General features: G+C 64.6%; 54 protein-coding genes (2 of these 54 only partly in view). 34 read left to right on the forward strand and 20 right to left on the reverse strand.

What is annotated here, in order from left to right; all coding sequences use genetic code 11:
• On the forward strand, window positions 1-398 hold the 3' portion of the coding sequence (locus BTJ49_RS08095; RefSeq protein WP_113064863.1) for a rhomboid family intramembrane serine protease. 214 nt of this gene lie to the left of the window's left edge; only the last 398 of its 612 coding nucleotides appear in the window; its start codon lies off the left edge, out of view; it ends in the stop codon at window positions 396-398.
• On the opposite strand, the gene dacB is transcribed toward BTJ49_RS08095, so the two are convergent.
• Both dacB and BTJ49_RS08105 read right to left on the reverse strand, forming a co-directional pair.
• Entirely contained in the window at window positions 395-2,137 is a 1,743-nt protein-coding gene (dacB, locus tag BTJ49_RS08100) for a D-alanyl-D-alanine carboxypeptidase/D-alanyl-D-alanine-endopeptidase (protein WP_168184694.1), read from the reverse strand. The two genes, BTJ49_RS08095 and dacB, sit on opposite strands and share 4 nt — an antisense overlap.
• A gap of 30 nt (window positions 2,138-2,167) precedes the next feature.
• Window positions 2,168-3,031 carry an NAD-dependent protein deacetylase gene (locus BTJ49_RS08105; protein ID WP_113064865.1) on the reverse strand — a complete coding sequence of 288 codons (864 nt, stop codon included), beginning with the start codon at window positions 3,029-3,031 and terminating at the stop codon, window positions 2,168-2,170.
• 86 nt (window positions 3,032-3,117) lie between these two features.
• Here BTJ49_RS08105 and BTJ49_RS08110 point away from each other — a divergent pair, with 86 nt between their 5' ends.
• Window positions 3,118-3,606: a glutathione peroxidase gene (locus tag BTJ49_RS08110; RefSeq protein ID WP_113064866.1), complete on the forward strand. Its 489-nt coding sequence runs from the start codon at window positions 3,118-3,120 to the stop codon at window positions 3,604-3,606.
• Between the two features lie 6 nt (window positions 3,607-3,612).
• Here the strand turns inward: BTJ49_RS08110 and BTJ49_RS08115 are convergent, their stop codons facing one another.
• On the reverse strand, window positions 3,613-4,968 hold the full coding sequence (locus tag BTJ49_RS08115; protein WP_113065100.1) for an MATE family efflux transporter: 1,356 nt from the start codon (window positions 4,966-4,968) through the stop codon (window positions 3,613-3,615).
• 157 nt (window positions 4,969-5,125) lie between these two features.
• Here BTJ49_RS08115 and BTJ49_RS08120 point away from each other — a divergent pair, with 157 nt between their 5' ends.
• Window positions 5,126-5,611 carry a peptidylprolyl isomerase gene (locus BTJ49_RS08120; protein ID WP_113064867.1) on the forward strand — a complete coding sequence of 162 codons (486 nt, stop codon included), beginning with the start codon at window positions 5,126-5,128 and terminating at the stop codon, window positions 5,609-5,611.
• Between the two features lie 99 nt (window positions 5,612-5,710).
• Here BTJ49_RS08120 and BTJ49_RS08125 read toward each other — a convergent pair whose 3' ends face one another.
• Window positions 5,711-6,898, reverse strand: coding sequence for a phospholipase A (locus BTJ49_RS08125; protein ID WP_113064868.1), 1,188 nt, complete (start codon window positions 6,896-6,898; stop codon window positions 5,711-5,713).
• 352 nt (window positions 6,899-7,250) lie between these two features.
• Between BTJ49_RS08125 and BTJ49_RS08130 the strand changes: the two genes are divergently transcribed.
• The 4 genes from BTJ49_RS08130 (at window position 7,251) to BTJ49_RS08145 (ending at window position 9,653) form a co-directional block, all read left to right on the forward strand.
• Window positions 7,251-7,460, forward strand: a complete 210-nt coding sequence (locus BTJ49_RS08130) for a cold-shock protein (RefSeq protein WP_113064869.1) — start codon at window positions 7,251-7,253, stop codon at window positions 7,458-7,460.
• Window positions 7,461-7,551: 91 nt separating this feature from the next.
• The gene (locus tag BTJ49_RS08135) at window positions 7,552-8,415 is read left to right on the forward strand and encodes an alpha/beta fold hydrolase (protein WP_113065101.1); all 864 of its coding nucleotides are present in this window, start codon (window positions 7,552-7,554) and stop codon (window positions 8,413-8,415) included.
• Between the two features lie 54 nt (window positions 8,416-8,469).
• Window positions 8,470-9,348 carry a pirin family protein gene (locus BTJ49_RS08140; RefSeq protein WP_113064870.1) on the forward strand — a complete coding sequence of 293 codons (879 nt, stop codon included), beginning with the start codon at window positions 8,470-8,472 and terminating at the stop codon, window positions 9,346-9,348.
• A gap of 2 nt (window positions 9,349-9,350) precedes the next feature.
• The gene (locus BTJ49_RS08145; RefSeq protein ID WP_113065102.1) at window positions 9,351-9,653 is read left to right on the forward strand and encodes a DUF962 domain-containing protein; all 303 of its coding nucleotides are present in this window, start codon (window positions 9,351-9,353) and stop codon (window positions 9,651-9,653) included.
• Between the two features lie 15 nt (window positions 9,654-9,668).
• On the opposite strand, the gene BTJ49_RS08150 is transcribed toward BTJ49_RS08145, so the two are convergent.
• Window positions 9,669-9,953: a cytochrome c gene (locus tag BTJ49_RS08150; protein WP_168184695.1), complete on the reverse strand. Its 285-nt coding sequence runs from the start codon at window positions 9,951-9,953 to the stop codon at window positions 9,669-9,671.
• 219 nt (window positions 9,954-10,172) lie between these two features.
• Here BTJ49_RS08150 and BTJ49_RS08155 point away from each other — a divergent pair, with 219 nt between their 5' ends.
• Window positions 10,173-10,967 (forward strand): tRNA threonylcarbamoyladenosine dehydratase, encoded by a 795-nt coding sequence (locus BTJ49_RS08155; protein WP_113065103.1) that lies wholly within the window; start codon window positions 10,173-10,175, stop codon window positions 10,965-10,967.
• A gap of 243 nt (window positions 10,968-11,210) precedes the next feature.
• Here BTJ49_RS08155 and recN read toward each other — a convergent pair whose 3' ends face one another.
• A complete protein-coding gene (gene recN / locus BTJ49_RS08160; protein ID WP_113064872.1) occupies window positions 11,211-12,881 on the reverse strand; it encodes a DNA repair protein RecN in 1,671 nt (556 codons plus the stop codon).
• Window positions 12,882-13,042: 161 nt separating this feature from the next.
• Between recN and hrcA the strand changes: the two genes are divergently transcribed.
• The 6 genes from hrcA (at window position 13,043) to dapB (ending at window position 19,452) form a co-directional block, all read left to right on the forward strand.
• On the forward strand, window positions 13,043-14,101 hold the full coding sequence (gene hrcA / locus BTJ49_RS08165; RefSeq protein ID WP_113064873.1) for a heat-inducible transcriptional repressor HrcA: 1,059 nt from the start codon (window positions 13,043-13,045) through the stop codon (window positions 14,099-14,101).
• Window positions 14,102-14,193: 92 nt separating this feature from the next.
• Window positions 14,194-14,751, forward strand: coding sequence for a nucleotide exchange factor GrpE (grpE, locus tag BTJ49_RS08170; RefSeq protein WP_113065104.1), 558 nt, complete (start codon window positions 14,194-14,196; stop codon window positions 14,749-14,751).
• 105 nt (window positions 14,752-14,856) lie between these two features.
• Entirely contained in the window at window positions 14,857-16,788 is a 1,932-nt protein-coding gene (gene dnaK, locus BTJ49_RS08175; protein ID WP_113064874.1) for a molecular chaperone DnaK, read from the forward strand.
• Between the two features lie 57 nt (window positions 16,789-16,845).
• Window positions 16,846-17,436, forward strand: coding sequence for a TMEM175 family protein (locus tag BTJ49_RS08180; RefSeq protein WP_113064875.1), 591 nt, complete (start codon window positions 16,846-16,848; stop codon window positions 17,434-17,436).
• Window positions 17,433-18,557, forward strand: coding sequence for a molecular chaperone DnaJ (gene dnaJ, locus BTJ49_RS08185; protein ID WP_113064876.1), 1,125 nt, complete (start codon window positions 17,433-17,435; stop codon window positions 18,555-18,557). The genes BTJ49_RS08180 and dnaJ overlap by 4 nt, the downstream gene beginning before the upstream one ends.
• Window positions 18,558-18,639: 82 nt before the next feature.
• Window positions 18,640-19,452 (forward strand): 4-hydroxy-tetrahydrodipicolinate reductase, encoded by an 813-nt coding sequence (dapB, locus tag BTJ49_RS08190; RefSeq protein ID WP_113064877.1) that lies wholly within the window; start codon window positions 18,640-18,642, stop codon window positions 19,450-19,452.
• Window positions 19,453-19,708: 256 nt separating this feature from the next.
• Here the strand turns inward: dapB and BTJ49_RS08195 are convergent, their stop codons facing one another.
• From BTJ49_RS08195 to BTJ49_RS08220, 6 genes are read right to left on the reverse strand one after another with little or no spacing between them, the layout of a single operon-like run.
• Window positions 19,709-20,053 (reverse strand): hypothetical protein, encoded by a 345-nt coding sequence (locus BTJ49_RS08195; protein ID WP_113064878.1) that lies wholly within the window; start codon window positions 20,051-20,053, stop codon window positions 19,709-19,711.
• On the reverse strand, window positions 20,050-21,489 hold the full coding sequence (locus BTJ49_RS08200) for a radical SAM protein (protein ID WP_113064879.1): 1,440 nt from the start codon (window positions 21,487-21,489) through the stop codon (window positions 20,050-20,052). Before BTJ49_RS08200 ends, BTJ49_RS08195 begins: the two co-directional genes overlap by 4 nt.
• Window positions 21,474-22,226: a prolipoprotein diacylglyceryl transferase family protein gene (locus BTJ49_RS08205; protein ID WP_113064880.1), complete on the reverse strand. Its 753-nt coding sequence runs from the start codon at window positions 22,224-22,226 to the stop codon at window positions 21,474-21,476. The genes BTJ49_RS08200 and BTJ49_RS08205 overlap by 16 nt, the downstream gene beginning before the upstream one ends.
• Before the next feature lie 25 nt (window positions 22,227-22,251).
• Window positions 22,252-23,007, reverse strand: coding sequence for a tetratricopeptide repeat protein (locus BTJ49_RS08210; RefSeq protein WP_113064881.1), 756 nt, complete (start codon window positions 23,005-23,007; stop codon window positions 22,252-22,254).
• A 36-nt stretch (window positions 23,008-23,043) separates the two neighbouring features.
• Complete coding sequence (locus BTJ49_RS08215) at window positions 23,044-23,736, reverse strand: 2OG-Fe(II) oxygenase (RefSeq protein ID WP_113064882.1); 693 nt, start codon at window positions 23,734-23,736, stop codon at window positions 23,044-23,046.
• Window positions 23,737-23,776: 40 nt separating this feature from the next.
• Complete coding sequence (locus BTJ49_RS08220) at window positions 23,777-24,064, reverse strand: encapsulin-associated ferritin-like protein (RefSeq protein ID WP_113064883.1); 288 nt, start codon at window positions 24,062-24,064, stop codon at window positions 23,777-23,779.
• Between the two features lie 220 nt (window positions 24,065-24,284).
• Between BTJ49_RS08220 and carA the strand changes: the two genes are divergently transcribed.
• The 7 genes from carA (at window position 24,285) to BTJ49_RS08255 (ending at window position 34,286) form a co-directional block, all read left to right on the forward strand.
• Window positions 24,285-25,409, forward strand: a complete 1,125-nt coding sequence (gene carA, locus BTJ49_RS08225; RefSeq protein WP_113064884.1) for a glutamine-hydrolyzing carbamoyl-phosphate synthase small subunit — start codon at window positions 24,285-24,287, stop codon at window positions 25,407-25,409.
• Window positions 25,409-28,639 carry a carbamoyl-phosphate synthase large subunit gene (gene carB, locus BTJ49_RS08230; protein ID WP_113064885.1) on the forward strand — a complete coding sequence of 1,077 codons (3,231 nt, stop codon included), beginning with the start codon at window positions 25,409-25,411 and terminating at the stop codon, window positions 28,637-28,639. The genes carA and carB overlap by 1 nt, the downstream gene beginning before the upstream one ends.
• A complete protein-coding gene (gene greA, locus BTJ49_RS08235; RefSeq protein ID WP_113064886.1) occupies window positions 28,636-29,112 on the forward strand; it encodes a transcription elongation factor GreA in 477 nt (158 codons plus the stop codon). The genes carB and greA overlap by 4 nt, the downstream gene beginning before the upstream one ends.
• A gap of 31 nt (window positions 29,113-29,143) precedes the next feature.
• Entirely contained in the window at window positions 29,144-31,063 is a 1,920-nt protein-coding gene (locus tag BTJ49_RS08240) for an ATP-binding cassette domain-containing protein (protein ID WP_113064887.1), read from the forward strand.
• Between the two features lie 31 nt (window positions 31,064-31,094).
• Window positions 31,095-31,985 (forward strand): phosphoglycerate mutase, encoded by an 891-nt coding sequence (locus BTJ49_RS08245; RefSeq protein ID WP_113064888.1) that lies wholly within the window; start codon window positions 31,095-31,097, stop codon window positions 31,983-31,985.
• A complete protein-coding gene (recJ, locus tag BTJ49_RS08250; protein ID WP_113064889.1) occupies window positions 31,982-33,700 on the forward strand; it encodes a single-stranded-DNA-specific exonuclease RecJ in 1,719 nt (572 codons plus the stop codon). Before BTJ49_RS08245 ends, recJ begins: the two co-directional genes overlap by 4 nt.
• Before the next feature lie 142 nt (window positions 33,701-33,842).
• Window positions 33,843-34,286 (forward strand): GFA family protein, encoded by a 444-nt coding sequence (locus BTJ49_RS08255; protein ID WP_113064890.1) that lies wholly within the window; start codon window positions 33,843-33,845, stop codon window positions 34,284-34,286.
• 70 nt (window positions 34,287-34,356) lie between these two features.
• On the opposite strand, the gene BTJ49_RS08260 is transcribed toward BTJ49_RS08255, so the two are convergent.
• From BTJ49_RS08260 to BTJ49_RS08280, 7 genes are all read right to left on the reverse strand, one after another.
• Window positions 34,357-34,725, reverse strand: coding sequence for a hypothetical protein (locus BTJ49_RS08260; protein WP_240151699.1), 369 nt, complete (start codon window positions 34,723-34,725; stop codon window positions 34,357-34,359).
• Window positions 34,726-35,509: 784 nt separating this feature from the next.
• Window positions 35,510-36,019 (reverse strand): hypothetical protein, encoded by a 510-nt coding sequence (locus BTJ49_RS15495; RefSeq protein WP_146742303.1) that lies wholly within the window; start codon window positions 36,017-36,019, stop codon window positions 35,510-35,512.
• Between the two features lie 205 nt (window positions 36,020-36,224).
• Complete coding sequence (locus BTJ49_RS15500; protein ID WP_146742304.1) at window positions 36,225-36,497, reverse strand: hypothetical protein; 273 nt, start codon at window positions 36,495-36,497, stop codon at window positions 36,225-36,227.
• A gap of 125 nt (window positions 36,498-36,622) precedes the next feature.
• Window positions 36,623-36,850 (reverse strand): hypothetical protein, encoded by a 228-nt coding sequence (locus tag BTJ49_RS08265; RefSeq protein WP_113064891.1) that lies wholly within the window; start codon window positions 36,848-36,850, stop codon window positions 36,623-36,625.
• A 382-nt stretch (window positions 36,851-37,232) separates the two neighbouring features.
• Complete coding sequence (locus BTJ49_RS08270; RefSeq protein WP_113064892.1) at window positions 37,233-38,438, reverse strand: acetyl-CoA C-acyltransferase; 1,206 nt, start codon at window positions 38,436-38,438, stop codon at window positions 37,233-37,235.
• Between the two features lie 54 nt (window positions 38,439-38,492).
• Complete coding sequence (locus tag BTJ49_RS08275; protein WP_168184696.1) at window positions 38,493-40,865, reverse strand: 3-hydroxyacyl-CoA dehydrogenase/enoyl-CoA hydratase family protein; 2,373 nt, start codon at window positions 40,863-40,865, stop codon at window positions 38,493-38,495.
• Window positions 40,866-40,935: 70 nt separating this feature from the next.
• Entirely contained in the window at window positions 40,936-41,550 is a 615-nt protein-coding gene (locus BTJ49_RS08280; protein ID WP_113064894.1) for a TetR/AcrR family transcriptional regulator, read from the reverse strand.
• A gap of 269 nt (window positions 41,551-41,819) precedes the next feature.
• Between BTJ49_RS08280 and ndk the strand changes: the two genes are divergently transcribed.
• The 12 genes from ndk to tadA all read left to right on the forward strand — a co-directional run bounded on the left by ndk (window position 41,820) and on the right by tadA (window position 55,172).
• A complete protein-coding gene (ndk, locus tag BTJ49_RS08285) occupies window positions 41,820-42,245 on the forward strand; it encodes a nucleoside-diphosphate kinase (RefSeq protein ID WP_113064895.1) in 426 nt (141 codons plus the stop codon).
• Window positions 42,246-42,264: 19 nt separating this feature from the next.
• Window positions 42,265-43,380 (forward strand): 23S rRNA (adenine(2503)-C(2))-methyltransferase RlmN, encoded by a 1,116-nt coding sequence (gene rlmN / locus BTJ49_RS08290; RefSeq protein WP_240601781.1) that lies wholly within the window; start codon window positions 42,265-42,267, stop codon window positions 43,378-43,380.
• On the forward strand, window positions 43,370-44,137 hold the full coding sequence (pilW, locus tag BTJ49_RS08295; RefSeq protein ID WP_113064897.1) for a type IV pilus biogenesis/stability protein PilW: 768 nt from the start codon (window positions 43,370-43,372) through the stop codon (window positions 44,135-44,137). Before rlmN ends, pilW begins: the two co-directional genes overlap by 11 nt.
• Entirely contained in the window at window positions 44,134-45,168 is a 1,035-nt protein-coding gene (locus BTJ49_RS08300) for a helix-turn-helix domain-containing protein (RefSeq protein WP_240601782.1), read from the forward strand. The genes pilW and BTJ49_RS08300 overlap by 4 nt, the downstream gene beginning before the upstream one ends.
• Before the next feature lie 220 nt (window positions 45,169-45,388).
• Window positions 45,389-46,045, forward strand: coding sequence for a tetratricopeptide repeat protein (locus BTJ49_RS08305; protein WP_113064899.1), 657 nt, complete (start codon window positions 45,389-45,391; stop codon window positions 46,043-46,045).
• Window positions 46,042-47,244, forward strand: a complete 1,203-nt coding sequence (gene bamB / locus BTJ49_RS08310) for an outer membrane protein assembly factor BamB (RefSeq protein ID WP_113064900.1) — start codon at window positions 46,042-46,044, stop codon at window positions 47,242-47,244. Before BTJ49_RS08305 ends, bamB begins: the two co-directional genes overlap by 4 nt.
• Window positions 47,245-47,317: 73 nt before the next feature.
• Window positions 47,318-48,715 (forward strand): ribosome biogenesis GTPase Der, encoded by a 1,398-nt coding sequence (der, locus tag BTJ49_RS08315; protein ID WP_113064901.1) that lies wholly within the window; start codon window positions 47,318-47,320, stop codon window positions 48,713-48,715.
• A 125-nt stretch (window positions 48,716-48,840) separates the two neighbouring features.
• The gene (folD, locus tag BTJ49_RS08320; RefSeq protein ID WP_113064902.1) at window positions 48,841-49,707 is read left to right on the forward strand and encodes a bifunctional methylenetetrahydrofolate dehydrogenase/methenyltetrahydrofolate cyclohydrolase FolD; all 867 of its coding nucleotides are present in this window, start codon (window positions 48,841-48,843) and stop codon (window positions 49,705-49,707) included.
• A 154-nt stretch (window positions 49,708-49,861) separates the two neighbouring features.
• Complete coding sequence (locus BTJ49_RS08325) at window positions 49,862-51,385, forward strand: tetratricopeptide repeat-containing sulfotransferase family protein (protein WP_240601793.1); 1,524 nt, start codon at window positions 49,862-49,864, stop codon at window positions 51,383-51,385.
• A gap of 74 nt (window positions 51,386-51,459) precedes the next feature.
• Window positions 51,460-52,914 carry an IMP dehydrogenase gene (guaB, locus tag BTJ49_RS08330; RefSeq protein ID WP_113064904.1) on the forward strand — a complete coding sequence of 485 codons (1,455 nt, stop codon included), beginning with the start codon at window positions 51,460-51,462 and terminating at the stop codon, window positions 52,912-52,914.
• A gap of 125 nt (window positions 52,915-53,039) precedes the next feature.
• Complete coding sequence (gene guaA, locus BTJ49_RS08335; protein ID WP_113064905.1) at window positions 53,040-54,599, forward strand: glutamine-hydrolyzing GMP synthase; 1,560 nt, start codon at window positions 53,040-53,042, stop codon at window positions 54,597-54,599.
• A gap of 90 nt (window positions 54,600-54,689) precedes the next feature.
• Complete coding sequence (gene tadA, locus BTJ49_RS08340; RefSeq protein WP_113064906.1) at window positions 54,690-55,172, forward strand: tRNA adenosine(34) deaminase TadA; 483 nt, start codon at window positions 54,690-54,692, stop codon at window positions 55,170-55,172.
• Between the two features lie 12 nt (window positions 55,173-55,184).
• Here tadA and BTJ49_RS08345 read toward each other — a convergent pair whose 3' ends face one another.
• The gene (locus BTJ49_RS08345; RefSeq protein WP_146742305.1) at window positions 55,185-55,430 is read right to left on the reverse strand and encodes a hypothetical protein; all 246 of its coding nucleotides are present in this window, start codon (window positions 55,428-55,430) and stop codon (window positions 55,185-55,187) included.
• 134 nt (window positions 55,431-55,564) lie between these two features.
• Between BTJ49_RS08345 and pxpB the strand changes: the two genes are divergently transcribed.
• Window positions 55,565-55,844, forward strand: the 5' end (the start) of a protein-coding gene (pxpB, locus tag BTJ49_RS08350) for a 5-oxoprolinase subunit PxpB (protein WP_240601783.1). The gene runs 431 nt beyond the window's last position; the window shows 280 of its 711 coding nt (coding positions 1-280); it begins with the start codon at window positions 55,565-55,567; its stop codon lies beyond the right edge, outside the window.

Here is a 55,844-nt window from a genome sequence, read left to right on the forward strand (position 1 = left end):
AAATACTGCTGGGCAGCTACATCGGTCCGTTCGGCTTCGCCTTGTTCTACTTGAGCGCGCTGGTGCTGGCGATCCTTCCCAGCTACCAGCAGCACCGCAACGACCCGCGCTACATCAGCATCGGCGCTTCGGGCGCGGTGTCGGCGGTCCTGTTCTCGTTCATCCTGTTCCAGCCGTGGTCGATGATCCTCGTGTTCTTCTTCCCGATTCCGGCCATCGTCTATGCCGTGCTCTACGTGGGCTTCACGATCTACATGGATCGCCGCGGCGGTGACAACGTGAACCACAGCGCCCATCTTTGGGGCGCGGCATACGGCGTGCTGGTCACGCTGGCGGTGGCGCCGAATGTGCTCGACACATTCCTGGCACAGTTGTTCCATCCGCACTTCGGCATCTAGGGCGATTTGCTGTCTTTCCCTGTGGGAATGGTGCTGCTGGATGCACTCGGTGGGGGAAGCGGCACGTTTCCGTACTCGGTGATCAGCCGGGCGATCGCATCGATGTCGCGCGTGGCGCGCCCAGCAGTCGGACGGCCGTCGGTGTTACGTGGGCGCGCGTAATCGTTGAGCATGATCGAGAACGCCAGCGGTTGCCCATTGGCGGAACGCACATAGCCGGAGAGTGTGTAGGCGTATCGCAGCGTGCCGGTCTTGGCGTGCAGGTTGCCCGCGGCGGGCGTCCCGCGCATGCGGTAGCGCAGCGTCCCGTCGACGCCGGCGACCGGCAGCGCCTGCTTCAGGTCGTTCGCGAAACGCTGACGGTCGAGCCAGCGCAGCAGGCGCGTGGTCGCCTCGGGCGTGACGCGGTCCTTGCGCGAGAGGCCGCTGCCTTCCTCGAAGAACGCGCTGCCGGCGGCGATGCCGGCGTCACGCAGCATGGCACGCATGGCACAGATGCCCCAGTAGGCGGTCAGCGTCGGCGGATGGCGCTGACCCAGGCAGGTGCCGATCTCGGACTGGTGCTTGCCCGAGGCCATCAGCAGAAGCTGCGCGTAGAGGTTGTCCGAGTGCTTGAGCATGTGCCGGATCAGCGTGCCCAGCGGTGCCGAACGCACATCGGTGATGCGAACCAGGCCCTTGCCGTGCTCATCCTCACCGGGGTGCGGCCAGTGCTGGGTACGGATGCGTCCGGTGAAACGGATGCCGTGCCGGGCCAGCGCATCGGCCAGCAATCCGCCGGCCAGTCGCGCCGGATCGGGGGTGGCGAGATTGAAGACGCGAGGCTTGCTGCTGGGTGGACGCGCGCCGAATACGTAAAGTCGATTGGAACCGGGAGCACGGTACAGGCCGAGTGGATCGTATTCACCGGGCGCACTGCGGTGCAGCGTGTTGAGAATGCGTACGTCGGCGGCCAGGGGGTCGACGCTGGCGGTGCAGCAGGCACCGTTGCCGCCCACGCGCAGCGTGAAGGTATTGCCCTGAACGCTCAGCGCCGACACCGGCGCGGCGAAGCCGCTGAGCAGGTCGCTGGCTTCCCAGCCGGCGCCGAACGGCGGTCCCGCGTAATAGGTGTCGTCGGCAATCAGGTCGCCGGTGATGCGTTTCACGCCGCGTGCGGCGAGTACGGTGGCCAGCTTGTCGGCCCAGTCGGTCGGGGTCTGCGTGTCGGAACCCATGCCCAGACTGGGATCGCCGCGACCGTACAGGATGAGGTTGCCGCGAAGCGTACCGTTGGCCGAGGGCGCCCGTGAGGCATACAGAGATGTGTGGAACCGGTAGCGCGGCCCCAGCGTGTGCAGGGCCAGCGCAGCGGTATAGAGCTTGGCGTTCGAGGCCGGGATGAAGAGCTTGTCGGCGTTGCGGCGATAGAGCGTGCGACCGTCGGAAAGGTCGATGACGTCGATGCCCCAGGTCGCGTGGGCGAATCGCGGCTGAGCGATGTAGGCCCCGATGGCATCGGCCATGCGCTCGCGAGCGCTGGGCATGGAGGTCGGCGCAGGCATGGCCGGCGCAGCGGCGCTTCGCGGCGACGCGGGGACACTTGCCGCGCGGGCTGGTGCGGCGGTAGTCGCCGGCGTGCTGGGTGCGGGCGGTGCAGGGCGCGGCGGTTGCCCGCTGCAGGCGGCGAGCAGCAGCGGTGTGCAGACCAGGAGTCGGCCGAGTCGTTGGATCGTGATGGGGGCGAGCGTGCGAATCATGGCGTCCGTGCGGTCTTCCATGCCGTGGGGTCAAATGGGGGCCGCTTCGGTGTCGGGCTCGGCCAGAAAGGCGAGCGCCTCGTCGCAGCGACAGTCGAGTTTCAGTTCCAGCAGCGGATCGGCCCGGTTGCGGCCCAGGTTGACGGCGGCGATCGGCAGGCCGCGTCGCGCCGCGGCCGCAGCGAACCGGTATCCGGAATACACCATCAGGGATGAACCAATCACGAGCAGCGCATCGGCGCGTTCGAAATGCTGCATGGCCTGCTGCAGGCGGTGGCGCGGAACGTTTTCGCCGAAGAACACCACGTCGGGTTTCATCATGCCGCCGCATTGCATGCACGCGGGGATCGAAAACGTGTGGAAGTCGTCGCGTTCCAGATAGGCGTCGCCATCCGGCGCATGGGTGGCTTCGAGATCAGACCAGGCCGGATTCTCGCGCTCCAGGCGCTGCTGGTAATCCGTGCGCGCGACTACCGCATCGCATTGCAGGCAGCGCACGCGGTCGAGCCGGCCGTGTAGATCGATCACTGCGCGGCTTCCGGCCGCCTGATGCAGGCCGTCGACATTCTGCGTCACCAGCATCTGCACGCGTCCGGTGCGCTCCAGCATGGTCAGTGCATGGTGTGTGGCGTTGGCGCGGGCGGCGCTGAAATGCCGCCAGCCGATCATGCTGCGCGCCCAGTAGCGTGCGCGACCGACCGGATCGCCGGTGAAGACCTGGTAGGTCATCGGCGGCGGACGTTTCCAGTCCCCTTCCAGATCGCGGTAGTCGGGAATGCCCGAGTCGGTACTGCACCCGGCGCCGGTCAGGACGAACAGGCGGCGGTGGCGCTCGACGAAGCGGCGCAGGGATTCGCTGGCGGCGGACGAAGGGGAGGCGGCGACCGCATTCATGGTGCAAGCCTAACGCGTTGCCGTGTCATCGCCTACAGCTTCCTGAGGGCGATTGTGTCAGGATGCGCCAAACTCGAGGAGCCGCCATGAACGACACCGTCTACGCTTTCGACGCGCGCGACATCCACGGTGCGGAGCGCCGTCTGGAAGAATGGCGCGGGCAGGTCCTGTTGATCGTCAACGTGGCGTCCAAATGCGGATTCACGCCGCAGTACAAGGGGCTCGAAGCCCTGCAGGCGCGCTACGCGGACTGCGGATTCAGCGTGCTCGGCTTTCCCTGCGACCAATTCGGGCATCAGGAACCCGGCGATGCGCAGGAGATCCTGGACTTCTGCAGTACGACCTACGATGTCAGCTTTCCCTTGTTCGAAAAGATCGAGGTCAACGGCGCCAACGCCCATCCGCTCTATGCCTGGCTCCGTGCGGAAGCGCCGGGCGTGCTGGGCAGCGCCGCGATCAAGTGGAATTTCACCAAGTTCCTGATTGACCGCGAAGGCCGGCCGCTGCGTCGCTACGCGCCGGCGACGACGCCCGAGCGTATCGAGGCGGACCTGCGCGTGCAGTTGGAGGCCTAGCCGCGCTCAGGCCCGAACCGGTCGCGTCAGCCAGCCGTCCGCAGTGCGGGCGATGCGTCGCGCGACCCAGGCCATGACGCCGCCGCGCACCAACATGAAGGCGAGAAATGCGATCCACAGTCCGTGGTTGCCCAGCGGATGCAAGAGCGTGGCGGCGGCCAGGAACACCAGCGCCGCGACCAGCATCGCATTGCGCATTTCCGTCGCGCGCGTCGCGCCAACGAACAGGCCGTCGAGCAGGTAGCCGGGAAACGCGATCAGCGGCAGCACGGCCAGATAGGGCAGGTAGGCATAGGCGATCGTTCGCACGGCCGCGATGTCGGTTTGCAGGTCGACGAACAGGTGGCCGCCGAGGGCGAAGACGGCCACGAATAGCAGGCTGCCGATCAGGGACCATCCGCCCGCCACCACCAGCGCCCTGCGCAGCGTGTCGCGCTGCCGTGCACCGATGGCGTGTCCGGTCACCGATTCGACCGCGTTGGCCAGGCCATCCAGGGCAAAGGCCGTCAGCATCAGCCCGTTCAGCAGCAACGCGTTGGCCGCAACCACCGAGCCGCCCAAGCGTGCGCCCAGTGTGGTCATGGCGAAGAACACGCCTTCCAGGGCGATGCTGCGCAGCAAAATATCGCGATTCACGCCGAGCAACGGCCGCCAGCAGGTCCAGCGCCGCAGTTCGTCCAGATGCAGATGGCCCGGGAAGCGGCGAAGCTGGCCGGCGATGCGGGTCAGGCCGAGCAGGCAGCCGCTCCATTCGCCGATGACCGAAGCCAACGCGATGCCGCGCACGCCCCAGCCGAAGCCGAGCACGAACAGCAGGTTCAAGCCGATGTTCACCAGATTGGTCACGATCAGTATCTGTACCGTCACCCGCGCGTTCTGCGCGCCCAGGAACCAGCCCGCCAGCGCGTAGCTGGCCAGTGCAGCCGGCAGTCCGGCCAGTCGCACGTGCAGGTAGGCGGCGCCAAGGCCGCGCAGATCCGCCGACGGGTCCATCAGCCGCAGTACGGGCGACAGCAGGGGAGCGGCGGCGAGCAGCAGCAGGCTCGACAGCGCCAGACTCAGCAGCAGGGTCTGCAGGAGGATCCGTCGTAGATCGTCGCCGTCCTCGCGCCCACTGGCCTGCGCGCTGAATCCGACCGTACCCATGCGAAGGAAGCCGCACAGGAACACCGGCAACTGGTAAATCGCGCCCCCCACAGCCACGGCCGCCAGCTGACTGGCGTGCGAGAGATGTCCGGCCACGGTGCTGTCGGTCAGCGTCACCAGCGGAACGGTGACGTTGGAGACGATCATGGGAGCGGCGAGCGCCCAGACACGTCGGTGCGTGGGGCGGTGCGCCCAGTCGGCGCGAAGGTTCGTCATGGCGGGCAGGTTCGTCGGCGAAGCGGTCATTGTTCCATCCGCAGGCGCATTCTGCCCAGCACGGTTTGCAGTACCGGCCCCGGTTCCCTTACGCTGGGCGGTTCTGGCCGGCGTCTGATGCGTCGGTACCATCCATTCGCATCAACGAGGTTCATCCATGCAGATTGCCGACCGTACCGTCGCATCGTTCCACTACACCCTGACCGGCGAAGACGGCCAGGTCATCGACAGCTCCCGCGAGCGCGGCGAGCCGCTGGCGTACCTGCACGGTGCCGGCAACATCGTGCCGGGCCTGGAGAAGGCCATGGCCGGCCGCAGTCAGGGCGATGCCTTCAAGGTGACCGTCGAGCCGCAGGAAGGCTACGGCGAGCGTCACGAGGAAATGATCCAGGTCGTGCCCAAGAGCGCGTTCCAGGGTGCGCCGGATCCGAAGCCGGGCATGCAGTTCCAGGGCCAGGGTCCGCAGGGTCCGGTGATGGTCGTGGTGACCGCGGTCGAAGGCGACCAGGTGACCATCGATGGCAACCATCCGCTGGCCGGCAAGACGCTGAACTTCGACATCGAAGTGACCGAAGTGCGCGAGGCCAACGAGGAAGAGCTCACCCACGGTCATGTGCACGGCGCGGGCGGCGAGCACGAGTAATCGCGCACGCGCGATGCATCGTCACAAAGAAAAGGGCGGCCGTTTCGATGGCCGCCCTTTTTCGTGTCCGGCCGGGGACTGCGCCGGGGAAGGGGCCGGTCAGTACCAACCGAGCAGAGACACACCCATGCCCACGTAGGTCGCGCGGTGGTTGTAGTCGATCAAGCTCTCGCCGTAGCCGTTGAAGACCTGCACATAGCCGCGCAGATTGTCGTGGATGGGAAATGCCCAGGTGAATCGCAGCGCGCCATGCGAGCGTTTTCCCGTGCGCAGTGAGTGACGCGCCATCAGGGTCAGTTCGTTGGCGCCCCATTCACGCACGATCTGCACGTCGGCGCGGCCCATGTAGTCGCTGATGTCCGGGTTGTCGTCCTTGTTGCGCTGTTCGTGGATGCGCCACCAGGGACGGATCATGATGGTCCAAGGGCCGCGTTCGAAGCCGATATCGGCGATGATGCGGTTCCAGCTGCGCGAAAGCGGATTGCTGCGCCCGTTGGACTGATGGTTGATGCCGATGCCCAGCAGACGCCCGTTCCAGCCCAGCACCTTGTAGTGCGTGTCGAACACCAGCATGGCCTCGGGCTCGTAGTTGGTCTCGCGGAACGGTCGCGAGATGAGGCTGTTGTAGACCTGCCAGTGCGAGGCCTGCGTATACGCCAGCCAGAGATCGCCGCGCTGGCCGAACACGCCCTGCCAGACCTTGGTCTTCAGGCTGACCTGGAACTTCGCTTCAGTGTGATCCAGCGCCATCGGCGTATTCACGCTGTGATCGGGCGAGGGTGAATGCGGTGTGGTGTTGACGCTGGTCATGTAGAACGCGGGCAGGACGTAGACCGGCTTGTAGCCGCGGATGCCGAAGGTGCCGAGTTTGCTGTCCCGGTTCAGTTCCCAGCGGCTGTCGAGCAGCGACACGCGCGGCTTGTCCTGATCCTTCTCGGTTCGCGACGTGAACGCGGAATGCTCCGTACCGAAAAGACGCTGCAGGATCGAAGGTTTGGTGGCAGGTGTTTCAGCATGCGTTGTCGAATCTTCCGGCGAGACCGGATGATCCGTCGCAGCGGCTGTGGTGTCCTCGTCGCTGTCCTCGCTCTGTACTTCTTGTGCGGCGGCTCCGTGAACTTGCTGGCGGTGTACCGCGCGGTCGTAGCAGGCAAGACGCAAGGAGTCGCTGGCGATCCCGATGCAGGCTTTCGGGTCTTCCGGATGTGTCGTCTGTGCGTGCAGGATTGCCGGGGACAGTGCGCAGAGCGCGAACGGAAGCAGCAAGGAGAGGCGGGTCCGTGACATGGGGCAGGAATCGGCAGGATTGTGGGAGGTCCGGGCACACTCGGTCCGCATGAACCAGGGGCAATCACGCGGCTCGATTTGGCATTTGGTTCGCGGTATTCGCCGGCAGTATCGCATGAGTCCGAACCGGGACATGCACATGCATATTTGTGCCGTATCTATGCGGTTTGGTGTATTGCGCGGGGTCCATAGATATCGGGTATGCTACGTATCGCTGTGTCTGCGTGGTCTCGTGTGGCCCGGTTCGGTTCCGGCTTCTGCCTTCCGCATCGCTCCATTTCACCTCACCTGCATACCCAGTCCATTGCCGGCGAATGGGCCGGCGCGTTTACAGGTAATTTTGGAGTTAGTCATGTCGGATCGTGAGATCGGCACCGTTAAGTGGTTTAACGACGCCAAGGGCTTCGGTTTCATCAGCCGTGAAGAAGGCCCGGACGTTTTTGTCCATTTCCGTGCCATCACCGGTACGGGCTTCCGTAGCTTGCAGGAAGGCCAGAAGGTTTCCTTCAAGGTCGTCGAGGGCCAGAAGGGTCTGCAGGCCGAGGAAGTGACCGCAGCCTGAGTCTTTCGGCGGATACCGCCGGACCTCGATCGCTGTGATGAAGGGCCGGCATGCGTCGGCCCTTCGCTTTTTCATCGGACGGATTCCGGGCATGGATGGAAACGACTACTCGATGCGTTCGCTACAGGTGCTCTCGGCGGCGGGGATCGGCAGCGATTTGTTGCTGCGCACTCCGGCTCGCAGCGACGGGGTGTGGTTGTACTGGTTGCCGGCGATGGGCGTGCCCGCGCGCAACTATGCGCCGCTGGCAGAGGCGCTGGCAGCGAGAGGAGTCGGGCTGGCCCTGCACGAGTGGCGAGGACTCGGCTCCAGCAGTGTGCGTGCGGGGCGGAACGAAAACTGGGGATACCGCGAACTTCTGACGCAGGACGTTCCGGCCGGACTGGCGATTGCGCGCAAGGCTTGTCCGGAGGCGCGATGGTTGATCGGCGGGCACAGCTTGGGCGGGCAGTTGGCCAGTCTGTTCGCGGGTCTGCAGCCTGAAACCGTGGACGGACTGGTGCTGGTCGCGAGCGGTGCGCCGTACTGGCGTTGTTTCCCGCGATGGAGCGTTCCGTTGCGGTTGGCCTACGGTCTGGCGCCCGGCATCGCGCGCTTGCGCGGGCATTTCCCGGGTCGCCGAATCGGCTTCGGCGGAAACGAGGCGCGCGGTGTCATTGCCGACTGGGCGCACAGTGGACGCCGCGGACGCTATGCCGCGCGAGGGCTGTCCTGGGATCTGGATGACGCGCTGCAGGCGCAGAAGGCGCCGGTCCTCGCGTTGCGGCTGGTCGACGATGCCTTCGGCCCGCGTGCATCCTTGCAGTATCTGCTCGACAGGATGCCGCGCGCAATCAGTGAGACGCATGCGCTGGACGCCGAGGATCTGGGCAATCGCCCGGATCACTTTTCCTGGATGAAAACGCCCGAAGCCGTCGCACGGCATATCGCGGACTGGAGCGACCGGTTGCGCTGACTGGCCGTCCGTCACCGCGCTACCATGGTGACGAATTCTTGGCTGGACGAGCACATGTCGAACGACGTTTTCACCCGCATCGAGCCGAAGACGCACGACCTCGGCGACGGTTTCATGGTGCGGCGCGTGTTGCCGCATGCGCAGGCGCGTTCGGTCGGGCCGTTCGTGTTCTTCGATCACATGGGGCCTGTCGATCTGCCTCCGGGCAAGGGCATGGATGTGCGACCGCACCCGCACATCGGGCTGGCGACCGTTACCTGGCTGTTCGACGGCTGCATTCGGCATCGCGACAGCCTGGGCAGCGATCAGGAAATCCATCCGGGTGAAGTCAACTGGATGACGGCCGGTCGCGGCATCGTGCATTCGGAGCGCACGCCGGACTGGAAGCGCGACGAGGGCGGTCGAATGCACGGCATCCAGACCTGGGTCGCCTTGCCCAAGGCGGATGAAACGGTCGCCCCGGATTTCCATCATTACGCTTCGGACCAGTTTCCTGCGCTGGAATTGCCCGGGGTGCGCCTGCGCCTGATGGCCGGTAGTGGCTGGGGCGCGCAGTCGCCGGTGAAGGTGTTCGCGCCGACCTTCTTCGCCGAGGCGCATCTGCAGACCGGTGCCGAACTCGAGCTGCCGCCCGAGCACGAGGAGCATGGGGTCTATGTCGTCGAGGGCGAGCTGCGTTTCGGCGAACAGCGTCTCGATGCATTCGACATGGGCGTGCACCGCGGTCCGGACGCCCCGAAGCTGCAGGCGGTGACGCCTAGCACGGTGATTCTGGTCGGCGGCGCGCCGCTGGATGGGCCGCGGTTCGTGTGGTGGAACTTCGTCGCCAGCGAGCGCTCGCGGATCGATCAGGCCGGTCGCGACTGGAAGGATGGCCGTTTCGACACCGTGCCCGGCGACGACGAGGAATTCATTCCGCTGCCGGAGAAATGAACATGAGCGAGTTCACCAGCTTCCGGGCGTTCTATCCGTACTACCTCTCCGAACACCGCAATCGCACCTGCCGCCGTCTGCATTTCATCGGCAGTCTGTGTGTACTGGGATTTCTTGCGTTGGCGTTGATCAGCGGGAACGCGTGGTGGCTGCTCGGCATGCCGCTGGCCGGATACGGTTTCGCATGGGTCGGCCATTTCGTCTTCGAGCACAATCGTCCGGCCACGTTCCGCCATCCCTGGTACAGCCTGGCCGGAGACTGGGTGATGTTCTGGCAGCTGCTGACCGGGCGCATTCGGCTCTAGCGCCCGGCGTGTCGTTCAGCGGTAGGCTTCGTGGCAGCTCTTGCAGGTGCCGCCGATGTTGGACACGGCTTTCTGCAGGGTGGGGCAGTCGGCCGGCGCGGCCTGCAGAGCCTGTTCGATCGCGTCGTCGAGTTTCTTCGCATGCGCCTGGAAATCCGGCTTGGCGCCGACATCGTTGGCGAAAGCCGGCACAATATCGGCCTGTATCGATGCGAGGCGCCGCAAGTGCAACTGCGTGGCGTCGGCCGGGCACTTGCCCTGGCGAACCGCTTGCCCCAGCGCACCGAGATGATGCTTCATCACGTTCATCACGCCGCGCGGATAGGCGTCGCGCATGTGCATCACGTTACTGACCCTGAAGGCACCCACTGCGCCGACAACCAGACCCAGAATCAAGAGCAGAACAGATCGCATGAAAATTTCCCGGTTCAAGAACGGACGTATCGCATGAGCGCCTCATTCGAGCATGACCCGACGTCCGTGCCAAGCACGATTTCCTCCGCGGATGACGATGCCGCCATGCGGGAGCGCGTGCGCGCGGAGCGCTTCCAGGGCGTGGACCGTCTCTACGGCCGTGGCAGCGTGGAGCGGTTGTCGGGCAAGCATGTCTGTGTCGTCGGCATCGGCGGTGTGGGTTCATGGGCGGTCGAGGCGCTGGCGCGCAGCGGCATCGGACGTCTGACCCTGATCGATGCGGACGAGGTCTGTCTCAGCAACACGAACCGGCAACTTCCAGCCCTGGACGGTCAGTACGGGCGATCGAAAGTGGCCTTGATGGCCGAGCGTGCGTGCGCCATCAATCCATATATCGAGGTGGAAGGCATCGAGCGGTTTCTCACGCCGGGCTCGCTGGATGAATTACTCGACCGCGGCTACGACCTGGTGTTGGATGCCTGCGATGCTTTCCGTGTGAAGCTGGAAACCATCGCCTGGTGCCGTCGCCGCAAGCTGCCGCTGGTGGTGGTCGGGTCGGCCGGTGGGCGCGTGGACCCGACTCAGGTGCGGGTGCGCGATCTGTCGCGTACCGAGCATGACGCCATGCTCAGCCTTATTCGCAAAAAGTTACGGCAAGATTTTAATTTTCCAAGAAATTCTAATCGTTATTTCGGCGTTCCTGCTGTGTATTCGCTGGAAAACGTGCGGTATCCGCAGGAGGATGGAAGCGTTTGCGGGACACGTCCGAGCGGCGACGAGGGTTTTCGCCTGGATTGCGGTGGCGGTCTGGGCGCGGCCACGCACATCACCGGCGCGTTCGCCTTTGCCGCCGTGGGGCGGGTTCTCGAACTGCTGCTGCAGGAAAAAACGAATGCGTGAACGTATCTTGCAGGCATAAAAAACCCCCGACAGCCAGGGGAAGAGCTGTCGAGGGTTTGTTGGACCGGCGCCTATTGGGGGGAGGGGGTGGAGCCGATCCCTCGATGACCATGCGAAGCAGGCGGGTCATCTGCGGTCGCCATCACGGCGATACGGAACATTAGATGGTCCTGCATCGCGATTAGTTCAAGCCGATGTTCCGATCGGTTCAGCCGCCGTTTCTTTTTTGCCGGCGGGGCGGACTCAGCCCTGGGCCTGCTTGAGCATCTTGCGCGCGTGCGCCTCGGTCTCGCGGGTGATTTCGATGCCGCCCAGCATGCGCGCCAGCTCCCGGCTGCGCTGTTTGCCATCCAGGGTCTCGATGCGGGTACGCGTGGTGTCGTCCTCGCTCTGCTTGCTGACCTTGATGTGTGCGTGGCCCTGCGCTGCGACTTGGGGGAGATGCGTCACACACAGGGTCTGGCAGCGGTCGCCGAGCGTGCGCAGCTTCTGGCCGACGACCTCCGCCACCGCGCCGCCGATGCCGCTGTCGACCTCGTCGAAGATCATGCAACCCACACTGTCCATGCCCAGCGCGGCGACCTCGACGGCGAGACTGATGCGTGCCAGTTCGCCGCCCGAGGCGACCTTGCGCAGTGCCCGCGGCGGCTGCCCCGGGTTGGCGCTGACCTCGAATTCGCAGCGTTCTGCGCCGAGTGCGTCGGGATCGTCGCCATCACGCGGCGTGAGCGAGACCTGGAAGCGGCCTCCGGCCATGCCGAGTTCCTGCATCAATGCCGTGATCTGTTCGCCCAGCGTTGCAGCGGCCTTGGCGCGGGCCTTGCTCAGCTCGGCGGCGGCCTTGGCATAGCGGCTCGCGCATTCGTCGCGCTCGCGCCGCAGGCGTTCGAGAGTCGCGCCCGCGCCTTCCAATTCCTCGAGTTCGGTCGCCAGCGTCTCGGCTTTCTGCTGCAACTCTTCCAGCGGCAGGCGGTGACGTCGCCCCAGATCGTGCAGGCGGGCCAGGTGCTGATCGACCTCGGCGAAGCGCTCGGGGTCCATGTCCAGGTCGCTGGCGTAGTGGCCGAGGCCGTCGATGGCCTCGCCGAGCTGGATCTCGGCGTTTTCCAGTAGCGCGGCCAGTGGTTCCAGGCGACTGTCGAGTTCGGCCAGGCGGGCCAGTTCGGTCTGCGCGCGTCCGACGGCGCGGCGCGCGGCGAATTCGCTGTCGCCGTCGAGCAGCTCGCTGAGTCCGTTGGCGCCTTCCAATAGCCGGCCGGCGTTGGCCAGGCGGCGGTGGTCGGCTTCCAGCTCCTGCAGGTCTTCGGGCGCGAGGCTCCAGCGTTGCAGGGCCTCGACCTCGTGGCGCAGCAGGGCAATGCGCTCGTCGCGATCCTCGCCGCCGGTTAGTGCCTCGATGCGCCGGCCGCAGTCGCGCCAGGCGCGAGTCTGTTCGGCCACACGCTCACGCAAGGGGGCCGCCTGCGCGAACGCGTCGAGCAGGGCCAGTTGATGCGTGCGCGAGAGCAGCGCCTGGTGTTCGTGCTGACCGTGGATCTCGACAATCAGCGCCGCCAGCTCCGACAGCTGGGTCAGCGTGGCCGGCCGCCCGTTGATCCAGGCGCGGGAGCTGCCTTCGGCCTTGAGCACGCGGCGCAGATTGCAGTGCCCGTCGTCGTCCAGCTCCTGCTGGGCCAGCCAGTCCCGCGCGGCGGGCAGGGCGGACAGGTCGAATTCGGCCGAGAGCTCGGCACGGTCGCTACCGGCGCGGACCAGCGCGCTATCGGCGCGGGCGCCGGACAGCAGCATCAGCGCGTCGACAAGCAGGGACTTTCCGGCACCGGTCTCACCGGTGACCACGGTCATGCCGGGGCCGAAGCCGATCTCGGCTTCCTCGACCACGGCGAAATTGCGCACGTAAAGCGAGCTGAGCATAGACAAACCCGGACGATGACGTCGCTGATTGTAGCGATACGCGTCTCATATCTGCAGACAGCGGACGATCTTCAATCGAGGCGAGGTGGACACGAGGGGCTTGCAACGCTCGCGTTCAACCCTTATTCAGTCCACAGGTATCCACGCAAACCCGGTTTTTCATGAGCCCATCGCACGGTCCGGATCTCGACGCACGCTCCCGCCGCCTTCTGCGCGCGCTGATCGGCCAGTACCTGACCGACGGCGAGCCGGTCGGTTCGCGCACGCTGTCCAAGTCCTCGGGACTGGACGTGAGCCCGGCGACCATCCGCAACATCATGGCCGATCTGGAGGAATCCGGTCTGGTGGCGTCGCCACACACGTCCGCCGGACGCATTCCCACGCCGCGCGGGCTGCGCCTGTTCGTGGACAGCCTGCTTGAGCTGCGTCCGCTGACCGGCGAAGACCTGGCGCGCCTGCGCCAGCAGCTTCCACCGACACCGAACAGCTCGCTGGACCTGTTCAACAGCACCTCGTCGCTGCTTTCGGCGATGACCCATTTCGTCGGTCTGGTAACTGTGCCGCGACATTCGGACTTCTCCCTTCGCCACATCGACTTCGTGCCGCTGGAAGGCGCGCGTGTACTGGTCATTCTGGTGTTTGCCGACAACCAGGTGCAGAACCGCGTGGTGCAGCTGAGTGAGCCGTTGAGCGCGGGAGCGCTGGAACAGGCGGCGAATTACCTCAACAGCGAATTCGCCGGGCTGCGTCTGGACGAGATCCGCACGCGCCTGCTGGCCGAGCTGAAGGCCGCCGGCCACGAATTGAACGAATTGCTGAGCAATGCGGTGGAGCTGGCTTCGGCCTCGTTCGCGCCGCAGGCCGAGGCCGACATGGTGCTCAGCGGGCAGACCAACCTGATGGGCTATCAGGAGCTGTCCGACCTGGATCGCCTGCGTGAACTGTTCGAGGCCTTCCAGCGCAAGCGCGATCTGATGCAGTTGCTGGATGTGTGCGCGAAGGCCCCCGGCGTGCGCCTGTTCATCGGTGAGGAGTCGGGTTACGCCGCGCTCGACGGCTGCTCCGTGGTGACCGCCACCTATGGCACCGAGGGCCGCGTGCTGGGCACAGTAGGCGTGATCGGACCGACCCGCATGGCCTACGATCGCGTGATTCCCGTCGTGCAGGCGACCGCCGGATTGCTCGGCGATGCCTTGAATCGCGTCACGGCGACCCTATAACCCTCGCCAGAGCGGTCGTTTCCGCACACCAACCCAAACCGAACCGGCCTGCGGCGCTGTCGCGGGTCCTCATGAAGTTGCCTGGAGCCATGATGGAAGACACCAAGCCGAACGCACCGGACACGGCGCCCGATCAGGAGCCGTCCAGCACGTCGCAGGACGGCGAGACCTCGATGCAGGAGCTGGAAACCCTGACCGCCCAATTGGCCGAGGCCGAGCGCAGCGTCGCGGACATGCGCGACACCCTGCTGCGCGAGCGTGCCGAGATCGAGAATCAGCGCCGCCGCCTGCAGCGCGAGCTGGAACAGGCCCGCCGCTTCGCCAACGAGCGCGTGCTCTCGGACCTGCTGCCGGTCTGCGACAGCCTGGAGCAGGGCCTGGCCGTGCAGACCGAGGAGGTCGCGCCACTGCGCGAAGGCATGCAGCTGACGCTCAAGTCACTGTTGAAGGTCGCCGAGCAGAACGGCCTGAAGGCGATCGACCCGCTGCACAAGCCGTTCGATCCGGAACAGCACCAGGCCATGAACATGGTCGAGACCGATCAGCACGCCCCCGACACCGTCGTCGCCGTGCTGCAGAAGGGCTACGTACTCAACGACCGACTGCTGCGCCCTGCGCTGGTTGCGGTCGCCAAGGCGCCCAGCGCCTGAAAAACCGTGCCGCGCGCGTCTTGAATCGCCGCGCGGCATCCCCCACCTAGAAATCAACGGCGGCCGCGGGGGCCGCATCACAGAAATTTTCGGAGAGTGAAGACCATGGGCAAGATCATCGGTATCGACCTCGGCACCACCAATTCGTGCGTGGCGGTGATGGAGGGTTCATCCACGCGCGTCATCGAGAATTCCGAGGGTGACCGCACCACGCCTTCCATCGTCGCCTTCAGCAAGGACGGCGAAGTGCTGGTGGGCGCCTCGGCCAAGCGTCAGGCGGTGACCAATCCGGCCAACACCTTCTACGCGGTCAAGCGTCTGATCGGCCGCAAGTTCAAGGACGCCGAAGTGCAGAAGGACATCGACCTGGTGTCCTACAAGATCTTCGAGCACGACAACGGTGATGCCTGGGTGCAGACCTCCGACGGCAAGAAGATGGCGCCGCCGGAAGTGTCGGCCAAGGTGCTGATGAAGATGAAGAAGACCGCCGAGGACTTCCTGGGCGAGCCGGTCACCGAAGCCGTCATCACGGTGCCCGCGTACTTCAACGATTCGCAGCGTCAGGCGACCAAGGATGCCGGCAAGATCGCCGGTCTGGAGGTCAAGCGCATCATCAACGAGCCGACCGCGGCCGCGCTGGCCTATGGCCTGGACAAGAAGGGCGGCGACCGCAAGATCGCGGTCTACGATCTGGGCGGCGGCACGTTCGACGTGTCGATCATCGAGATCGCCGAAGTCGATGGCGAGAAGCAGTTCGAAGTGCTGGCCACCAACGGCGACACGTTCCTGGGCGGCGAGGACTTCGATCAGCGCGTCATGGACTACCTGGTCGACGAGTTCAACAAGGATCAGGGCATCGATCTGCGCAAGGACCCGCTGGCCCTGCAGCGTCTGAAGGACGCCGCCGAGCGCGCCAAGATCGAGCTGTCCTCCAGCCACCAGACCGAGGTCAACCTGCCGTACGTGACGGCCGACGCCTCCGGTCCCAAGCATCTGAACATCAAGCTGACCCGCGCCAAGCTGGAAGCGCTGGTCGGGGACCTGGTCAAGCGTTCCATCGATCCGTGCCGCACCGCGCTGGATGACGCCGGTCTGCGTGTGTCCGACGTCGACGAGGTGATCCTGGTCGGTGGTCAGACCCGCATGCCCAAGGTGCAGGAAGCGGTCAAGGACTTCTTCGGCAAGGAGCCGCGCAAGGACGTCAATCCGGACGAGGCCGTGGCCGTGGGCGCGGCGATCCAGGGCGGCGTGCTGGGTGGCGACGTCAAGGACGTCCTGCTGCTGGACGTGACCCCGCTGAGCCTGGGCATCGAGACCATGGGCGGCGTGTTCACCAAGCTGATCGAGAAGAACACCACGATTCCGACCAAGGCGTCGCAGATCTTCTCCACCGCTGACGACAACCAGACCGCGGTCACCGTGCACGTGCTGCAGGGCGAGCGCGAGCAGGCGCAGTACAACAAGTCGCTGGCCCGCTTCGACCTGGCCGGTATCGATCCCGCGCCGCGCGGCATGCCGCAGATCGAGGTCAGCTTCGACATCGACGCCAACGGCATCCTGCACGTGCACGCCAAGGACAAGAAGACGGGCAAGGAACAGAAGGTCGAGATCAAGGCCGGCTCGGGTCTGTCCGAGGAAGAAGTCGAGCGCATGGTCGCCGACGCCGAGTCGCACCGCGAGGACGACAAGAAGTTCCAGGAACTGGTCACCACGCGGAACAAGGCCGACCAGATGGTGCATGCCACCCGCAGCGCGCTGAAGGAGCACGGTGACAAGGCCGGCGACCAGATCGGCGGCATCGAGGAGGCGCTGTCGGATCTCGAGAAGGCGATGGAAGGCGACGACAAGGACGCCATCGAGTCCAAGATGAGCAAGCTCGAGCAGGTCGCGCAGCCGCTGTTCGCGGCGGCCCAGGGCGCCGGTCAGGCCGGTCCCGAGGCGGCCGGTCAGCAGGCCCCGGGTGGCGGTTCGGCCCAGCCCGAGGACGTGGTCGACGCCGAATTCACCGAAGTGAAGGACGACGACAAGAAGAGCTGAGCGAAATCGGGCCGGACGGCGTGACCGTCCGGCCCTCTTCGTTCGTGGGGGGGCACGGTGAACAAGGGGCGACTGGAAGCATTCAGCGACGGCGTGCTGGCCATCGTCATCACCATCATGGTGCTGGAGATGAAAGCCCCGCATGGCACCGACCTGGCTTCGCTGCTGCCCGTGTTGCCGGCTTTTCTCAGTTACGTTCTCAGCTTCGTCTACGTCGGCATCTACTGGAACAACCATCACCATTTCCTGCAGGCCGCTCGGCATGTCAGCGGATCGGTGCTATGGGCCAATCTGCATCTGTTGTTCTGGCTGTCCCTGTTTCCGTTCGCGACCGCATGGATGGGTGAGAACCATTTCGCCGCCGTACCGGTGGCGTTGTATGGTGTCGTGCTGCTGATGGCCGGACTGGCCTGGCAGCCTTTCCAGTTCACCTTGATTCGCGCCAACGGCGGGCGCGATGGGGAGATGGCGCGAATGCTGCTGTCACGCCGTGACTGGAAAGGTATCCTTGCGCCGCTTCTTTATGCCTGTGCGATCCCGCTGGCTTTCGTCAGCGTCTGGTTCTCGGGCTTGATTTACATCCTCGTTGCCTCGATGTGGTTGGTACCCGATCGACGCATCGAAGGCTCAATGAAACATCGCTCATGAGCAAGACCTGCTACTACGAAACCCTGGGTGTCGAGCGCAGTGCCGACACGGCCACGATCAAGAAGGCATTCCGTCGCGTGGCGATGAAATGCCATCCCGACCGCTGTCCGGACGATCCCGAGGCGCAGGAGCGCTTCAAGGAGGCCAAGCAGGCCTACGAGATCCTGTCCGATGCCGACAAGCGAAGCATGTACGACCAGTACGGCCATGCGGCGTTCGAAGGCGGCATGGGCGGCGGTCACGGCGCTGGCGGATTCGGCGACATGGGCGACATCTTCGGCGATATCTTCGGCGACATCTTCGGTGGCGCCGGCCGACGCGGCCCGCAGCGCGGTTCCGATCTGCGCTACATCCTCGAGATGGACCTGGAAGAGGCCGTGTTCGGCCTCGAGAAAGAGATCAAGGTTCCGACCCTGGTCGCCTGCGACGACTGCCAGGGCAGTGGCTCGGAGGACGGCAAGCTCGATACCTGCGGGACCTGCAACGGTCACGGTCAGGTGCGCATGCAGAACGGCATCTTCTCGATCCAGCAGCCCTGTCCGCATTGCGGCGGTAGCGGGCGTTCGATCAAGAACCCGTGCAAGACCTGCAAGGGCGAGGGGCGCTACCGCAATACCCGCACGCTGTCGGTGAACATTCCCGCCGGCGTCGACACCGGCGACCGCGTGCGCCTGACCGGGCAGGGCGAAGCCGCCCCGGCGGGCGGGCAGGCCGGTGACCTGTACGTCGAAGTGCGCGTGCGTCCGCACAAGATTTTCCAGCGCGAAGGCAACGACCTGCATTGCGAAGTGCCGATCCGCTTCACCCAGGCGGCGCTTGGTGCGACGCTGACGGTGCCGACGCTGGAGGATGACGTCGAGATCAATCTGCCGCCGGAGACCCAGACCGGGCAGACTTTCCGTCTGCGCGGCCGTGGCGTGAAGTCGCCGCGAGGCGGCCGGGTCGGCGACCTGATCTGCCAGGTGGTCGTGGAAACGCCGGTGCGCCTGACCCGCGAACAACGCGAGTTGCTGGAATCGTTCGAGGAAACCTTCGGCGGCGAGCACAGCATGGAGCATTCGCCGCGCGCCAAGAACTGGTTCGACGGGGTCAAGGATTTCTGGTCCCGCGTGACTTCCTGAATCTGCGAATCCGGCGTTTGCGCCGCGTCCTGGACGCGTTAGGATGGCCGGATTCCGAATCGGCGTGAGCGCCAGGGTAGTCATGAATCAAGCACTTCGCATCGCCATCAGCGGCGCCTCCGGACGCATGGGGCGCGCGTTGATCGCGCGCAGCCGCAGTGATCGCCGTGTGCGCGTGCAGCGCGCCGTGATCGATGCGCGATCGGAGCTCGTTGGACATCCCCTGCAGCAGCCGGCCACGCCGGAGTCGCTGCGGTACAGCAATGGCTGGGAAGGCGCTGGCGCGCTGGATGTGGTGATCGATTTCAGCACGCCGGTCGGTTTGGGCAACGCACTCGATTACTGTCTGACCGAGGGGGTCCCCCTGGTGGTCGGCACTACCGGTTATGACGCGGCACTGCGTGATCGCCTGATGCATGCGGCCGAGCATATTGCCATCCTGCAGGCTGCCAATTTCAGTCTCGGCGTCGCCGTGCTGCAGCGTCTCCTGCGCGACGCTGCGCGGGCCTTGCCCGAGTGGGATCTGGAAATCATCGAAGCGCACCATGGCCGCAAGGAGGATGCGCCATCCGGAACGGCTATCGCTCTGGGCGAAACGGCGGCCAAGGCGCGCGGCACGACGCTGGACGAACAGGCCGTCTATGCGCGAGAGGGGCATCCCGGACCTCGCAAGTCCGGCGAAATCGGTTTTTCCGTCATCCGCGGCGGCGACATTGTCGGCGAGCACATCGCCATGCTCGCCGGAAACGGCGAGCGTCTTGAGCTTGCGCATCGCGCCACGGATCGCGGCATTTTCGCTCGCGGCGCGCTGGAAGCTGCAGTATGGCTGTCGGGTCAGCCGGCGGGCCACTACGGCATCGCCGACATGCTAGAAGGTCGCCTGCAGGGCGTCTGATTCCCGCGGTTCGACCTGCCGACGCGCCGGCTCGGGGAATCGGCGTGACCCTCTGTACGCCGTTGAAGCCATGTGACGCATGCGATGCTGCCGTATGCGTTCGCGTGTTCGTGTCGACGTTTCTGTCGTGGACTCAGATTGCGATATTCGGGAAACCATTTGCGCTCGAACGGCGAGCCGGTGCGCGTATGGGTTCGGCGTCCATCGCGGATGAAGGCGCAGTCGTTTAGCGAGTCGAAGCGAAGGTGCTCTGAGGCTATCTGAAGCCCCCGCTGAACAGCAGTCCGAAGCAGGCCGCCACCAGCAGCAGTGCCACAGCCAGCAGCGAAGCCAGTCCCAGCAGCAGTCCCTGGCCGGTGCGTGGAATGCCTTTCGCATAGAACACCGCCGCGGCGACGCCGACCAACAGCTCCGGAATAGGCAGGAAGGTGGCCGCGCGGAACGGCATCAGCAGCAGGTGTCCCAGAATCATGATCAGCCACGCCAGACCGATGCCGGCGGCGATGGAGCCGCGGCGCTGCGGCGGCGAGGGCTCGCCCTGCGGTGGGACGGGAGGCGGCTCGGGAGCGGGCGCGGGCGGATCGAGCTCGATATCGCTCATGCGGAGACATCCTCTTCGACAGGATAGGCGCGCTCGACTTCCTCGCGCAGGTTGCGCAGGCGGTCGGCGAGATCGTCGCGATAGAACAGATTGAACGTGTCGAACGGCACGATGGTGCCGTCCGGCTGCGCGATGTGGACGCAGGACTTCTTCACCGCGCGCAGGTCGAAGCCATGGGCATCAATGAACTGCATGATGAGCACGCGGAACACATTGCGGTAGCCCAGATCAGCCGGCGCCTGCACCTGCGGCAGGCAGCACAGCAGGTCGGACAGCGAGCAGGCCTGGTCCTCGGGCGAGTGATTGGTCGCGAACAGTTCGAAGACATGCGCACGAAGGTCCTCGTCGCGCTCGACGACGATGGTGTTGCGGCCTTTCTCGACTAGCGTCTGTGGCGACACGAAGCGGGTCAGCGGCACGGTCTCGTCGCCCAATTTCAGAGCATAGGCCATGGCCAGGCAGTCCGGATTGCACGGCACCGGGATCAGGTCGTCCGATTCGAACAGCGGCGACTGTTCGAGGATGCGGCGGCGCACCTCGCTGAGCGTCAGGCGGTCGGTGGCCGGATCGTAGTGCTCCAGCCGGCCGGCGGCCTGGATCGGCTGGAAGGTCACGCCGCGCACGCAGGGTTGCTTCAGGGCAAAGTCGATGATCTCGCCCAGCTCGCCGTCGTTGAGTCCTTTCTTCACCGTCACCACGAGCGTGGTGGAAATGTCGTGGCGATTGAGCTGTTCGAGCGCCTTGAGGCGAATGTCGCGCAGCTTCGCGCCGCGCAGATCCTTGTGCACGTCGTCGCGCAGCGAGTCGAACTGCAGGTACAGCTCGAAACCGGGCTGGTAGTCGGCCAGACGTGCGGCGAAATCAGGTTCCTTGGCAATGCGCAAGCCGTTGGTGTTGACCATCAGGTGACGGATCGGGCGTGCGCGTGCGGCGTCCAGAATCTCGAAGAACTGCGGGTGCAGCGTCGGTTCGCCACCGGAGATCTGCACCACGTCCGGTTCGCCCTCGTTGGCGACCACGGCATCGAGCATGCGTTCGACGGTCGGCAGATCGCGGAACCCGGGCCGGTGCGGGCCGCTGTCGGCGTAGCAGATCGGGCAGCGCAGGTTGCAGTGATCGGTGATCTCGATCAGGGTCAGGCAGCTGTGCTGCATGTGCTCTGGACACAGGCCGCAGTCGTAGGGGCAGCCCCAGCGCTGTGGGGTGTTGAAGCGTTGCGGCAGTTCCGGGGGCTTGATGAAGACTTCGCGGCAGCGTCGGTAGTACGCCGCGTCGTCGGCGATCAGCACGCGCTCGCGGCCATGCAGCGGGCACCATTTCTCCAGGTACACGCGCTCGTCCTTGATCAGGATCTTCGCCTCGACCCGTCGCAGGCATTGCGTGCATACCGAAACGGCGCTGTCGTAGAACAGGTACGGCCTTACCTTCGCGCCCAAGTCGCTTTTCTCCCCATCACCATGGTCTGCACGATACGCGGAACGGCACGCGCGTAGTAGAGCAGTCCGGCCACGCACAGCCACTGCAGCCCGGTCAGCCCCAGCGGCCAGATATAGAACACCGGCTTGATGAACTCGACCAGCAGGCGGAACGCCAGATAGCCGATCATGAATGCGCGAAAGCGATCGCCGGGCAGGGTGAAGCGATGCCAGCGAGCGCGAATCCAGGCGTATTGCGCCAGCAGGAAGACGATTTCGTAGAGTTGGGTCGGATGCCGTGCGATGCCGTCGCCGAAGTCCACACCCCAGGGCAGGGTGGTCGCGATGCCGTAGGTGTGATCGCCCAGTCCGCCCAGGAAGCAGCCGATGCGGCCGATGCACATGCCCACGGTCAGCGGCAGCACGAAGTTGTCGCCGGTGGACTGACGCACGCCCCAGAAACGCTTGACGACCTCGACGCCGAGCAGTCCGCCGAGCAGGGCGCCGATGATCGACTTGCCTTCCAGCAGATGGCGCCAGTCGGGAAAGTGGGCGAATGCGGCCAGGGGATCGTCCAGCCAGTAGGACATCTTCGCGCCCAGCGCTGCGCCGACGATGGCGCCGACCGCCACCACGGCCATCAGGTCGCGGTCGTGCACGCTGCCGTCGACCCCGCGTCGGCGCTGCCACAGATAGGTCTGGAATCCCGCCGAGTAGGCGAGCACCTCGAATACCGTGTGCCAGACGACGGGCGTCATCGGACGGCGATATCCGACGGCGACGTCATCCGCGTGCGCCCAGTTGCGTCAGCTCCTGACGCGCCGCGCGGAGCCAGGGGCGCTCCTTGCGGCGGTAGTAGGCGGGCATCGAGCGGGCTTGCTTCAGCTGTGCCGCGAACACGTCACGCGCCTCGGCATGGCGTTCAGCGCGATGCAACAGGTGACCGTAGCGGTAGCGACCCTCCTCGCCGGGATAGCTGCGCGCCAGCACGCTGTATGCCTGCAATGCCGCAGCGGTATCGCCCAGCGCTTCGAGACAGCGGGCGTGCAGCAGGTCGCCTTCGTGGGATGTGTAGTTCGGATTGGTCCGTGCGAGGGCGTCCAGGGTGTCGCGCGCGGCTGCGAAATCGTCCTGGCCGCCCTGTGCCCGAGCCAGGCCGAGCATGAAGTCAGGGTCCTCGGCATACAGTCCCTTGAGCAGGCCGCGATAGAGTTCCTCGGCGTTGGTGTAGTCGCCGAGTTCGAGGCATTCCTCGGCCAGGTGTCGGCGATTGTCGATGGTGTCGCTCGTTTCCAGGCGTCGTTGCAAGGCGCGCCGACGGCGTGCCGGGTCGAGGGTCTGCATGGCCTTGCGAGCGGCCTTGCGGCCTCCCGGATTGCTCTGGAGATCCGGAATCACCGCAGCCAGCACGTAGATCGCGACGCCCAGATACGAGGCGATCAGCAGCAGCCAGATCCAGTACAGGGAGCGACCGCTGCGGATCACGTGGACAGCGCAGGCGATCTGCAGGGCAAGGGAAACCAGAAAAAGAGCGGGCATCGCGGATCCTTGGCGGTACAGGCTTCGCTGTCTCGCTCAGTCGCGATGCGCGGCGTTGCGGTCGCGGCCGGCGCCGAGCTTCTTGTCGAGGCCGCCGAACAACTTCTTGAACAGGCGCGAGAACTTGCCGCGCTTGGTCTTGCGCAGCTTGGCTTCCTCGCTGACCAGCCAGGCGACCTGGATCACCCGGCGCTCGCCCTCGTATGGCAGGTGACCGTGGAAGGAGTTCTCCGAACGCTTGAAGACCGCGAACTTGCCGTACAGGGGCTGCAGTTCAGGTACCAGCATGGCGTCGATGTCGTCGATCTTCTTCAGGAATCGCAGGCAGCCGTCGCTGGTGTCGGGCCACGACTCGTTGAGGTAGAGCAGGGCGGTGGCGACCTTGGACTTGCTGTCGGTGTGGATGGTGCCGTGACGGCGGTTGAGGTGCCGGCACAGCGTGACCAGCGTGGGGTACTGGCCGAGGTTCTCGATGCCGAGCCGCGTGCCGATCGCGCTGGCGATCTCCGGTGCGGTCAGTTGCTCGATGACGGTGTTGATCGTCGGTCCGCAGTCGGCCGGGTCCCATGGAAAGAAACCGGCTTCGTCGTAGCGCGGGAAATCCCGCTCGAGCTCGCCTCGCGCCGCATCGGGAAGCTGCTCGTGCGCGATCAGGAAGGAGAACGGTTCCGAGCAGACCGTGGTGTCGGCGCGTTCGAGGCGGGCGGGATCGATCAGTGTCGTCGTCATGGGGCATGCACGCGAATCGGAAAAGGCGTGGAGAACGGGGCTAGTCGTGGCGAAGCGGCTTGTCGGTGAACAGAAATTCCTTCATCTGGTCGGAGAAGAAGCCGTCGTGACGGCGAATCCATTCCAGCACCATCGCGGCGTGTTCCTTTTCCTCGTCGCGGTTGTGCTCGAGGATGGCCTTCAGCTCCTCGTCCTTGCAGGCGCTGGCGCGCTGGTTGTACCAGTCCACGGCTTCCAGCTCTTCCATCAGGGACACGATGGCGCGGTGCATGTCGCGCACTTCGTCGCTGAGTTCCTCGATCGGTTCGTGGTACTGGTCGCTGGCCATGCGCGGCTCCTTGTGCGTGCAGTGAATTGAATTTGTCCGGACAGTCTAGCGCCAGACTCCGGTTCCACGGCAAATGCAGCGGACATTCATCCGAACAGGTGGACATCGCCGGTGCCGACGCTTAACATTGTGGCCCGCCCGAAAACCCTTTTTTCGCGAGTCCCTCAGGCCAGTCACACCGGCCTGCGGGTTTTGCTGCACCTGCTGAAGGCGGCCCCCGATGACCCCAGCTCTGTTAGTTCTTGAAGACGGTAGTGTTTTCCGCGGCCACGCGGTCGGCGCCACCGGTTCCACCGTCGGGGAGGTGGTGTTCAACACCGCCATGACCGGCTACCAGGAAATCCTCACCGATCCCTCCTACGCTCGTCAGCTGGTCACGTTGACCTATCCGCACATCGGCAACACCGGCTGCAATGCCGCCGATGCCGAATCCGACCGCATTCAGGCTGCCGGCCTGATCGTGCGCGACGTGCCGCGCCGCGCCTCGAATTGGCGCAGCGAAGAAAGTCTGTCTGCCTATCTGGAACGTTCCGGCGTGGTGGCCATTGCCGGCATCGACACGCGCCGCCTGACGCGCATCCTGCGCGACAAGGGCGCGCAGGCCGGCTGCATCGTCGCCGGCGATGCCATCGACGAGGAATCGGCGCTGGCGCAGGCGCGCGCCTTCCCCGGCCTGAACGGCATGGATCTGGCCAAGGAAGTCACCACGGCGTCAAGCTACGCCTGGTCCGAAGGCGTGTACGACCTCGATCGCACGGCCTTCAATACCACCGAAGCCCGCTTCAAAGTCGTCGCCTACGATTTCGGTATCAAGCGCAACATCCTGCGTCTGCTGGCCGAGCGCGGCTGTGACCTCACGGTGGTGCCCGCGCAGACGCCGGTCGAGGACGTCCTGGCGATGCAGCCAGACGGTGTGTTTCTGTCCAACGGACCCGGCGATCCGGCGGCGTGCGAGTACGCGGTTGCCGCCGCGCGCACGCTGCTGGACAAGAAGATCCCGCTGTTCGGCATCTGCCTGGGACACCAGATCATGGCGCTGGCCGTGGGCGCGAAGACACTGAAGATGAAGTTCGGCCACCACGGCGCCAACCATCCGGTGAAGGATCTGGACGACGGCCGCGTGCTGATCACCAGCCAGAACCACGGCTTCGCGGTCGATCCGGATTCGCTGCCCGAGCAGGCCCGAGTCACGCACCAGTCGCTGTTTGATGGCTCGCTGCAGGGCTTCGCGCTGACCGACCGGCCCGCGTTCTGCTTCCAGGGACACCCGGAAGCCAGTCCCGGCCCGCACGACATCGACTACCTCTTCGACCGTTTCGCCACCCTGATGCAGGAGGCCCGCTGATGCCCAAGCGCACCGATATCCAGAGCATCCTGATCATTGGCGCCGGCCCGATCGTCATCGGTCAGGCCTGCGAGTTCGACTACTCCGGCGCACAGGCCTGCAAGGCGCTGCGCGAGGAGGGCTATCGCGTCATTCTGGTCAACTCCAATCCGGCCACGATCATGACCGACCCGGAGATGGCCGACGCGGTCTACATCGAGCCGATCACCTGGCAGACCGTCGAGCGCATCATCGCCAAGGAGAAACCTGACGCGGTGCTGCCGACCATGGGCGGACAGACGGCGCTGAACTGCGCGCTGGAACTGGCTGACCACGGCGTGCTCGAGAAGTACGACGTGGAGCTGATCGGCGCTTCGCGCGAAGCCATCCGCATGGCCGAGGACCGCGAACTGTTCCGTAACGCCATGAACGAGATCGGCCTGGAGTCGCCGCGCTCGGAAATCGCGCGTTCGATGGAGCAGGCCTGGGAAATCCAGGAGAAGCTGGGCTTCCCGAGCATCATCCGTCCGTCTTTCACCATGGGCGGCTCCGGCGGCGGCATCGCCTACAACCGCGAGGAGTTCGAGGAGATCGTCAAGCGCGGCCTCGAACTGAGCCCGACCCACGAAGTGCTGATCGACGAATCGGTGCTGGGCTGGAAGGAATTCGAGATGGAAGTGGTCCGCGATCATGCGGACAACTGCATCATCGTGTGCTCGATCGAGAATCTCGATCCGATGGGCGTGCACACCGGCGACTCGATCACCGTGGCGCCGGCGCAGACCCTGACCGACAAGGAATACCAGCGCCTGCGCGACGCTTCGCTGGCGGTGCTGCGCAAGATCGGTGTGGACACCGGCGGCTCCAACGTGCAGTTCGGCGTCAACGCCGAGACCGGTCGCGTGGTGGTCATCGAAATGAACCCGCGTGTGTCGCGTTCGTCGGCATTGGCCTCGAAGGCGACCGGCTTCCCGATCGCCAAGGTTGCGGCGAAGCTGGCGGTTGGCTACACGCTGGACGAGCTGAAGAACGAGATCACCGGCGGCAAGACACCGGCTTCGTTCGAGCCGGCCATCGACTATGTGGTCACCAAGATCCCGCGTTTCGCCTTCGAGAAGTTCCCGGCCACCAATGCACGCCTGACGACGCAGATGAAGTCGGTGGGCGAGGTGATGGCCATCGGCCGCAGCATGCATGAATCGCTGCAGAAGGCGCTGCGCGGACTGGAAACCGGCAAGAACGGTCTCGACCCGACCGGTCTGGACCTGAACGACGACGAGGATCTGGCCACGCTCAAGCGCGAGCTGCGTCAGCCCGGGCCGGAGCGCATCCTGTACCTGGGCGACGCCTTCCGCGCCGGTCTGTCGCTGGACGACGTGCACGCGCTGACCGCGGTCGATCCGTGGTTCCTGGCGGCGATCGAGGACATCGTCCTCGCCGAGGGCGAGCTGCGTGAGCAGGGGCTGTCCTCGCTGGACGCCGCGCGCATGCTGGAACTCAAGCGGCTGGGCTTCTCCGACGCGCGCATGGCCACGCTGCTGGACACCGACGAGGCCGCCGTGCGCCACTTGCGTCGCACGCTGGACGTGCGTCCGGTCTACAAGCGGGTGGATTCGTGCGCGGCCGAGTTCGCCACCTCGACCGCCTACATGTACTCGACCTACGAGGAAGAGTGCGAGTCCGATCCCAGCGACCGCCGCAAGATCATGGTGCTGGGCGGCGGACCGAACCGCATCGGCCAGGGCATCGAGTTCGACTACTGCTGCGTGCACGCCGCGCTGGCACTGCGCGAGGACGGGTTCGAGACCATCATGGTCAACTGCAACCCGGAGACGGTTTCGACCGACTACGACACCTCCGACCGCCTGTACTTCGAGCCGTTGACGCTGGAAGACGTGCTGGAGATCGTCGACAAGGAGAAGCCCGAGGGCGTGATCGTGCAGTACGGCGGGCAGACCCCGCTGAAGCTGGCGCGCGCGCTGGAAGCGGCCGGCGTGCCGATCATCGGCACCAGCCCGGATTCCATCGATCTGGCCGAGGACCGCGAGCGTTTCCAGCAGCTGATCGACCGGCTGAATCTGAAGCAGCCGCCCAACCGCATCGCCCGCAGCGCCGAGGAAGCGCTGACGCTGGCGCGCGAGATCGGCTATCCGCTGGTGGTGCGTCCGAGCTACGTGCTGGGCGGTCGCGCGATGGAGATCGTCTACGCCGACGCCGATCTGGAACGCTACATCCGCGAGGCAGTGCGCGTGTCCGAATCCTCGCCGGTGCTGCTGGACCGCTTCCTCGACCACGCGGTCGAGGTCGATGTCGACATCATCGCCGACGCCGAGGGCAACGTGCTGATTGGCGGCATCATGGAGCACATTGAGGAGGCCGGTGTGCATTCCGGCGATTCCTCGTGCTCGCTGCCGCCGTACTCGCTGACGCCGGCGCTGCAAGACGAATTGCGTCGCCAGGTCACGCTGCTGGCGCGCGAGCTGAAGGTCATCGGCCTGATGAATACCCAGTTCGCGGTGCAGGGCGGCGAGACCGTGTTCATTCTGGAAGTGAACCCGCGTGCCTCGCGCACCGTGCCGTTCGTGTCCAAGGCCACCGGCCAGCCACTGGCCAAGATCGCCGCGCGCTGCATGGCCGGCCGTGATCTGATCGCACAGGATGCGACGCGCGAAGTCGTGCCCGACTACTATTCGGTGAAGGAAGCGATCTTTCCGTTCTTGAAGTTCCAGAACGTCGACCCGATTCTGGGACCCGAGATGCGCTCGACCGGCGAGGTGATGGGCGTGGGGCGCGACTTCGGTGCCGCCTTCGGGCGCGCGCACGAGGCCGCCGGCATCCGCAAGCCGCCGCTGGGCAAGGTGTTCCTGTCGGTGCGCGACGCCGACAAGGATCGCCTGCTGTCGATCGCACAGGACATCCACAAGCGCGGATACGGCCTGGTCGCCACACGCGGCACCGCGGCCTTCCTCAACGACCACGGCGTGACCTGCGAGCACATCAACAAGGTGCTGGAAGGCCGTCCGCACATCGTCGATCTGATCAAGAACGGCGAGATCGTCTACATCGTCAACACGACCGAAGGCAAGCAGGCGATCGCCGACTCGTTCTCCATTCGTCGTGAGGCGCTGCAGCAGCGCGTCACGTACTCCACCACCATCGCAGGCGCGCGTGCCCTGCTGCATTCGCTGGATTCCCGCGACGGCGGCAGCGTGCACAGCCTGCAGGAACTGCACAAGGAGCTTGAAGCATGAACCGTGCGCCCATGACCAAGAAAGGCGCCGAGCGCCTGCGCAAGGAACTGGAACGCCTCAAGGGCCAGGAACGTCCGCGCGTCATCGAAGCCATTGCCGAAGCGCGTGCGCACGGCGACCTGAAGGAAAACGCCGAGTACCATGCGGCCCGCGAGCAGCAGAGCTTCATCGAGGGCCGCATCAACGAGCTGGAAGCCACGCTGTCCACGGCGCAGGTGATCGACACGAGCACGCTCAATGCCGGTGCCAAGATCGTGTTCGGCGCCATCGTCAATCTCGAGGACGAAGACAGCGGTGACGAGGTGACCTACCAGATCGTCGGCGACCTGGAAGCGGACATCAAGCAGAACCTGATTGCCGTGTCCTCGCCGATCGCGCGTGCGTTGATCGGCCGGCTGGAAGGCGACAGCATCGAGTTCGAGGCGCCCAAGGGCGTGAAGAACTACGAGATCATCGCCGTTCGCTACGAGTGAACGACGGGTTGGCCGGCGGAGCGCATAGACGGTGATCGCCTTTCGCGAATTCGGCCTGCGTCGCGGTCCGCGCGCACTGCTCGAAGGCATCGACCTGACGCTCCACGCCGGCTGGAAGGTCGGTGTGGTCGGCCGTAATGGCTGCGGGAAGTCGAGCCTGTTCGCGGCCATCCGCGGCGAGCTGGACAGCGACACCGGTTCGATGGAGATCCCCTCGGGCATCCGCATGGCCTCGGTGGCGCAGGAAACGCCGGCGCTGCCCGACGCGGCCATCGACTACGTGCTGGGCGGCGATGTCGAGCTGGCGGCGGCGCTTGATGCCGAGGCGCGCGCGCAGGAGGCTGGCGATCATGCCGTTGTGGCAACGGCGCATCAGCGCATCGAGGCGCTGAACGGCTACGACGGCCGCGCTCGCGCTGGACGACTTCTGCACGGCCTCGGCTTCGCGCCGGACACGCACGAGAAACCGGTGGCGTCGTTCTCCGGCGGCTGGCGCGTGCGTCTGAATCTGGCCCGTGCGCTGATGGCGCCGTCCGAGCTGCTGCTGCTGGACGAGCCGACCAACCATCTCGACCTCGACGCCGTACTGTGGCTGGAGAACTGGCTGCGTCACTATCCGGGCATGCTGCTGGTCATCTCGCACGACCGCGAATTCCTCGACGGCGTCGTCTCTCACGTGCTGCACCTGCACACGGGCACCGGACGCCTGTACACGGGAAACTACACCGCGTTCGAGCGCCAGCGTGCCGAGCAGCTGCGCCAGCAGCAGATCGCGCACGAGAAAGAGCAGGCCGAGCGCGCACACCTGCAGTCCTTTGTCGACCGCTTCCGCGCCAAGGCCAGCAAGGCCAAGCAGGCGCAGTCACGCATCAAGCGTCTGGAAAAGCTGGCCGGCACCGAGGCCGTGCGCGTGGAGCGGCCGTTCCATTTCCGTTTTCCCGAACCCGGACGGCTGCCGACCTCGATGCTGGGACTGGACCAGGCCGACCTTGGATATCCGTCCCGCGAGGGGCAGGGCGGCGCGGCTTGCATCCTGCGTGACACGACTCTGCGGCTCGAAGCCGGTGACCGTGTCGGGCTGCTGGGCATCAACGGTGCGGGCAAGTCCACGCTGGTGAAATCGCTGGTCGGCGACCTCGCCTTGCTGGACGGCGAGCGTAGCGCGCACAAAGACCTGCGTATCGGCTACTTCGCCCAGCACACCGTGGAGAGCCTGCGCGCCGGCGCCAGTCCGTTCGATCATCTGGCCGAACGCGCACCCGGCGTGTCGCAGCAGGAGCTGCGCGACTGGCTCGGGCAGTGGCAGTTCGCCGGTGACCGCGCATTCGAGCCGGTCGACGGATTCTCCGGCGGCGAACGAGCGCGGCTGGCACTTTCGCTGATCGCCTGGGACAAACCCAATCTTCTGCTGCTCGACGAGCCGACCAACCACCTCGACCTGGACATGCGCGAGGCGCTGGTCGATGCGCTGGAAGACTACGAAGGTGCCCTGGTGCTGGTCTCGCATGACCGCCATCTGCTGGGACTGGTCTGCGACCGTTTCTGGCGCATCGGCGAAGGCGCGCTGCACCGGTTCGACGGCGACCTCGATGACTATGCCCGGTGGCTGCGCAACCGCGATACCGGAACCGACTCGTCGTCCGAGGCCTCGTCGGCGCAGCCTTCGGCGCGTGAGCGACGCCGCGCGGCAGCCCAGCAGCGCGAGCGTGCTCGCCCCATGCTGAAGGCGGCACAGACGGCGGAAAAGCGCATGCAGGCCATCGAACGCGAGCTGGCCGAGATCGAATCGCGCATGGCCGACCCGGCGCTCTACACCGAGCAGCCGCGCGAGGCGGCCGAACTCGGCAAGCGCCAGGGCGAACTGCGCGCCGAGCACGATACGCTGGAGACTCAGTGGCTGGAACTGCATGAGCAGATCGAGGCGCTGCAGGACGAGCCTGCGCAGGCATGATCCTGTCTTCTGAGCGATTCCGGAACTAGCCATGCTGCATGTGTTGCTGCCCAACTTTGCCCATTGCGGTCAGGATCGTTTGCTTCGGACCTGGCTGATTCGCGGTGACCGATTGCCCGATGCCGTGCACGGCTATTCCGCAGCGCTGGGCGCGCACTTTCGCTGGCCCTCGGGTGATCTGCCGGCGGGCGCTCTGCTGCGCGAAGCCGAGCGGGGGGATGCCGAGGGAGATACCTGGTTATGCGCCGATCCGGCCTTCGTGCAGCCCGACATGACCGGAGCACGCATGCTCGCATGCGGCACGCTGGATCTGACTGCCGAGGAGGCCGAATCGCTGGCGCGGCCCCTGCGACCGCTGTTCGGCGATCGCGGCTTTCTGCTCGAACTGACTACGCCCTCGCGTTGGCATCTGCATATGCCGAGGGATGCCCAGCCACCAGCCTTCGCCGCGCCGGATCGAGTGCTGGGCGACGATCTGCTGACGTATCTGCCGCAGGATGCGCGTCATGCGAGCTGGCGCGAGTTGTTCAACGAGGCACAGATCCTGCTGCACCAGCATCCGCTCAACGCCGAGCGCCGCGCACGCGGCCAGATGCCGGTGAACTGCCTGTGGCTGTGGGGCGGTGGACGCCTGCCATCCTGGGTCAAGGCCGACATCGAGCGTATCCACACGCATGATGCGCTGGCTCGCGTGCTGGCCGAACGGGCCAGGGTCGCGGTCGCGGATGTGCAGGATTTCGACCCCGATGCCGCCGGCGACGTGCTGCTGGATCTGGAAGCCGGACTGCGTCCGGAGGCGCACTGGCCGTTGCTGGAGCGGGCGCTGAAGCGGCACAAGGCCATGCATCTGGATTTCGCCAGCGGCGAACGCATGCTGGTGCGCCACGCCCATCGCTGGCGCATCTGGCGGAAGGTGGCATGAGACGGACGACGCTGCGCCAGCGACATTGTCCCGATCTGCGAATCGACTGGCCCGATACGCTGCACCCGGTCCTGCGACGCGTCTATCTGGCTCGTGGCGTGGCGTCCGCGGAACAGATCGACCACGCGCTGACCGCCCTGACGCCGCCGCAGGCGCTCGGCGGCCTCGATGCGGCCGTCGAGGTCCTGGCGCAGGCCATCGCAGAGGGGCAGCGCATCGTCATTGCCGGCGACTACGATTGCGATGGCGCGACCGGCATGGCGGTCGCCGTGCGCGGGCTGCGCATGCTCGGCGCAACCCGCGTCGGATTCGTGGTGCCCAATCGATTCGAGCATGGCTACGGTCTCAGCCCGGCGCTGGTGGGTTCGCTAGGCGAGAGGCCGGACGTGCTGGTCACGGTCGACAACGGCATCGCCAGCGTCGCCGGCGTGGCCGCGGCGCGCGAGCGAGGCATCCGGGTGGTCGTGACCGACCATCACCTGCCGGGTCCGCAGTTGCCGGAGGCCGACGCCATCGTCAATCCGAACCTGCCCGGCGACGCCTTTCCCAGCAAGGCGCTGGCCGGCGTCGGCGTGATGTTCTATCTGCTGCTGGCGCTTCGCGCCCGACTGGAACGCGAAGGCCGGTTCGCAGCCGGTGTGCGGCCGAATCTGGCGATGCTGCTGGACCTGGTCGCGCTGGGCACGGTCGCCGATGTGGTGCCGCTGGATCGCAACAATCGTGTGCTGGTCGAGAACGGCCTGCGTCGCATCCGCGCCGGTCGCGGCTGCGCGGGCATCCAGGCGCTGGTCGAAGCCTCCGGGCGCAGCATTGCCACCCTGACGGCTTCGGACATGGGGTTCTCCGTGGGGCCGCGCCTGAACGCAGCGGGACGGCTGGAAGACATGACCCTGGGCGTGGAATGCCTGCTCACCGACGATGCGGCGCGCGCGCGCGAGCTGGCGGAACTGCTGTCGTCGATCAATGCCGAGCGCCGTCAACTGCAGGCCGGCATGGTGGCCGAGGCCGAGCGCATGGTCGAGCGCACCGATGTGCCGGATGCGACCGGCGTCGCACTCTACGACGAGGGGTGGCATCCGGGCGTGGTCGGCCTTGTGGCCTCGCGCCTGAAAGAACGGCTGCATCGCCCGGTCGTGGCGTTCGCGCCGTCCGATGTAGGCAGCGACACGCTGCGCGGTTCAGCGCGCTCGATTCCGGGCTTCCATGTTCGCGATGCGCTGGCCGAGGTCGACGCCCGGCATCCCGACTTGATGGGCCCGTTCGGCGGCCACGCCATGGCGGCGGGACTCAGTCTGGCCGCGGATCGCTTCGACGCCTTCGCGCAGGCCTTCGACGATGTCGTCCGCGACCGCATGCAGGCCGAGTGGCTGGAGTCCGTGCTGTGGACCGATGGCGAGCTGGGGGCGGGCGAGATGAATCTGGAACTGGCGCGCGTCTTGCGCCTGGCCGGTCCGTGGGGACAGGCGTTTCCGGAGCCGCTGTTCGAGAACACCTTCGAATGCTTGCGGCGCCGGCCCATGGGCAGCACCGGTACGCATGCGCGCTTCCATCTCCGCGATCCGCGAGATGGCAGCATGATCGACGCGGTGATGTTCAATATCGATCCCGAACTTCCCGACGTGCCAAACCTTCGCGCGGCCTACAGTCTGGTCGTCAACGACTGGCAGGGCCGGGAAACACCTCGTCTGCTGTTGCGCCACATCGAGCCGGCGTAGGCACACCTGCCGACAGGAATCTCGCTGGCTTGCGCCAGAAGCCAGCGACCTGGCCGTGCGGGATCGGACATAGGTTCCATTGCGCGAAGCAGGGCTTGTCCGCATGCTGGACCGGCGATTCGTTGCGACGGAGGCTTCTGTCATGAACACGCCAGACGTTCAACCCACGCATGTCGCGCGTTGCTTTTGCGGCGCGGTCGAACTCGAACTTCGCGGTGAACCCGCCGACGCCGGGTACTGCCACTGCGAATCCTGTCGACACTGGTCGGCGGGGCCGGTCAATGCCTTCAGCCTATGGCCGAAGGAGGCAGTGCATGTGCGCCAGGGCGAGGACCGGTTGGCGCATTACGCCAAGCATCCGCGCAGTGTCCGTCATTGGTGCTCGAATTGCGGTGGTCATTTGTTCACCGAACACCCGGAGTGGGGACTGATCGATGTGTTCGCCGCCGTGATCGAGGATTTCGATTTCGTGCCGTCCGTGCATGCGAACTATCAGGAAACCGTGCTGCCGATGCACGACGGTCTGACCAAGTTCCGCGATTTTCCCGAACCCCTCGGTGGCAGCGGGGAGATCATCGCGGAGTAGCGCGGGTCCACGCACGAAAGCGGCGCTGGACAACGCCCGGCCGGGGCGGCGTGCACTAGGCCGGGCGGAGTCACGCGGTCACTTCGCGTGCCTTTTCACGCTGTGCTTCTTCCTCGGGCGGGAAGTGATACCAGTCGACGTGCGGTGAAACCTTTTTGCAAACAAGGCATTGGGTGGTTTCCCAGTGGTGTCCGCAGCCGGGGCAGCAGCCGCCGGTCCAGAAGGTGTTCCAGCGGGTGCCGCAGCCGCCTTTCGAGCGTGCGCAGATCCAGCGGCTGTCGCCGCGTGGGTGCCACTGGCAGGCGGGGCAGTAGATTTCGGGTTCGCGTGTCATGGTGATGCGGTGCTGGGCTGACTGCACCATGATGCAGTCTGTTGGGGGCTTCAAGAGCGTTCCGTCTGGCTGGCGCCGGCCGGGTTCATTTTCTTGCTTGCCCACGAAAACGACCGAAGGGAGTGCCCGTGGTGCGAACCAAAAGAAGGGCACCCCGCGTCCGCGCTCTCCGGAGCTTCGCTCCTCCAGGTCCGCTCCGGGTTCCGGGGGTGTTTCGACAGCACATCCTGTGCTGACGAAACACTGGCGCACATCCTTGTGCGCCACCCTTCGGGCCTGATCCTCCACCCTCCGCCACTACCGAAGGGGAGGGGCGCAGGCTGGGTTCTTCGGCAGCGATTAATTGCCTCTGCCTCTATATTCACCCTTGCTCCGGCGCGGCTTGCTGTAGCGCTTGCCTGGAGTTCCTGTGTATTGGTCAACGGACTTTCGGCCATCTGAGGTCTCTACGGTTACTGCGAAATGTCGACCCAGGATTGGATCAGTGCCAAATCGAGCGGATATGGTTTTGATTTCAGACACCTCAATGCCATGCTCCTTCGCCAACTCCGGAAGTCGTTCCGAAAAGCGCACAATTGCTTGGCGGAGGTTCGAGGAAATGGGACTGCCTGACGTTGATCCACATAGGAAGTCAACGATGATGTGACCCTCCGGGGAGGCGGAGGCCTCGCCAAACACATCGACGTAGTAGATGCCCGCCATGAAGCAAATTCCGCTTGCAAGCGAATCTGCGACATTGTGTCCGAACGATGTGAGTTCACCGATTTTCATGATTAGACTTATGACGGAATATATTTGTGCTATCTAACGCCCATATTTAGGGGCGGTCGGCGAAGCCGGGCGACCCAGTGAGGAGTAGGGCGATGAACGCCTATAACTTCTTGTTAGTCTAAGGCTTTTCACCATGTTCCCAACGTGCGGACCTTGCTGCTTCTAAGGCGCCTGAAAGGGGCATTTCTCTCTCACCTTCACAACAATTTCCCTTGATGGTGCAATAGGCCTCATTCTGAATTGAGGTTTTTCCGCATCCAGTACATTGTAAGAACATATCGCTCCAACCCCAGGCTTCGGGGTTTTTTCCGTGAAAACCCCATCCCTTCATATACCCATCGTAAGGCTCGGGGTCGGGGATCTCAGAAAATACGATGAACAGAGGTTTTCCAATTTGCTTTGAAAATTCCAGATAAAGGCTTTCGTCATAATCTCGCGTTCCTTTTACCTCGAAGTATCCAAACTGAGGCAAATAGAAATCCGGAAGGTATGGTTTTCCATTAACCACGAAACCTTGCGGCTCGTATATCCATTCGAGCTTGGCGTTTTCGAAAAATACTGCCCACCTCGCTTCGAGGCGAGAGCGGAAACGGTATCCCTTGTACGACGTTTCAATTGCTTTAATCATTTCTCGGTCGTTTTGAGGCTAACGCTTGAGTTAAGACGCCGGCCGCTGGCATAGCCAGTAGGCGGTCGGCTTGAACTAATTGTTAGGCAAGGCCTGCCGAACTGCTCAAGATCGCATATCCATGCCTAACGCCTAGGTTCACCCGTAAAGCGGTGACTGGGACGTCGGGTGGAACCCATGGTTGGGTGTGCTCAACGCATTTCACTTACTCATCTCGTGGTTGTGATAGCGCAATTACGGCTTCCGCCTGCATCTTGCTGGCCAGCCTGAGTGCGAACTCAGGGTTAGAAGCAGCCAACGCCTGGAAGCAATTTGTGAGATCACTCTCCTCAAAGGAGAAAGTGACACGAAAATCGCCGCTAAGTCCTACTTGACGAATTGTTGCTGTGCTTTCAAGTCCGGATTTCCACCTCATGTTGGTGCAATCATGGCGATGGGTGTACACCTGCCTAGAAACGCCCCGAAACTCAAGTTTCATTTGCACTCTCCCCAAAAGACGTTCGCCGCGAATGACACCCAACGCTGAGTTAAGACGCCGCCCGCTGGCGTAGCCAGTGGGCGGTCGGCTTGGATGAGTTGTTAGACGTGCGACGAAGCCCGTTATTAGCGAAGCTTCTGCGCATACCCCTTGCGAACAATCCTCCTGATAAAGCTGTTGAGCCCTTGTCCGGTCTGTGCGAGACGCTGCATCTCAGCCAAGTTCCCAGAACCGGCACTCTGGCTGGTGTAGAGATAGATCGAGCCATCGTTGAACTGGACGGTGATTGAGTCATCGCCTAATTCGTAAGCAATGACACCTGAGTCACCGCCAAGGTTCATGTAACGTTCCATGTCCTGCTCCTTCGTCTAACGCTAATTAGATCCCCTAGATGGGGTGTTGCATCCAGTATGCCCACCATCGCGATGCTCGACAATCAGAGATGCCCTACGCAGATTCAGAGACTTATCTAAGAACAGACTGCTTGTGCCGGGCTCCATGCGCGGGATGTTATGCGGCGGAATGGCAGGTGTAAGAGTTACACCTTTGCATCAGAGGGTGTAACAGGGACCAGTTCGTTGAACTGACGAGACTCCACACGAGCGGGATAGAGTGTGGTGTGTCATGAATGACATGTTGCACGCATCGTCAACGGCCGCTTTGGGTCGAGAGGAGGCATAAAAAAACGGCAGCGCGTTTGCGCTGCCGTTTTTCGTGGTGAAGCTGCGGGGTGACTTACAGCGCCTCGAAGATCCCCGCCGCCCCCATGCCGGTGCCGATGCACATGGTCACCATGCCGTACTTCTGCTTACGTCGGCGCAGGCCATGCACGAGCGTGGCGACGCGGATGGCGCCGGTGGCGCCCAGCGGGTGGCCGAGGGCGATGGCGCCGCCCAGCGGGTTGACCTTGGCGGGGTCGAGGTCGAGGTCCTTCATCACCGCCAGCGACTGCGCGGCGAAGGCTTCGTTGAGCTCGATCCAGTCCATCTGGTCCTGGGTCAGGCCGGCCATCTTCAGGGCCTTAGGAATGGCTTCCTTGGGGCCGATGCCCATCACTTCGGGCGGTACGCCGGCGACGTCGAAGCTGACGAAGCGCGCCAGCGGGGTCAGGCCGTAGTCCTTGACTGCCTGTTCGCTGGCCAGGATCACGGCGCCGGCGCCGTCGGACATCTGCGAGGAGTTGCCGGCGGTCACGCTGCCGCCGAACTGGCCGTTGCGAAACACGGTGCGCAGCTTGGCCAGCACTTCCGGTGTGGTGCCGGCGCGCGGGCCTTCGTCGGTGTCGATGATGCGCTGGTCCTCGCGCACGCTGCCGTTGGCGACGTCCGGGTAGCGGTCGTCCAGCGTGTACGGGGTGATCTCGTCCTTGAACTCGCCGGCTTCGATGGCGGCGAGGGCGCGGCGGTGGCTCTCCACGGCGAAGGCGTCCTGTTCCTCGCGGGTCACCTTCCACTGCTCGGCGACCTTCTCGGCGGTGATGCCCATGCCGTAGGCGATGGCGACATTGTCGTCGTTGAAGATGGCCGGGTTCATCTGCACCTTGTGGCCCATCATCGGCACCATCGACATCGATTCGGTGCCGCCGGCGATCATCAGGTCGGCCTCGCCCAGGCGGATGCGGTCGGCGGCCAGCGCCACGGCCTGCACGCCGGAGGAGCAGAAGCGGTTGATGGTCATGCCCGGCACGGTGTCGGGCAGGCCGGCCAGCAGCGCGCCGATGCGCGCCACATTCATGCCTTGCTCGGCCTCGGGCATGGCGCAGCCGATGATGGCGTCGCTGATGCGCGCCGGATCGATGCCCGGGCACTGCTCCATGACGGCGCGGATGACGTGCGCCAGCATGTCGTCGGGACGGGTGTTGCGGAACACGCCGCGCGGCGCCTTGCCGACCGGCGTGCGGGTGGTGGCGACGATGTAGGCGTCCTGGATCTGTTTAGACATGGAAGTTCTCCTGGAAATGAGGGAAAGACGGAACGGGTTGGTTCATCCGCTTCCTCAGTTCCTCAACGGCTTGCCGGTCTTCATGGTGTGGGCGATGCGCGCCTGGGTCTTCTCCATCTGCGCCAGGGCGACGAAGTGCTTGCGCTCCAGGGCCAGCAGCCAGTCCTCGTCGACTTCGCTGCCGCGCTCGATCTGGCCGCCGCACAGGGTGTCGGCGATGCGGCTGGCGATCTCGAAGTCGTGCTGCGAAATGAAATAGCCTTCCAGCATGTTGACCAGTTGCGCCTTGAAGGTGGCGGTGCCGACTTCGCCGGCGACCTTGACGTGTCGCGCGGGCAGGGGCGGGCGGTAGCCGGATTCGGCCAGCGCGCGCGCCTGCTGCTTGGCGACATACAGCAACTCGTGACTGTTGAAGACCACCACGTCGGACTCGCGCAGCAGGCCGAAGGACTTGGCCTCCAGCGCGGAGCCGGCGACCTTGGCCATCGCCACGGTCTCGAAGTAGCGCTTGACGTTGTCGAAGGCGTCGCCGACCGGCGAGGCCGAGCAGCGCGTGGCGATTTCCTTCAGACCGCCGCCCGCGGGCAGCAGGCCGACGCCGGCCTCGACCAGACCAATGTAGGACTCCAGCGCCGCGACGGTGCGCGCCGAGTGCATCTGGAATTCGCAGCCGCCGCCCAGGCACAGGCCGCGCACGGCCGCGACCACCGGAATCTGCGCGTACTTGATGGCCATGCTGGTGGCCTGGAAGTTGGCGACCATGGCCTCGAACGCGGCCAGCTTGCCTTCTTGCAGCAGGCCGAGCGCGCCCTTGAGATCCGCGCCGGCCGAGAACGGCTCGCGGGTCTGCCAGATGACCATGGCGTCGAGCTGTTCCTCGGCCACGCGCACGGCCTGCTGGATGCCGTCGAGCACGTGGTCGTTGACCGTGTTCATCTTGGTCTTGAACGACAGGATGCCGATGCGGTCGTCGCCCAGCGTCCACAGGCGCACGCCGTCGTTCTCCCACACGGTCTCGCCCTCGGGCGCTTTCTCGCCGAGGATCGGGTCGGGGAACAGCTGGCGCGCGTAGACCGGGTGCGTCGAGCGCGGCAGGTCCTCGCCCTTGGCCGGCGAGAACGAACCGGCGGCGTGATGCACGCCGCGGCGGCCGTCGGTAACCCAGGCAGGCAGGGGCGCGTCGCTCATGGCCTTGCCGGCTTCGATGTCCTCGGCGATCCAGCCGGCCACCTGCTGCCAGCCGGCGGCCTGCCAGGTCTCGAACGGACCCAGCTTCCAGCCGTAGCCCCAGCGGATGGCGAAGTCGACGTCGCGCGCGGTCTCGGCGATGTCGGCCAGGTGGTAGGCGGTGTAGTGGAACAGGTCGCGGAAGCAGGCCCACAGGAACTGCGCCTGCGGGTCGGTCGACTCACGCAGCTTGCCGAACTTCTCGGCCGGGTCCTTGTTCGCGAGGATGGCGGCGACCTCGTCGGAGGCCTTCTGCTCGGACGGCGCGTAGTCCTGCTTGCCGAGATCGAGCACTTCGATGGTCTTGCCGTTCTTGCGGTAGAAGCCGGCGCCGTTCTTCTGGCCCAGCGCGCCCTTGTCGATCAGCGCGGCCAGCCACTCGGGCGCCTTGAAGTATTTGTGCCAGGGATCGTCGGGCAGGGTGTCGGCCATGGTCTGGATGACGTGCGCCATGGTGTCCAGGCCGACCACGTCGGCGGTGCGATAGGTGGCGCTCTTGGGACGACCGATGGCCGGGCCGGTCAGCGCGTCGACCACGTCGAAGCCGAGACCGAAGGCCTGGGTGTGCACCATCGTCGACAGCATCGAGAACACGCCGATGCGGTTGCCGATGAAGTTAGGGGTGTCGCGGGCGATGACCACGCCCTTGCCCAGCGCAGTGGTCAGGAAGCCTTCCAGGCCGTTCAGGACGTTGGCGTCGGTGGCCTTGTTCGGAATCAGCTCGACCAGATGCATGTAGCGCGGCGGATTGAAGAAATGCACGCCGCAGAAGCGATGGCGCAGGTTTTCCGGCAGCGCTTCGGCCAGGGTGTTGATCGACAGGCCCGAGGTGTTGGAGGCGATCACCGCGCGCTCCGGCAGGTGCGCGGCGACCTTCTTGTACAGGTCCAGCTTCCAGTCCATGCGCTCGGCGATGGCCTCGATCACCAGGTCGCAGTCCTTGAGCTGCGCGAGGTGTTCGTCGTAGTCGGCCGGAATGATCGAGGCGGCCAGGGACTTCTCGCCCAGCGGTGCCGGCTTGAGCTTGGCCAGATGCTTGATGGCCTTCACGGCTATGCCGTTCTTCGGACCTTCCTTCGCCGGCAGGTCGAACAGCACGGTCTCGACACCGGCGTTGGTCAGATGAGCGGCGATCTGCGCGCCCATGACGCCGGCGCCCAGCACCGCGGCCTTGCGGATGCGTAGCGGTTGGGTGGTCATGCCTGTCTCCATTGCGTAAGCGGAAAGCGCCGCCCGCAGCGCGGAGCCACGGGCGGTCGGGATGGGAAATTCATTCGGCGCGCAGGCCGGCTGCGGCGAAGCGGATCAGATGCTCGGCGGCCTGCTCGCGGTGTTGTTGTTCGGTCACGCCTTCGCGGCGCTGGATGATGCCGAAGTCGGCCATGGCGTAGGTCAGCGCGCCGGCGACGATGTCGATGCGCCAGTACAGTTCCTCGCGCGGCAGGTGCGGAAGCAGCGTGGCGAAGATCTTCGCGAACTGTTTCAGCACATGGCCGTAGTTCTCCGACAGGAATTTGCGCAGCTGGTCGTTGTGCTCGGCGTAGGCACGGGCCAGCACGCGGACGAAGGCGCCGCCGCCGTCGCCCTCGCGCGCCAGTTCCAGCGCCGGACGGATGAAGGCGGCCAGGGCGTCTTCGAGCGTGGGCGCTTCGCCGAGTTGGTCCAGCGCCAGTAGGCGCCGCTTGTTCAGTTCGTCGAGGCGGCGCCGGAACACTTCCTCGATGAGCTTGTCCTTGGAGCCGAAGTGGTAGTTGACCGCGGCCAGGTTCACATTGGCCGCCGAGGTCACCTGACGCAGTGAGGCGCCAGCGAATCCGTGCCGCGCGAAGAGGGTTTCGGCAGCTTCGAGAATGCGCTGCTTGGTGGAGAACTGGGAACTGGCCACGACGCTCGTACTCCGCTGGACGATCTCGTATCAAACGATCGTTTGAAGCATAGGCTTCCGTTGCAGGGAGGTCAAACGTTCGGATTCGTCGCGAATTCGCCCCGAAACGGCGTGGATCGTCGTGCCGCGGACTTGCGCTCGGTCTAGAATCTGTCAAGCTTTACGGCACCAAATCCCGAATTTTTCACAGATTTGGTGATACGGTGACTGGCTTGGGGAAGCCGGCCCGTTTTCGTTCATCTTTCAACCTAAAACCGGAGCACATCCGCATGGCGCTGGAGCGCACTCTTTCCATCATCAAGCCCGATGCCGTCGCCAAGAACGTCATCGGCGAAATCTACGCGCGTTTCGAGAAGGCCGGCCTGAAGGTCGTCGCCGCGAAAATGAAGCATCTGTCCCGCAGCGAAGCCGAAGGTTTCTACGCCGTGCACCGCGAGCGCCCGTTCTTCGGCGCGCTGGTCGAGTTCATGATCTCCGGCCCGGTGATGATCCAGGTGCTGGAAGGCGAGGGAGCCATTGCCAAGAACCGTGAGCTGATGGGCGCCACGAACCCGAAGGAAGCCGACGCCGGTACCATCCGCGCCGACTTCGCCGATTCGATCGACGCCAATGCCGTGCACGGTTCGGACGCGCCGGAAACCGCCAGCACCGAGATCGCGTACTTCTTCGCGACCACGGAACTGTGCCCGCGCTAATCGACCAGGAACGAAGCTTGTGAACCCGACGGAAAAGACCAATCTGCTCGACTTCGATCGCCAGGGGCTGCGTGATTTCTTCACGCAGCTGGGCGAGAAGCCGTATCGCGCCGATCAGGTCATGAAGTGGATCTATCACCGTCTGGAGAACGACTTCGAGCGCATGACGGACCTCGGAAAGAACTTGCGCGGCAAGCTTTCCGAGGTCTGCTATGTCGGCCCGCCGGACACCATGTTCGAGAAGGGTTCGACCGACGGCACGCACAAGTGGCTGCTGGGCATGAATGGCGGCAACGCCATCGAGACCGTGTACATCCCCGAGCCGACGCGCGGCACGCTGTGCGTGTCCTCGCAGGTGGGCTGCGGCCTCAACTGCACGTTCTGTTCGACGGCGACCCAGGGCTTCAACCGCAACCTGTCGACCGCCGAGATCATCGGCCAGGTCTGGGTCGCGGCGAAATACCTCGGCAACGTCCCGCACCAGCGCCGCCGCATCACCAACGTGGTGATGATGGGCATGGGTGAGCCGCTGATGAACTTCGACAACGTCGTCGCGGCGATGAATTTGATGCGCGACGATCTGGGCTTCGGCCTGGCCAGCAAGCGCGTGACGCTGTCGACCTCCGGCCTGGTGCCGCAGATCGACAAGCTGTCCGAGGTCGCCGACGTGTCGCTGGCGGTCTCGCTGCATGCCCCCACCGACGAGCTGCGCACCACGCTGGTGCCGCTCAACAAGAAATATCCGATCGACGAGTTGCTGGCTGCCTGCAAGCGCTACGTCAGTTCGCGACCGCGCGCGTCGATCACTTTCGAATACACCCTGATGAAGGGCATCAACGACCATCCCGAGCATGCGCGCCAGCTGGTCAAGCTGATGCGCCGCCTGCCGAGCAAGGTCAACCTGATTCCGTTCAACCCGTTCCCCGGCACGCGCTACGAGCGCTCGGATGCGGGCGATATCGAGACCTTCCGCCGCATTCTCAACGAGGGCGGCATCATCGCCACCGTGCGGCGTACCCGCGGCGACGACATCGATGCCGCCTGCGGTCAGCTGAAGGGGCAGGTGCTCGACCGCACGCGCCGGTCGGCCGAATTCCGCAAACAACTCGAAAAGGATGCGATCCATGCGGCTTGATCGTTGGCTGGTCTCCCTGGTGCTGGCGTTGGCGTTGGCCGGTTGCGCCACCTCGAATGGCAACGGGCTGTCCGCGCGCAAGGTCAACGACAAGGAGGCTGCGCGGATCCATACCGAACTCGGGCAGCAGTATCTCGAGCGCGGTCAGTTGAAGATCGCGCTCGAGAAACTGCAGAAGGCCTTGCAGTTCGACGACGACTACGGCCCCGCGCATACCGTCATTGCGACGGTCTATGCGCGGATCGGCGAAACCGCCCAAGCTGAACAACATTATCGTCGCGCCGAGGAACTGGATCCCAAAAGTGGGGATACGAACAACAACCTCGGCGTTTTTTTATGCAGAATCGGAAAGATCGACCAGGCGTTGCCATATTTTGCCAAGGCAGCCAAGGACCCGTTCTACAAAACCAAGGACATCGCCTGGAGCAATGCCGGCCGCTGCGAGCTGAAACGGAACGACTACGCGGCAGCCGAGCAGGATTATCGCCGAGCGCTGGCGATCAATCCGCGCAATGCCGATGCGCTGTATCAGATGGCCGCGGTGTTGCTGCACGAAGGCAAGGCGTTCAGCGCCCGGGCCTTCATTCAGCGCTTCGACGCCCTCGGGCGTTCGGATCCCTCGGCTTTGCTGCTGGGGTACAAGATCGAAAAAAGACTGGGCGACGAGGAGGGAGCCCAGGGTTATGTCAAGCGACTGCAGGCCAAATTCCCGGATTCGGATCAGGCGCAGTCCATCAAATCCAATAGATCACGATGAATCAACCAGCGTCCACGAATTTCACGGATCAGGAACGGGGAGAGCACGACTTCAGCAAGCCGGATGATGACCAGGGGGCGTCTCCGGGATTCAACGACGAAGCAGAGCAATGGATGAGCAGCGCGGACGCGGAACCGTCGTTCGGCTGTCATCTGCGCGCCGTGCGCGAGGAGCAGGGGCTGTCCCTGCAAGATTGCGCGCAAGCCTTGCACTTGCCCGCGCGCCTGCTGGAAAAGCTCGAGCAGGACAACTACGCAGGCATCGATTACTCGGTGTATCTGCGTAGCTACCTGAGCAAGTATGCCGCCTACGTCGGCATGGGCAGTCAGGAGATCGAGGACCAACTCGAGCGCCTACGTCCGCGTCAGCCGGAACTGATCGCGACCAGTCCGTTCTCTGGCTGGCAGCGCACGATCAATCGCTATTCCAGCGCCGCGACCTATGTGGTGTTGACGGCAGTGATCGTTGCGCCGCTGATCTGGCTGGGACTCAACGGTGTGCTCAAACGCGACATTGCCCAGTTGGCTCCGTTGGATGCCGCACCCGTCAACGCACAGTCCACCACGCTTGCCAGTACCGCCGTGGCCGCTTCAGGGGGCCACGAAAAAGCTCCGGCGCTCGGTGGGAACGTATCGGGCCTTGTGCCGCCGACGCCGCCCTCCGAGAAGCCGCTGATGGCATCGATCGCGCCGTTCAGTGCGATGGAGGCCTCCAAGAAGGCCAAGGTGACAACGCCTGCGGCTGCTCCGCCGCAAACTTCTGCCGCCACGCATCTCACATTGAAACTCCGTCACGACAGTTGGGTGGAAATCACCGACACGAACGGCAAACGCCTTGAATACGGACTGCTTCCTGCGGGGACAGATAAATCCTATCGAAGCACCCAGCCGCTTGAAGTGCGGATCGGCAATGCCGATGGTGCGAACGTGGCCGTTGACGGAAAGCCGCTGTCCCTGGGCAAATTCCAGCGTGCCAATGTGGCGCACTTCAATGTCGCCGATGGCGGTGCCGTCCGACCCGCAAGCGGCTGATCATCGTCCTGCCGTCTTCGGGCGGCGGGAGTCAGCGACGAGCATGTGTGCGCCAAGGGCGTGTCGAGCGGCGGCTCCCGGCGGTATCGCACGCCGCGAGCATCGGTTATCCTTTCCGGGTTTCGCCGCTTACGCGGCCGACCCAACTCGATCCGCCCGCTTGCGGCCGCCCGCCAGAACCTCTGGCTTCGCGGCCGCTCTCGGCTTCAACAGGTGACGCATGGCTTTCGACGCATACGACGATTACGAACAGGGCGAACGTCTTCAGGAATGGTTGCGCCAGAACGGCATTTCCATCGCCGTGGGCATCGCGCTCGGATTGGTGCTGATCTTCGGATACAAGCAGTGGCGTAGTCATCAGGAACAGAATCGCGCCGCCGCCGCCGCGCAGTTCGGCGCCATCCAGAGCGCCTATGCCGCCGGTCAGAACAGCGAGGCGGATGCCCTGGTCGGCGTCATGCTGGACAAGCACGCCGATTCGCCGTACGCCGTGTTCGCGGCCTCCGCGCGCGCCGCCAACGACACGAAGGAAGGCAAGCTTGCCAAAGCCCGTACTTCGCTGGAGTGGGCGCAGGCACATGCCGACGGTGAACATGGCGCGCTGAAGTCGCTGATGTCGCTGCGCCTGGCTCGCGTGGAACTGGCGCAGGGCAAGGCCGACGATGCGCTGGCCACGCTCGATGCGATGCCGAAAGACGAATACGATGCGTTGCGCGGGGAACTGCGCGGCGATGTGCTGGTCAAGCTTGGACGCATGTCCGAAGCGCGTCAGGCCTATCAGGCCGCACTCGACGCCTACGGAAAGGATGCGCCGCAGACCCAGAGCGTGCGCATGAAACTCGACAATCTGGCCACGGCCGGGAAGCAGGGCGCATGAAACGTATTTTCCTGATCGCAATCATCACCACGCTCGCGCTCGGCGCATGTCACTCGAAGAAGAGCAACATCCAGCCGCCGACTGAACTCACGGACATTACGCCGACGGTCTCAGTGCAGCGCGTCTGGGAGGAAAGTGTGGGCGATGGTGCGCAGGATTCCGGTGTTCGCATGCGTCCTGCATACGACAACGGCGTGCTGTTCGCCGCCAGCACGGACGGTGTCATCGAGGCGCTGGACGCGAAGACCGGCAAGACGCTGTGGCGCAAGAAGACGCGCACGCACGGCTGGCTCGGCTTCGGCGGCAAGAAGATCCGTAAGGACGCCTTGTATGCCGGTGGTCCCGGCGTCGGCGAGGGGCTGGTCGTCACCGGCACGCTCGATGGCCATGTCTATGCGTTCGATGCCAAGACCGGCGAACAGCGTTGGGTGGCGAAGGTGTCGTCCGAAGTCATTTCCGCGCCGGTGGTGCTGAAGAACATCACTGTGGTTCGCACCAATGACGGCAACGTCTTCGGTCTGAACACCGAGACCGGCAAGCAGGTATGGCTGTACGACCAGGACACCGTCCCGGCGTTGAGTCTGCGCGGCAACGGTCCGCTGCTGGTGGCGCGTGGCGTCGTATTCTTCGGCACCGATGACGGCAAGCTGGTCGCCATCCGCCTGGACGACGGCGAGAAGCTGTGGGATCTGCCGTTAGCGACCGGCGAAGGCCGCACCGACATCCAGCGCCTGGATGATGCCGACGTCGGCGTGCTGCTGGACGGCAGCACCCTGTATGCCTCGGCCTATCACGGTGAGCTGACCTCCATCGACGGTCCGACCGGTCGTCCGGGGTGGCATCGCAAGTTCTCGACCTACACGTCGATGGACATCGGCGGACAGGCCATCGTCGGTGTCGACGATGCATCCGACGTATGGGCCTTCGACAAGAGCACCGGCAGCGACCTGTGGAAGCAGGACGCCCTGGAATGGCGCTGGCTCAGCGCGCCTGCGGTGCAGCTGGACAAGTACGTCGTGGTCGGCGACTTGAAGGGCTACGTGCACTGGCTGGATCTCAGCAACGGCAAGATCGCCGCGCGCGAGCGCCTGTCGCACAAGGCGATCCGCGCACAGCCGCTGGTCGTCGGCAACATGGTTTATATTGAGGACGTCGAAGGTCACATCGGCGCCTATCGTCTGGGATCGTCCACCCCTTGATGTCGCATCGCGCATCGCCCTTGGCGGCGATGCGCGCGACGACGCCGGACTGCTACCGATGGATTCACCGCACATGCTCCCCGTCGTCGCCCTGGTCGGACGCCCGAATGTCGGCAAGTCGACTCTTTTCAATGTCCTGACGCGCAGCCGCGAAGCGCTGGTGGCCGATCTTCCGGGTGTGACCCGAGATCGCCACTACGGCGTCTGCCGGCTCGGCGATGCGCCGTTCGTGCTGGTCGATACCGGTGGTCTTTCCGGTGATGAGGACGGCCTGGATGGATTGACGGCTCGTCAGGTTCGCCTGGCCATCGAAGAAGCCGACGCCGTGGTGTTCCTGGTCGACGGACGCGACGGCCTGGTTGCCCAGGACCATGCCATCCTCGACGAGCTTCGTCGCACCGGCAAGCCGATGCTGCTGGCCGTGAACAAGACCGATGGCCTGGACGAATCCGTCGCGATGGCGGATTTCGCCGCGCTCGGGTTCGCCGACATGCTGCCGCTCGCCGCCGCGCACAGCCGCGGCACCGACGTGTTGCTGAAGGCGTTGCAGCCGTTGCTCCCCGAGTACGTCGAGCCGGACGAAGAGGAGAACGATGACAGCATCCGCGTGGCCATTCTCGGCCGCCCCAATGCCGGCAAGTCGACTCTGGTCAATCGTCTGCTGGGCGAGGAGCGCGTGATCGTCTCCGACGTGGCCGGCACCACGCGCGATTCGATCCGCGTCGCGTTGGAGCGGGATGGTCGCAAGTACACCCTGATCGACACGGCCGGCGTGCGCCGGCGAGCACGCATCGAGGAAGCGGTCGAGAAATTCAGCGTCATCAAGACGCTTCAGGCCATTGCTGCGGCACAGGTCTGCGTGGTCATGGTCGACGCGCGCGAGAATCTGGCCGACCAGGATCTGACCCTCATCGGCCACGTGCTCGACGAGGGCAGGGCGCTGGTGATTGCGGTCAACAAGTGGGACGACATGGAAGCCTACGACCGCGAACAGTGTCAGCGTGCGCTGGATCGCCGGCTCGAGTTCGTCGGCTGGGCCAAGCGTGTGTTCATCTCCGCACTGCACGGCTCGGGTCTGCGCGAGTTGATGCGTGCCGTCAACCGCGCGCATGCTTCGGCCAACTACACGATGACTTCCTCGCAGCTCACGCGCACGCTGGAGAAAGCCTACGAGGGTTATCAGCCCCCGCTGGTGCGCGGCCATGCGCCGAAATTGCGCTATGCGCATCCCGGCGGTCACAACCCGCCGACCGTGGTCATTCATGGGACGCGAACCAAGCATATTGCGCCGGCGTACCGTCGCTATCTGGAAAATACCTTCCGCAAGCGCTACCGCTTGGAGGGTACGCCGATCCGGATCGAGTTCCGCGACAGCGAGAACCCGTACGCAGGCCGTCGCAACGAGCTCACCGAATCGCAGAAGCGCAAGCGGCAGCGCATGATTCGCAACGCCAAGCGCCGCAAGCACTGAGTCACATGCGTTCTACATGCGCCGGCAAGACGACCGGCGCATGCGGGTGTGCGCCATGTGGCCGTCGCATTTGTGCGATTTGTTCCGAACCCGGATAATGCGCGCTTTCCCGGCACGCATTCGATATGACCGCACGCATTCTCGACGGCAAACGCATCGCACAGGAAGTTCTTGATCGCGTCGGTCGGCGCGTGGCGGAACGCGTCGCTGCCGGCGACACGCCCCCGGGTCTGGCCGTGGTACTGGTCGGTAGCGATCCGGCGTCGGCCGTGTATGTGCGCAACAAGCGCCGCGCCTGTGAGCAGGTCGGGTTTCGTTCCTACGATTACGATCTTCCGGCCGAGACCAGCGAAGCCGAGCTGTTCGCGCTGATCGACAAGCTCAATGCCGATCCCGATGTCAGCGGCATCCTGGTGCAATCACCGTTGCCGGATCACGTCGATGAGGACGCGCTGGTCGATCGCATTGATCCGCGCAAGGATGTGGACGGTTTTCACGCAGTCAATGTGGGGCGCCTGGTCCTGCGGCGCCTCGGGCTCCGTCCCTGTACGCCGAAGGGCGTGATGACCTTGCTCGGTCACACCGATCGTCCGGTGCGCGGGCGTCATGCGGTCATCGTCGGCGTGTCCAATCACGTCGGCAGGCCTCTGGCCCTGGAGTTGCTGATCGCCGGCGCCACGGTGACCTGCTGCCACCGTTTCACGGCCGACCTCGCCGCACATGTGCGCCAAGCCGACATACTGGTTGTGGCCGTCGGCAGGCCCGGCCTTATCAAGGGCGAATGGATCAAGCCGGGCGCCGTGGTTGTCGATGTCGGCATCAACCGTCTCGAGGACGGACGTCTGGTCGGCGACGTCGAGTTCGACGTCGCGGCAGAGCGCGCATCATGGATCACGCCGGTGCCCGGTGGAGTCGGTCCCATGACGGTCGCGACCTTGATCGAGAACACGCTGGAAGCGGCCGAATCACGCCAGGCGCGATCCGTGGCCTGAGTGCTTCCGGACCGTGGTCCGGTGACCGCTTCGATGCATTCGGACTGAAACGAACGGAATCGCAAATCGCCTCATCATGCAGCGAAACAAGACACCGTCCTCGCCATTGAGCGAAACCTTGCCGTCCGCAGCTCAGCAACGCCTCGCGCAGGCTATGGATGCCTTGCGGGGAGGACGACCCGACGAAGCGCTTCGGTCCCTGTCGGGAGCGCTGGCGATGGCTCCGAACAGCATGCGCATCCGCTATTTCATGGGCGTCGCGCTGCACATGCAGGGTGATTTCGCTTCCTCGATGCGCTGGTTCGAGGAAGTCGTGGCGCACGAACCGGAAAATGCCGCCGCGTGGATGGGACTCGGTGTCGCGCGGCACGACCTGCATGCCGACGAGGAGGCGCTGAACTGTCTGCAACGCGCCTGTTCGCTGCAGCCGGATTCGATTCCGTACCGGTACAACCTCGGCAAGGCCATGCACGATCAGCGGAAGGCGCCTTCCGAAGTCGGCCGGGTCATGCTCGATGTGCTGCGCAGTGCGCCCGAGCATATCAACGCACGCGTCACACTGGCGGATACCCAGATCAGTACCGGATGCATCCGTGAGGCCGTGGAAAGCTACCGCGAAATCCTTCGGCGGCAACCGACGCATGCCAAAGCCTGGCTGGGGCTGGCCGACATCAAGACCTTCTCCTTTTCCAGCGAAGATCTGAAAGGTCTGCGCGACGCGTGGCGACAGACGCCCGAGCGGGCCGAGAGCCGAATCACGCTCGGGTTCGCGCTGGCCAAGGCTTACGAGGACCAGGCCGATTACGCTTCGGCTTTCGAGACCTTGCGCAAGGCCAATGCGGCCGTGCATGCGCGTGAACCGTGGAATGCCGAAGCCGAGCGCGCATATGTGAAGGCCATCGAGCGCGCATTTCCATCCGGGCAGGGAGGCGATGCGGATCCTTCCCGAGGTGAGGAGATCATTTTTGTCGTCAGCCTGCCGCGATCGGGGTCGACACTCGTGGAGCAGATTCTGGCTTCCCACCCGGAGGTCGAGGGCGGGGGAGAGATTCGTGATCTGCAAGCAGTCATCGACGAAGAATCGGCGCGGCGCGGCCATGCATTCCCGGACTGGGTGCCGCACGCCACACCCGAGGACTGGGCACGGCTCGGACACGTCTACCTCGAACGTACCGGATACTTGCGTGAGAAGCGTAGCCGTTCGACTGACAAGAATCTGCTGAATTGGAAGTTGGTCGGCGCAGTCCGGGCCATGCTTCCGGGCGCGCGGATCATCGATGTGCGACGCGATCCGCTGGAAACCTGCTTGGCCTGTTATCGCCAGTATTTCCGGCAGGGGAATCATTTCAGCTACGACCTTGAGGACATGGCCGGTTTCTGGAAGAACTACGACCGATTGTCCGGTCATTGGGCCGCCCTGTTTCCGGAGTCTTGCCTGCCGTTGACTTACGAGAAACTGCTGGACGCGCCCGAAGCGACGATTCGGCAGTTGCTGGACTTCTGTGGTCTGCCGTTCGATCCCGCCTGCCTTTCGTTCCACGAAACGGAGCGCGTCGTGCGCACGGCCAGCGCTGCGCAGGTCCGTCAGCCCCTGCAGCGCGATACAGCCCGCGCCCATCATTACGCCGAGGCGCTGGAACCCTTGCGCACGCTGCTGAAGGTGGAGCACGGAACATGAGGGTCGTTGGCGATCTGGCCCTGCGCTAGGGCTATCCAGTACAATAGGCTGATTTACCTGCGGGACTACACGCCATGCGCATTCTTGCCGAGGCTCTCACCTACGACGACGTCTACCTCGTCCCCGCCCACTCGACCGTGCTGCCGCGCGATGTGGACACCTCCACGCGACTGACGCGAAACATCCGTCTGAACGTGCCCATCGTCTCCGCGGCGATGGATACGGTCACCGAAGCGCGCCTGGCCATCACCATGGCGCAGTGCGGTGGCATCGGCATCATCCACAAGAACATGACGCCCGAGCAGCAGGCTGCGGAAGTGCGCCTGGTGAAGAAGTTCGAGGCCGGCGTCATCCGCAACCCGATCACGGTCGGGCCGGACACGTCCATCGACGAAGTCATGCAGATCACCCGCGCCAATAGCATTTCCGGCGTGCCGGTGGTCGAGGGCGACGCGCTGGTCGGCATTGTCACGAGCCGCGATCTGCGCTTCGAGAAGAAGCACGACGACCCGGTCCGCAATATCATGACCCGCAAGGACAGGCTGGTCACGGTGGGCGAGGAAGCCAGTCACGACGAAGTGCTGGACCTGCTGCATCGCAACCGCATCGAGAAGGTGCTGGTGGTCAACGATGCCTTCCAGCTGCGCGGACTGATCACGGTCAAGGACATCCAGAAGGCACGCGACAATCCGTACGCGGCCAAGGACGCTCACGAGCGTCTGCGCGTGGGTGCGGCGGTCGGCGTTGCCGGCGACACCGAAGCGCGCGTCGAGGCACTGGCCGAGGCCGGCGTCGACGTGATCGTGGTCGATACCGCGCACGGGCACTCGCAGGGCGTGATCGATCGCGTCTCGTGGGTCAAGAAACACTACCCGGATCTGCAGGTCATCGCCGGCAACATCGTCACCGGCGATGCCGCACTGGCACTGCGCGATGCCGGTGTCGATGCGGTCAAGGTCGGCGTCGGCCCCGGTTCGATCTGCACCACGCGCGTGGTCGCGGGCGTGGGTGTGCCGCAGATCACCGCCATCGACATGGTCGCCACGGCGCTGAAGGACGAGATCCCGCTGATCGCCGACGGCGGCATCCGCTATTCCGGCGATGTGGCCAAGGCCATTGCGGCCGGAGCCTCCATGGTCATGCTCGGCTCGATGTTCGCCGGCACCGAGGAAGCGCCGGGCGAGGTCGAGCTGTTCCAGGGCCGTTCCTACAAGAGCTATCGCGGCATGGGTTCGTTGGGCGCCATGCAGCAGGGCTCGAAGGACCGCTACTTCCAGGACGAGGCCGACGCCGACAAGCTGGTGCCGGAAGGCATCGAGGGCCGAGTGCCGTATCGCGGTCCGCTGCGCAACATCGTGCATCAGATGATGGGCGGCCTGCGCGCCTCGATGGGCTACTGCGGTTGCGCCAGCATCGACGAGATGCGCAGTCAGGCACAGTTCGTGCGTGTCACCGGCGCCGGTGTGCGCGAGGCGCATCCGCACGATATCCAGATCGTCAAGGAAGCGCCGAACTACCGGCTCGACTGATATCTCCGCCGGCGTTCGGAACTCGGGAACCGAACGTCGGCGGCGCGACGCGATCCAATCGTGTCGGGTACTTCATCCACGCAGCGTGACCGGGAGCCCGAGTCCCGGGCCAACCCGAGTCCCGCATGCAGAATATCCATAGCGACAAGATCCTCATCCTCGACTTCGGCTCGCAGTACACGCAGCTGATCGCACGCCGCGTACGCGAGATTGGTGTCTACTGCGAGATCTGGGCATGGGACCACGATCCCGCCGAGATCGCACAGTTCGCGCCCAAGGGCATCATTCTTTCCGGCGGTCCCGAGTCGGTGACCGAAGCGGATTCGCCCCGTGCGCCGCAGGCCGTCTATGATCTCGGCGTGCCGCTGCTGGGCATCTGTTACGGCATGCAGAGCATGGCCGTGCAGCTCGGCGGCAAGGTCGAGAGCGAGCACCATCGCGAATTCGGCTACGCCAAGGTGCACAGCACCGATTCGTGCGAGCTGCTGGACGGCCTCATCACCGCCAACGGTGAGCTGGACGTCTGGATGTCGCACGGCGACCGCGTGACTGCGCTGCCCGAGGGTTTCACCGGCGTGGCCGCGACCGAGTCGGTACCGCTGGTCGGCATGGCCGACGATCGCCGCAAGTACTACGGTTTGCAGTTCCATCCCGAAGTGACGCACACCCAGCGCGGTCTGGAGCTGCTGCGTCGCTTCGTGGTTGAGCTCTGCGGTTGCGAGACGCTGTGGACGCCGGGCCGCATCATCGATGACAGCATCGAGCGCGTGCGCGAGCAGGTCGGCGACGATCATGTCCTGCTGGGGCTGTCCGGTGGCGTGGATTCCTCGGTGGTGGCCGCCTTGCTGGAAAAGGCCATCGGCGATCAGCTGACCTGTGTGTTCGTCGACACCGGTCTGCTGCGCTACCAGGAAGGCGATCAGGTCATGGCCACCATGGCCGAGCACATGGGCGTGCGGGTGATCCGCGTCAACGCCGCCGAGCGCTTCTTCAAGGCACTGGAAGGCGTCGAGGATCCGGAGGACAAGCGCAAGGTCATCGGCCGCCTGTTCATTGAGGTGTTCGACGAACAGGCCGGCAAGCTGGAAGGCGTGAAGTGGCTGGCACAGGGCACGATCTATCCCGACGTCATCGAGTCGGCCGGCGGCAAGACCGGCAAGGCCCATGTCATCAAGAGCCACCACAACGTCGGCGGTCTGCCCGAGCGGATGAACCTGAAACTGGTCGAGCCGTTGCGCGAGCTGTTCAAGGACGAAGTGCGCCGCATCGGTGTCGAACTCGGTCTGCCGCGCGAGATGGTCTATCGCCATCCGTTCCCGGGTCCCGGTCTGGGCGTTCGCGTGCTCGGCGAGGTCAAGGCCGAGTACGTCGAGTTGCTGCAGAAAGCCGACGCTATCTATATCGAGGAGTTGCGTCGGCACGATCTCTACGATCGCGTCAGCCAGGCCTTCGCTGTCTTCCTGCCGGTGAAATCGGTCGGCGTCGTTGGCGACGGGCGCGCCTACGATTGGGTGGTCGCGTTGCGCGCCGTGGAGACCATCGACTTCATGACTGCGCACTGGGCGCAGTTGCCATACGAGTTTCTCGACCACGTTTCTCGTAGAATTATCAATGAATTACGCGGCATTTCTCGTGTTGTTTATGATATCAGCGGCAAGCCGCCGGCGACGATCGAGTGGGAGTAGGAAAATCAATAGCTTGCATGGTCAGTCTGCAGCGGTGCGTGTTTCCGTAGCGGCATGCTTATCAGGCAAGTCATTGAAAGAAAAGCACTCATGACTTCGGATGCCGCTACCTTTTTCAGCGATCAGGACCGTGCCTGGATGCGGCGTGCTCTGGCGCTGGCCGAACATGCTCGCGATGCCGAGAACGAGGTGCCGGTGGGCGCCGTTCTGGTCGATGCGGAGCAGAACGTGCTCGGACTCGGCTGGAATCGCAACATCACGCTTCACGATCCGACGGCGCATGCCGAAATCGTGGCATTGCGCGCGGCCGGGGAGAAGCTTGGGAATCACCGCTTTCCGGGCAGCACGCTCTACGTCACGCTGGAACCTTGCGCCATGTGCGCGATGGCGCTGGTGCATGCGCGCATTGCACGCGTCGTATATGCCACCACGGATCCGAAGACGGGCGCGGCCGGCAGTGTCTTCGACACGCTGGTGTCCGAACGCCACAACCACCGGATCAAGGTCGAGTCCGGTCTGCTTGCCGATGTCTCGGCAACCATGCTGCGCGAGTTCTTCCGTTCGCGGCGCTGAGTGCGAAGTGTTTCAGGAAACCTGATCGGCGTCGGCTTCTGCGTCTACGCCGACATTCTTGTCGATAGCCGTCGCCACCACATGCCGGATCGCCTCGACTTCGTCGCCGTCGATCGCCTCGCGCTGGAGTTGGCCCTTGGGCCGTCCCATGACGTGGCCGTCCTGACTGATCACCGCGCCCCAGAACACCGTGTCCTGCTGCACGCTCCAGAAGGCATCGTAGCGATAGCCTGAATGCGAACCCTGTAGTTGTGCCATGACCATGCGCTCCGTGTGACCCGTTCCCATCCTGGGAGGTCATGCATGAATCTACCGATAATTTCGCTGTCGTTGACTGAACCAAGGCTGCATTTGCGGCTTGGCGTCACGTTCTACGCATGTACGATGACGGCATGAGTCTTCAACTGGAAGCCATGGGCGAGCATGCCTTCATGCTGCGCCTGGGCGACACAATCGATCCTGAAACCAATGCCCGCGTGCATGCGCTGAGCGAGCGCATGCGCGCTGCCGGTCTGCCGCGCCTGCGCGAACTCGTGCCGGCGTATGCCAGTCTGCTGTTGCGCTTCGATCCGCCGCCTCCGGGCGACGATGACGACAGTCCATGCCTGGAGGCGCGCATCCTCGACCTGGCCAGCGGCATCGAGACCTCGGCGATCGCGAAGGCGACATCCA

Origin of the sequence: Oleiagrimonas sp. MCCC 1A03011 (assembly GCF_003267965.1) — a bacterium.
GTDB lineage: Bacteria > Pseudomonadota > Gammaproteobacteria > Xanthomonadales > Rhodanobacteraceae > Oleiagrimonas > Oleiagrimonas citrea.

What these genes read in the sequence shown, in the direction of transcription:
- BTJ49_RS08115 (WP_113065100.1), bottom strand. Translation starts at nt 4,968, where the DNA reads ATGACGAACCTTCGCGCCGACTGGGCGCACCGCCCCACGCACCGACGT.
- BTJ49_RS08195 (WP_113064878.1), bottom strand. Translation starts at nt 20,053, where the DNA reads ATGAGCGATATCGAGCTCGATCCGCCCGCGCCCGCTCCCGAGCCGCCT.
- guaA (WP_113064905.1), top strand. Translation starts at nt 53,040, where the DNA reads ATGCAGAATATCCATAGCGACAAGATCCTCATCCTCGACTTCGGCTCG.
- BTJ49_RS08130 (WP_113064869.1), top strand. Translation starts at nt 7,251, where the DNA reads ATGTCGGATCGTGAGATCGGCACCGTTAAGTGGTTTAACGACGCCAAG.
- der (WP_113064901.1), top strand. Translation starts at nt 47,318, where the DNA reads ATGCTCCCCGTCGTCGCCCTGGTCGGACGCCCGAATGTCGGCAAGTCG.
- ndk (WP_113064895.1), top strand. Translation starts at nt 41,820, where the DNA reads ATGGCGCTGGAGCGCACTCTTTCCATCATCAAGCCCGATGCCGTCGCC.
- BTJ49_RS08205 (WP_113064880.1), bottom strand. Translation starts at nt 22,226, where the DNA reads ATGACGCCCGTCGTCTGGCACACGGTATTCGAGGTGCTCGCCTACTCG.
- BTJ49_RS08215 (WP_113064882.1), bottom strand. Translation starts at nt 23,736, where the DNA reads ATGACGACGACACTGATCGATCCCGCCCGCCTCGAACGCGCCGACACC.
- BTJ49_RS08245 (WP_113064888.1), top strand. Translation starts at nt 31,095, where the DNA reads ATGCTGCATGTGTTGCTGCCCAACTTTGCCCATTGCGGTCAGGATCGT.
- guaB (WP_113064904.1), top strand. Translation starts at nt 51,460, where the DNA reads ATGCGCATTCTTGCCGAGGCTCTCACCTACGACGACGTCTACCTCGTC.
- folD (WP_113064902.1), top strand. Translation starts at nt 48,841, where the DNA reads ATGACCGCACGCATTCTCGACGGCAAACGCATCGCACAGGAAGTTCTT.
- carA (WP_113064884.1), top strand. Translation starts at nt 24,285, where the DNA reads ATGACCCCAGCTCTGTTAGTTCTTGAAGACGGTAGTGTTTTCCGCGGC.
- BTJ49_RS15500 (WP_146742304.1), bottom strand. Translation starts at nt 36,497, where the DNA reads ATGAAACTTGAGTTTCGGGGCGTTTCTAGGCAGGTGTACACCCATCGC.
- grpE (WP_113065104.1), top strand. Translation starts at nt 14,194, where the DNA reads ATGGAAGACACCAAGCCGAACGCACCGGACACGGCGCCCGATCAGGAG.
- BTJ49_RS08325 (WP_240601793.1), top strand. Translation starts at nt 49,862, where the DNA reads ATGGATGCCTTGCGGGGAGGACGACCCGACGAAGCGCTTCGGTCCCTG.
- carB (WP_113064885.1), top strand. Translation starts at nt 25,409, where the DNA reads ATGCCCAAGCGCACCGATATCCAGAGCATCCTGATCATTGGCGCCGGC.
- BTJ49_RS08220 (WP_113064883.1), bottom strand. Translation starts at nt 24,064, where the DNA reads ATGGCCAGCGACCAGTACCACGAACCGATCGAGGAACTCAGCGACGAA.
- recN (WP_113064872.1), bottom strand. Translation starts at nt 12,881, where the DNA reads ATGCTCAGCTCGCTTTACGTGCGCAATTTCGCCGTGGTCGAGGAAGCC.
- BTJ49_RS15495 (WP_146742303.1), bottom strand. Translation starts at nt 36,019, where the DNA reads ATGATTAAAGCAATTGAAACGTCGTACAAGGGATACCGTTTCCGCTCT.
- greA (WP_113064886.1), top strand. Translation starts at nt 28,636, where the DNA reads ATGAACCGTGCGCCCATGACCAAGAAAGGCGCCGAGCGCCTGCGCAAG.
- BTJ49_RS08275 (WP_168184696.1), bottom strand. Translation starts at nt 40,865, where the DNA reads ATGACCACCCAACCGCTACGCATCCGCAAGGCCGCGGTGCTGGGCGCC.
- BTJ49_RS08150 (WP_168184695.1), bottom strand. Translation starts at nt 9,953, where the DNA reads ATGAAGCATCATCTCGGTGCGCTGGGGCAAGCGGTTCGCCAGGGCAAG.
- recJ (WP_113064889.1), top strand. Translation starts at nt 31,982, where the DNA reads ATGAGACGGACGACGCTGCGCCAGCGACATTGTCCCGATCTGCGAATC.
- BTJ49_RS08105 (WP_113064865.1), bottom strand. Translation starts at nt 3,031, where the DNA reads ATGAATGCGGTCGCCGCCTCCCCTTCGTCCGCCGCCAGCGAATCCCTG.
- BTJ49_RS08265 (WP_113064891.1), bottom strand. Translation starts at nt 36,850, where the DNA reads ATGGAACGTTACATGAACCTTGGCGGTGACTCAGGTGTCATTGCTTAC.
- BTJ49_RS08155 (WP_113065103.1), top strand. Translation starts at nt 10,173, where the DNA reads ATGCGGGAGCGCGTGCGCGCGGAGCGCTTCCAGGGCGTGGACCGTCTC.
- dapB (WP_113064877.1), top strand. Translation starts at nt 18,640, where the DNA reads ATGAATCAAGCACTTCGCATCGCCATCAGCGGCGCCTCCGGACGCATG.
- BTJ49_RS08140 (WP_113064870.1), top strand. Translation starts at nt 8,470, where the DNA reads ATGTCGAACGACGTTTTCACCCGCATCGAGCCGAAGACGCACGACCTC.
- BTJ49_RS08145 (WP_113065102.1), top strand. Translation starts at nt 9,351, where the DNA reads ATGAGCGAGTTCACCAGCTTCCGGGCGTTCTATCCGTACTACCTCTCC.
- bamB (WP_113064900.1), top strand. Translation starts at nt 46,042, where the DNA reads ATGAAACGTATTTTCCTGATCGCAATCATCACCACGCTCGCGCTCGGC.
- dnaJ (WP_113064876.1), top strand. Translation starts at nt 17,433, where the DNA reads ATGAGCAAGACCTGCTACTACGAAACCCTGGGTGTCGAGCGCAGTGCC.
- pilW (WP_113064897.1), top strand. Translation starts at nt 43,370, where the DNA reads ATGCGGCTTGATCGTTGGCTGGTCTCCCTGGTGCTGGCGTTGGCGTTG.
- BTJ49_RS08300 (WP_240601782.1), top strand. Translation starts at nt 44,134, where the DNA reads ATGAATCAACCAGCGTCCACGAATTTCACGGATCAGGAACGGGGAGAG.
- BTJ49_RS08135 (WP_113065101.1), top strand. Translation starts at nt 7,552, where the DNA reads ATGGATGGAAACGACTACTCGATGCGTTCGCTACAGGTGCTCTCGGCG.
- BTJ49_RS08305 (WP_113064899.1), top strand. Translation starts at nt 45,389, where the DNA reads ATGGCTTTCGACGCATACGACGATTACGAACAGGGCGAACGTCTTCAG.
- BTJ49_RS08270 (WP_113064892.1), bottom strand. Translation starts at nt 38,438, where the DNA reads ATGTCTAAACAGATCCAGGACGCCTACATCGTCGCCACCACCCGCACG.
- BTJ49_RS08255 (WP_113064890.1), top strand. Translation starts at nt 33,843, where the DNA reads ATGAACACGCCAGACGTTCAACCCACGCATGTCGCGCGTTGCTTTTGC.
- tadA (WP_113064906.1), top strand. Translation starts at nt 54,690, where the DNA reads ATGACTTCGGATGCCGCTACCTTTTTCAGCGATCAGGACCGTGCCTGG.
- BTJ49_RS08210 (WP_113064881.1), bottom strand. Translation starts at nt 23,007, where the DNA reads ATGCCCGCTCTTTTTCTGGTTTCCCTTGCCCTGCAGATCGCCTGCGCT.
- BTJ49_RS08120 (WP_113064867.1), top strand. Translation starts at nt 5,126, where the DNA reads ATGCAGATTGCCGACCGTACCGTCGCATCGTTCCACTACACCCTGACC.
- dnaK (WP_113064874.1), top strand. Translation starts at nt 14,857, where the DNA reads ATGGGCAAGATCATCGGTATCGACCTCGGCACCACCAATTCGTGCGTG.
- dacB (WP_168184694.1), bottom strand. Translation starts at nt 2,137, where the DNA reads ATGATTCGCACGCTCGCCCCCATCACGATCCAACGACTCGGCCGACTC.
- hrcA (WP_113064873.1), top strand. Translation starts at nt 13,043, where the DNA reads ATGAGCCCATCGCACGGTCCGGATCTCGACGCACGCTCCCGCCGCCTT.
- BTJ49_RS08345 (WP_146742305.1), bottom strand. Translation starts at nt 55,430, where the DNA reads ATGGCACAACTACAGGGTTCGCATTCAGGCTATCGCTACGATGCCTTC.
- BTJ49_RS08125 (WP_113064868.1), bottom strand. Translation starts at nt 6,898, where the DNA reads ATGTCACGGACCCGCCTCTCCTTGCTGCTTCCGTTCGCGCTCTGCGCA.
- BTJ49_RS08110 (WP_113064866.1), top strand. Translation starts at nt 3,118, where the DNA reads ATGAACGACACCGTCTACGCTTTCGACGCGCGCGACATCCACGGTGCG.